Source organism: Agromyces sp. G08B096 (genome assembly GCF_040267705.1).
Taxonomy (GTDB): Bacteria; Actinomycetota; Actinomycetes; order Actinomycetales; family Microbacteriaceae; genus Agromyces.
Window position 1 is genome coordinate 2243023 of sequence record NZ_CP158374.1, and the last position, 56269, is coordinate 2299291.

The window sequence follows — 56269 nt, forward strand, 5'->3', positions numbered from 1 at the left end:
GGTGAGCGGTTCGCCGGCGGCGGGCCACCAGACGAGCGCGAAGGACTCCACCCCGGCGCGTCCGAGCGGGATGCCCGCGATCAGCGCCTCGAGCTCCGGACGCGGGGCGCGGGCGAGCTCCTCGAACGCCTCCAGGACGCGCGTGGGCGCGGGTGCGCGGAACGTCGCGATGAACCGGGCGCCGACGACCACATCCCACGCGGCCGTGTCCGAGACGTCGGAGGCGCGCACCTGGCCGGAGAGCATGCTGCCCAGTCTGGCACTGCCGCCGGTCACCCGCCGAGGAAGCTCATGACGTGCTTCACGCGCGTGTAGTCCTCGAAGCCGTACTGGGAGAGGTCCTTGCCGTAGCCGGAGTGCTTGAACCCGCCGTGGGGCATGTCGGAGACGAACGGGATGTGGGTGTTGATCCACACGCAGCCGAAGTCGAGGTCGCGCGCGAAGCGCATGGCGCGCCCGTGGTCGCCGGTCCAGACCGACGCCGCGAGCGCGTAGGGCACTCCGTTCGCCATGGCGATCGCCTCGGCCTCGTCGCGGAACGACTGGACCGCGAGCACGGGACCGAAGACCTCGCTCTGCACCAGTTCGTCGTCCTGGCGGAGCCCCGTGACCACCGTGGCCTCGTAGAAGTAGCCGCGGTCGCCCTGCCGGCGTCCGCCCACGACGACCTCGGCGTGGTCGGGCAGCCGGTCGACGAAGCCCGACACCATGGCGAGCTGGTCGGCGTTGTTCAGCGGCCCGTAGAAGACGCCCGGTTCGCGCGGCCCGCCGGTTCGCGCGTGCGTGGCGACGCGCTCCCGCACCAGGGCCACGAGCTCGTCGTGGACGGATTCGTGCACCAGCAGGCGGGTCGCGGCGGTGCAGTCCTGCCCGGCGTTGAAGTAGGCCGCGGTGACGATGCCCTCGGCGGCCTGCGCGAGGTCGGTGTCGGCGAACACGATGGCCGGCGCCTTGCCGCCGAGTTCGAGGTGGACGCGCTTCAGGTCGTCGGCGGCGGCCCGGGCGACTTCCATGCCCGCGCGGACGGACCCGGTGATCGCCACGAGCTGCGGCGTCGGATGCCCGAGCAGCGCGGCACCCGTCGACCGGTCGCCGAGGACCACGTTGAGCACGCCGGGCGGCAGCACCTCGGCCGCGACCTCCGCGAGCCGGAGCGTCGACAGCGGCGTCGTGTCGGACGGCTTCAGGACCACGGTATTGCCGGCGGCGATCGCGGGAGCGATCTTCCAGATCGCCATGTTCAGCGGATAGTTCCACGGCGTCACCTGGCCGACGACGCCGATGGGTTCGCGGCGCACGTACGACGTGTGTCCCGCGAGGTACTCCGCCGCACCCCGCCCCTCGAGGTTGCGGGCGGCGCCGGCGAAAAAGCGGAGCTGGTCGACCGACTGGTCGATCTCGTCGGCGACCAGGCTCGCGCGCGGCTTGCCGGTGTCCTGCGACTCGAGATCGGCGAGCTCCTCGGCTCGGTCGGCCAGTGCGTCGGCGAGCCGGAACAGCGCGAGCTGCCGGTCGGCGGGCGTGGTGCGGCCCCAGGTCGCGAAGGCCCGTGAGGCGGCGGCGTACGCGGCGTCGACGTCCGCCTCGACCGACACCGGCGCGCTCGCGTACACCTCCTCGGTCGCGGGATCGACGAGGTCGATCGTGGCGTCGCCGCGGGCGTCGGCGGGTGCGCCGTCGATGAAGTTCCTGAGGGTGGGGCCGGTCATTCGCTCTCCTGATGCCTCGGTGGTGGCTGCGACCGGCGCACGGTTCCACGCGCGCCGGTGCACATTCGGCCATGCTAGGCGGGAATCGATGCTGGAATCGAGCGTTCTCCATCGAATCCGTCGTGAAAGACACCGGATTCGACGGAATCGCTTGCTCGTGGCATCCGCCGCTGTCACAATCGAGGCCATGACGAACACCGGGCGTTCTCGTGAGCGGCCTGCGCACCTCGACGACGTCTCCAAGGCGATCGTCGAGCAGCTCCAGGCCGATGGGCGGCGCTCGTACGCCGACATCGGGAAGGCGGTGGGCCTCAGCGAGGCGGCTGTGCGCCAGCGCGTCCAGCGGCTCACGGAGTCGGGGGTCATGCAGATCGTGGCCGTCACCGATCCGATGCAGCTGGGCTTCACCCGCCAGGCGATGATCGGGATCCGCGCGGGCGGCGATACCCGTCGGCTCGCCGAGCAGCTCGCGGAGATCCCCGAGATCGATTACGTCGTGCTCACGGCCGGCAGCTTCGACGTGCTCGCCGAAGTGGTCTGCGAGAACGACGACCAGCTCATCTCGCTGCTGAACTCGCGCATCCGCAACCTCGAGGGCGTGCAGACGACCGAGACGTTCGTCTACCTGAAACTGCAGAAGCAGTTCTACAACTGGGGCACGCGGTAACCGCCGCACCCCATGGAAGGGAAGATCATGACCGACCCCGACTACGACAACGCGGCGCTGCAGCAGCAGGCGAAGGACCACCTGTGGATGCACTTCGCCCGCCAGTCCACGATGGAGACCGCGGGCGTGCCGATCATCACCCGCGGCGAGGGCCACCACATCTACGACGTGGAGGGCCGGAAGTACTTCGACGGTCTCTCGGGTCTGTTCGTCGTGAACGCCGGACACGGTCGCCGGCGTCTCGCCGAGGTGGCGGCCAAGCAGGCGGAGCAGCTCGCGTTCTTCCCGATCTGGTCGTACGCCCACCCGTCCGCGATCGAATTGGCCGACCGGCTGGCCGACTACGCCCCCGGTGACCTCAACCGGGTGTTCTTCTCGACGGGCGGCGGCGAGGCGGTCGAGACCGCCTTCAAGCTCGCGAAGTACTACTGGAAGCTGCAGGGCCGCCCCACCAAGCACAAGGTCATCTCCCGGTCCGTCGCCTACCACGGCACGCCGCAGGGCGCGCTCGCGATCACGGGCATCCCGGCGATGAAGGAGATGTTCGAGCCGCTGACCCCGGGCGGGTTCCGCGTGCCGAACACGAACTTCTACCGTGCCGCCGAGGTCGGCGCTCCGGCCGACGACGTCGAGGCGTTCGGCATCTGGGCCGCGAACCGCATCGAGGAGATGATCCAGTTCGAGGGCCCCGAGACGGTGGCCGCGGTGTTCCTCGAGCCGGTGCAGAACTCGGGCGGCTGCTTCCCGCCGCCGCCCGGGTACTTCAAGCGCGTGCGCGAGATCTGCGACCAGTACGACGTGCTGCTCGTCTCCGACGAGGTCATCTGCGCCTTCGGCCGGATCGGGCACATGTTCGCCTGCGACGCGTACGACTACGTCCCCGACATGATCACCTGCGCGAAGGCGATGACGTCCGGCTACTCCCCCATCGGCGCGACGATCGTGTCGGAGAAGATCTACGAGCCGTTCTCGAAGGGCACGACGAGCTTCTACCACGGGTACACCTTCGGCGGGCACCCGGTGTCGGCCGCCGTCGCGCTCGAGAACCTCGACATCTTCGAGGAGGAGGGCCTGAACGAGCGCGTCCGCGAGAACTCGCCGCTGTTCCGCGCGGAGCTCGAGAAGCTGCTCGACCTGCCCATCGTCGGCGACGTGCGCGGTGACGGGTACTTCTTCGGCATCGAGCTCGTGAAGGACAAGACCACCCGCGAGACCTTCGACGACGACGAGTCGGAGCGGCTGCTGCGCGGGTTCCTGTCGAAGGCACTGTTCGACGCCGGACTGTACTGCCGCGCCGACGACCGCGGCGACCCCGTGATCCAGCTCGCACCGCCGCTGACGATCGGCGTGCCCGAGTTCCAGGAGATCGAGCAGATCCTGCGGAGCGTCCTCACCGAAGCCTCCAACCGGCTCTGACGTGGGGCGGGGCGCACGACGCGAGACGGATGCCGCGGCCGAGGCGTACCGTCGCGCGAGCTTCTGGCTCGACGACCTGGTCGTCTCCGGCCGCGACCGTCTGCGTCCGCGCTCGTCGCTGACGGCGAACGCCTGGTTCGACGTGTGCCTCGTCGGCGGCGGACTCACCGCTCTGTGGACGGCGTACTCGCTCGCGAAGGCCGATCCCGGCCTGCGCATCGCGATCCTCGAGAAGGACATCGCCGGCTTCGGCGCCTCTGGCCGGAACGGCGGGTGGTGCTCGGCGCTCTTCCCACGGTCGGCGTCCTCCCTCGAGCGCGAGCACGGCTGGGAGGCGGCCGTGGCGATGCGTCGCGCGATGGTCGAGACCGTCGATGAGGTCGGCCGTGTCGTCGCGGAGGAGGGCATCGACTGCGACTTCGTGCCGGGCGGCACGGTGGTGTTCGCGCGCGACGCCGTGCAGCGCGCCGCCGCCTTCGCCGACGTCGAGGAGGCCAGGCGGTTCGGCGTCGACCGGCTCGAGTACTGGGATGAGGCCACGGTCTCGCGACGGTTCCAGGTGACCGGCGCCGACGACCAGACGCCGGCGGCGGTGATGGACCCGGCGTGCGCCCGCGTGCAGCCCGCGAAGCTCGTACGCGGCCTGGCCGAGGTCGTCGAGTCCCTGGGCGTCGCCGTCTTCGAGCGCACGGAGGTGCTCGACTGGTCGGCCGGGCGGGTGCGGTTCCGCGCGCTCGACGGGTCCGGTGCGACGGGCACCGTCTCCGCCCGCCACGTCATCGTCGCCACGGAGGGGTACGGGGCGGAGCTGCCGCGGGTGCGGCGACGCATCCTCCCGCTGTACTCGCTCATGATCGCCACCGAGCCGCTGCCTGAGGAGGTGTGGGATCGGATCGGGCTGGAGCACGGCCAGACCTTCAGCGACTACCGCCATCTGCTCGTCTACGGGCAGCGGACGGCCGACAACCGATTCGCCTTCGGCGGGCGCGGGGCCGGGTACCACTGGGGCAGCCGGGTGTCGCCCGAGTTCGAGCGTGTCGACCGGGTGTTCGAGCACCTCCGCGAGGCCCTGGTGGAGCTGTTTCCGCTGCTCGCCGACGTGCGCGTGACGCACCGCTGGGGCGGGCCGCTCGGCGTCGCGCGCGATTGGCACGCCACCGCGAGTTACAACCCGAAGACGGGCGTCGGCTTCGCGGGCGGGTACGTGGGGGACGGCCTCTCGACGACGAACCTCGCCGGCCGGACCCTCGCCGACCTCGTGCTCGGCCGGGACACCGATCTCACCCGCCTGCCGTGGACGAATCACCGTTCGCCGCTCTGGGAGCCCGAGCCGCTGCGGTACCTCGGGGCGAACCTCGGCGTGCGCGGCATGGCCCTCGCGGACGCCGAGGAGCGGCTGACGGGTCGCCCGTCGCTCATCGCGCGGGCCATCGGTCCGCTGGTCGGGCACTGACCTCCGCGGACGGCTCGACGAAGGACCACTCGGGCAGCGCGCCGGTGCCGAGCAGGCGGAGCAGCAGCGTCGCCATCGGATACCCGGGCTCGGCGTCCTCGGCGAGCTCGAGCAGGGCGGCGGCGGCCGAGCCGCGTGCCCGGCTCCACGCGAGCCATGCGGCCATGCAGAGCACCCCGGCGCGGGAGCGCTCGGGCGCGACGGATGCGGCGCGGCGCAGCAGTGCGAGACCGTGCTCGACACGGGCCGCATCGGGCCGTTCGCGCGTCTGACCGACCAGAAGCCGGCTGAGGAGGTCGCGTAGCGCCGCAGCGCCTTCGACGTCGGCACGTCGCGCGTGCTGGTGCTCGTGCCCGACCGCGACATCCTCCTCGTCGTCCTCGGGCTTGTCATCGAGTTCGTCATCGAGTTCGTCATCCGGCTCGTGGTCGGGCTCGTCTTCGGGCTCGTCGAGCGCGAGGCTGCCGATGTCCGGACCGAACGCGATCTGCAGCATGAGGGCATCGCGGTAGCGTGGCAGCGCGGCGAGGTGCACGAGCCAGGCGAGCACGTGCGGAGCGATGCGATGCCGGCACTCGCCGGTACAGTCCGCGTCGAGGAGGAACTCGACGAGCGCGACCGGGTCCGCGAGGCCGCCGAGGCGCGAGATCGCGTCGACGAACCGGTCGCCGCCCCTGCGCTCGTCGAGTTCGAGCGATCGGAGCTCGGACTCCACCGCCTGCCGCTCGGCTGCGTTCGCGTCTGGCAGAACGCCCAGCCGGGCGACCGAGGCGGACGGAGCGTCCTCGTCCGGCAGGTCGTCGCACACGGCGCTGGCCGCGATCAGGCCGAGGTCCCGTCCCGCGGCGGGCGTGGCCGGGTCGAGCAGGGAGCCCCAGGCATCGCACGCCACGCGAAGCGCGTCCCGCACGAGGAACCCGGCCTCCTCCGCGCGGCGGACGGCGAGTCGCAGCAACGCGGCCTCTCCGCTGCCCCGTCGCCCGCGGAACGCCGCGTCGGAGTACACCACGGGGACGACCGCGTCGACCCCTTCGAGCCGGCACAGCAGTCCGATGGATGCCGCGACGAGCGCATCGCGGTCGGCGGCGCGCCGAGGCAGGTCGAAGCGCGCCACCGCCCGGGTGCGTGCGCCCCGGAAGGCCACCCACACGAGCGAACGCTCCGGCGTGTAGCCGGCGATGCGCGGCAGGAGGGCGAGGAAATCGTGCGCTCGATCGGCGCGGATGATGGTGGTCATCCCCTGAGCGTCGCGACTCGGCCAGGACCGGACCGCGGGCGGGCGAAGGTCGTGCGCCCAGCTGCGGATGCCGCGCCTGTGGAGGGTTCGTGGACGGCGACGTCTCCTCCACAGACGCGCCCCTCGAGCCGCTTCTCCCATGTCCGAATCCCGCGAGCCGATGTCGTCGGGGCTGGATACGCTCGTGGCATGACCGACGTGTATCTCATTCGTCTCGAAAGCCCGATCGGGCGACTCGAGCTCGTCGCCGACGGCGAGGCGCTCACCTCGCTCAGCATCGAGCGCGCAGGCACCCTCCCCCACGACGGGGTCGCCGAGCGCACCTGTCCCGTGCTCGAACTCGCCGCGCAGCAGCTGACCGAGTACTTCACCGGCACGCGGACCTCCTTCGATCTCCCGGTCCGGCCGACTGGTACGGCGTTCCAGCAGGCCGTGTGGGGCGAGCTCGCGCGGCTCGGCTGGGGCGAGGCCACGTCGTATGGGGCACTCGCGGCCGCGGTGGGTCGGCCCGGTGCCGCCCGCGCCATCGGCGGGGCGGTCGGCGCGAACCCGCTGCCCATCATCGTCGGCTGCCACCGTGTGCTCGCCGGCGACGGCCGCATCACGGGCTATTCCGGCGGCAACGGCATCCCGACCAAACTGTGGCTGCTCGGTCACGAGCAGATCGGGTTCGCGGCGTGAGCGTGATCCCCCGACCCGAGCTCGTCACGGGCGACGATGGGCTGACGCGGTGCGGGTGGGGCGCCTCCGACCCCGAGTATCGGCGATATCACGACGAGGAGTGGGGCACGCCCCAGCACGACCCGGTGCGCCTCTTCGAGAAGCTCTGCCTCGAAGGGTTCCAGGCCGGCCTCTCCTGGATCACCATCCTCCGGCGGCGTCCAGCGTTCCGCGAGGTCTTCCATGGCTTCGAACCCGCGCGAGTGGCGGCCATGACCGACGAGGATGTGATGCGTCTGCTCGATGATGCCCGGATCATCCGGCACCGCGGGAAGATCGAGGCGACCATCGCCAACGCCCGGGCGACCCTCGCGCTCGACCTCACCCTCGACGAGCTGCTCTGGAGCTTCGCTCCGCCGGCGCGCACGGCGGCCCCGGCGTCCTTCGCGGACGTGCCGGCGGTCACCCCGGAATCGACCGCGATGAGCAAGGACCTCCGCGCGCGAGGGTTCCGGTTCGTCGGTCCGACCACGATGTATGCCCTGATGCAGGCCTGCGGCATGGTCGACGACCATCTGGCGGGCTGTTTTCGGAGCGCCTCGGCCTCCCGGCTGCTCGGCTCCACCCCGGGACCGGAAGCCGAGGCGACGACGCTCGCGTAGGTGCCGGCGGCTCCGGCGGTGCCGGGAGCGTCCTATGGTGCGAGGAAGAGCAGCAGGGCCGGCACCAGCCACGGCAGCACGACCACCGCGATGAGCACCGCACCGCCGAAGAACGCGAACGCCGACAGTCCGGCGCCTGCGAGGCCGGGATCTGCCCGGAGCTCACGGCGCGAGATCCACCCGGCGATCATGCCGAAGACCCCGAGCGATGCCGGCAGCAACGGCACCAGCAGCAGGATGCCGCCGACCGCCACGGCGAACGCGCCGAGCACCGCCTTGCCCGAGGTCCGCGGCGCGCGCGGACCCGCGCCTGAGCCCTCCCGGTCGGTGGCTGTAGCGGCCGCTTCAGCCACAGCGGCCGAGGTGTCGTCCGCCGCGCGCGGTTCGATCGGGGCGGTGTCGGTCACCGCAACACCATAGCGACGAACGGCGAGCGGCCGGAGGGGCGAGGAGATGAACCTCAGGCGACGAGCTCGAGTTCCTGGGGCCGGGCAGCTCCGCCCGCTTCGTCGTGGGACTCACGGGCATCCAGCCGGAATCCAGCGCTCTCGGCCCACCCGATGAGCTCGTTGACGGTGTGGAGCTGTGGCCGCTGCTCCAGGAACGCCCTGGTGAAGAGCCCCTTCGCGCGCTTGTTGAAGTGGTTGAGTGCCCGGCGGCGGCCGGTGCCATCCTCCGCGACGACCCGAACGAACACGGAACCGGGTCGACGAGGTGCGGGCCCCAGTTCCACATAGCCCTCGGAGCGGAGATCGACGATCAGCCCGTCGCGCGCCTCGAGCTGCCGGGCGATGACCTCGCGCCAGCGTGCTCGGAGCCGCTCACCCGGCACTCGCGAGTCGTGCGACAGCCGATACGCGGGGATCGGGTCGAGCGCCGCGACGAGCCCGAACAGCGCCGAGTGCACGGCCACGCTCTCGTGAGCGAACGCCCGCGATGCGTCCCCCAGCGAGCCGGCATCGAGGGCGTCGTACAGCACGCCGGTGTACCGATCGATCGCCGGCATCACCGGCGATGTCAGCAGCGCCGCGTTCCGGGCGACCTCCGCAGACTGCCTCGGGCCGAGCTTCAGCGCCCGCATCATGGCGGTCTCATCCGCGGCGAGAGCGACGACGTCGGCCAACAGCGCAGCACGGGCGGCCGTCGCCGACGAGAACGAGAGCCGGGACAGATCGACAGGCGTCGAGGTCCCGCCATCGCGTTTCGTCTCCGAGGGCGGCAGCAGGACGAGCACTACGAGCTGATGAACGCCAGCGCCGCGTCGACGTTGGCGCCCAGCGATTCCACGCTGTCGATCGTCACCCGCGGGAGCGAGGCGCACGGGCCGATCCAGGGCGCGTAGCCCTCGAGGCTCTGCTCGACCTGCCGCCAGGTGGTTTCCTCGAGATGCGGCAGGCGACGCTCCCGCTTCTCCAGACGGGCGCGGTGCAACGCCTCGTCGGAGCACACCACCTCGATGACGCGGAGGCGCGCCTCGGTCTCGTTGGCCAGATCACGCCACTGCAGGCGCGCCGCCTCCCCGGCGTTCACGGCGTCGACGATCACCGTGCGGCCGGCGAGCAACTCCTTGCGGGCGATCTCCTCGGCCACCAGGTAGGCCGCGAGGCCCGTCGGTTCGTCCGCGTCGATGCCGGCACGAAGGATCGCCGATTCGATCGGGTCAACCGAGACGACCGTGGCTCCGAGCCGGCCTCCGACGATCTCACCGATCGTCGACTTGCCCGCGCCCGGCAGCCCGGCCATCACGATGAGCTGTGTGACACTCAGGTCACCGAACTGGCGGTCGAACGGCTGCTCCCCCGGCATCCGCGACCCCTCAGGCGAGCGTGGCCCGCGAGGCCACGACCTGCACGACGTCGGACTGCACGGAGAGGAAGCCGTCCTCCGCCTCGGCGGTGAGCTTCTCACCCCCGGGGAGGGTGACGCGCACCTCGCCGCCGGCGAGGATCGCGAGCATCGGCTCGTGACCCGGCAGGATGCCGATCTCGCCTTCGACGGTGCGCGCCACCACCATGGACGCCTCGCCCGACCAGACCTCGCGGTCGGCCGAGACGACGCTCACGTTGAGGGCGGCCATGCTCAGCCGTTCTCCTTCTGGATCCGGGCCCAGTTCTCCTCGACGTCGGAGATGGGGCCGACGTTGAAGAACGCCTGCTCCGCGACGTGGTCGAAGTCACCGCGGGCGATGGCGTCGAACGACTCGATGGTGTCCTTCAGCGGCACCGTGGAACCCTCGACACCGGTGAACTTCTTCGCCATGTAGGTGTTCTGCGAGAGGAACTGCTGGATGCGCCGGGCACGGGCCACGGTGATCTTGTCCTCTTCAGAGAGCTCGTCGACACCGAGGATCGCGATGATCTCCTGCAGCTCCTTGTTCTTCTGGAGGATCTGCTTGACCGTCGTGGCGACGCGGTAGTGGTCGGCGCCCAGGTACCGCGGGTCCATGATGCGCGACGTGGAGGTCAGCGGGTCGATCGCGGGGTACAGACCCTTCGACGCGATCTCGCGGGAGAGCTCCGTCGTCGCGTCGAGGTGCGCGAAGGTGGTCGCGGGCGCCGGGTCGGTGTAGTCGTCGGCGGGCACGTAGATCGCCTGCAGCGAGGTGATCGAGTGGCCGCGCGTCGAGGTGATGCGCTCCTGGAGGAGGCCCATCTCGTCGGCGAGGTTCGGCTGGTAGCCCACGGCGGAGGGCATCCGGCCGAGCAGCGTCGACACCTCGGAACCCGCCTGGGTGAAGCGGAAGATGTTGTCGATGAAGAGCAGCACGTCCTGCTTCTGCACGTCGCGGAAGTACTCCGCCATCGTCAGGGCCGAGAGGGCGACGCGAAGACGCGTCCCGGGCGGCTCGTCCATCTGGCCGAAGACCAGGGCGGTCTTGTCGAAGACGCCGGCCTCCTCCATCTCGTGGATCAGGTCGTTGCCCTCACGCGTGCGCTCGCCGACGCCGGCGAACACCGACACACCACCGTGGTCCTGCGCGACGCGCTGGATCATCTCCTGGATGAGGACGGTCTTGCCGACGCCCGCACCACCGAAGAGGCCGATCTTGCCACCCTGCACGTACGGCGTCAGGAGGTCGATCGACTTGATGCCGGTCTCGAAGAGCTGCGTCTTCGACTCGAGCTGGTCGAAGGCCGGGGGCTTGCGGTGGATCGGCCAGCGCTCGGTGACCTCGATGGTCTCGCCGGGCTCGAGGTTCAGCACCTCGCCGATCACGTTGAACACCTTGCCCTTGGTGACGTCGCCGACGGGCACCGAGATCGGCGCGCCGGTGTCGGTGACCTCCTGGCCGCGGACCAGGCCGTCGGTCGGCTTCAGCGCGATCGCGCGGACCACGTCGTCGCCGAGGTGCTGCGCGACCTCGAGCGTGAGCACCGTGGTCTCGTCGCCGATCGTGATCTCGGTCTGCAGGGCGTTGTAGATGTCCGGGATCGAGTCGTGCGGGAACTCGATGTCGACGACCGGGCCCGTGACGCGGGCGATGCGGCCGACGGCGCCGGCGGTCGACTCGGCGACCGGCGCGGTTGCGGTGTCAGTCATTGAAGGCTCTTCCTTTTCCTGAATTGCTACTTGGCGACGACGAGCGCGTCGGCGCCGCCCACGATCTCGGAGATCTGCTGCGTGATCTCGGCCTGGCGCGCGTTGTTGGCGAGGCGGGTGTAGTCGGTGATGAGCTTGTCCGCGTTGTCGGATGCGGACTTCATCGCCTTCTGCGTCGCGGCGTGCTTCGCCGCAGCCGACTGCAGCAGCGCGTTGAAGATGCGGCTCTCGATGTACACCGGCAGCAGCGCATCGAGCACGGTCTCGACATCGGGCTCGAACTCGTAGAGCGGCTGCACCGTGGCATCCGGTTCCTCGACGCCCTCGACGACCTCGAGCGGGAGCAGGCGCACCACGGAAGGCACCTGCGTCATCATGCTCACGAAGGTGTTGTAGACGACGTGGATCTCGTCGACCCCGCCGTCGGAGGCATCCCGCAGGAACGCCTCGAGCACCGCGTCGGAGATCTCCTTCGCGAGCTCGAACTCGGGCGCCTCCGAGCTGCCCACCCATTCGCGCTCGAACGCGCGCCGGCGGAACTGGAAGTACCCGACCGCCTTGCGGCCGACGAGGAAGTACACGACCTCCTTGCCCTGCGAGCGGAGGAGCTCGGAGAGCTCCTCCGCCTCGCGGAGCACCTGCGAGTTGAACGCACCGGCGAGGCCGCGGTCCGACGTGAGGATCACGACGGCCGCGCGCTCGATCTTCTCGGGCTCGGTCGTCAGCACATGCTCGACGTTGGAGTACGTCGCCACGGCCGAGACGGCACGGGTGATGGCACGCGAGTACGGCGTCGACGACGCCACGCGAGCCTGCGCCTTCTGGATGCGCGAGGCGGCGATGAGCTCCATCGCCTTCGTGATCTTCTTCGTCGTCTGGGCAGACTTGATCTTCTGCCGGTAGACCCGAAGTTGCGCTCCCATGTCTCTCCTGTATCCCTAACGTCCGAGAATCAGCTCGTCAGCGCCTAGCGGCGACCCTTGACGATCTTCTCCTGGTTGACGTCCTCTTCGGCGATCGCCTCGAACTGCTCCTTGCCCACCGATGCGAGCGGCTTGCCCTCGCCGGTCTGGAACTCGAGCTTGAACTTGTCGACCTCGGCGTCGAGCGTCGCGACGTTGTCGTCGCTCAGCACGTTCGTCTCGCGGAGCTCGTTCAGCACGTTGGTGTTCCGGCCGAGGTAGTCGAGGAGCTCGCGCTCGAAGCGCAGGATGTCCTCGACAGGGACCTCGTCGAGCTTGCCGTTCGTGCCGGCCCAGATCGAGACGACCTGCTCCTCGACGGGGTACGGCGAGTACTGCGGCTGCTTGAGCAGCTCGGTCAGGCGCGCGCCGCGGGCCAGCTGGCGACGGCTCGCCGCGTCGAGGTCGGACGCGAACATCGCGAACGCCTCGAGCGAGCGGTACTGCGCGAGCTCGAGCTTCAGCGTGCCCGAGACCTTCTTGATCGACTTGACCTGCGCGTCGCCGCCGACTCGCGAGACCGAGATGCCGACGTCGACCGCCGGGCGCTGGTTCGCGTTGAAGAGGTCGGACTGGAGGAAGATCTGGCCGTCGGTGATCGAGATCACGTTGGTCGGGATGTACGCCGAGACGTCGTTCGCCTTCGTCTCGATGATCGGCAGGCCGGTCATCGAGCCTGCACCGAGCTCGTCGGAGAGCTTCGCGCAGCGCTCGAGCAGACGCGAGTGCAGGTAGAAGACGTCGCCGGGGTACGCCTCGCGGCCCGGCGGACGGCGCAGCAGCAGCGAGACGGCGCGGTAGGCCTCGGCCTGCTTCGACAGGTCGTCGAAGATGATCAGGACGTGCTTGGAGTCGTACATCCAGTGCTGGCCGATGGCCGAACCGGTGTACGGCGCCAGGTACTTGAAGCCGGCCGGGTCGGAGGCGGGAGCCGCGACGATGGTGGTGTACTCCATCGCGCCGGCGTCCTCGAGGGCGCCCTTCACCGAGGCGATGGTCGAGCCCTTCTGGCCGATCGCGACGTAGATGCAGCGGACCTGCTTGTTCGGGTCGCCCGACTCCCAGTTCGCCTTCTGGTTGATGATCGTGTCGATCGCGATGGCGGTCTTGCCGGTCTGGCGGTCGCCGATGATGAGCTGGCGCTGGCCGCGGCCGACGGGGATCATGGCGTCGATGGCCTTGATTCCGGTCTGCAGCGGCTCGTGCACCGACTTGCGCTGCATGACGCCGGGCGCCTGCAGCTCGAGGGCACGGCGGCCCTCGATGCCGGTGATCTCGCCGAGCCCGTCGATCGGGTTGCCGAGCGGGTCGACGACACGGCCGAGGTAGCCCTCGCCGACGGGGACGGAGAGGACCTCGCCGGTGCGGGTCACCTCCATGCCCTCCTCGATGCCGGTGAACTCGCCGAGCACCACGACACCGATCTCGTCCTCTTCGAGGTTCAGGGCGAGGCCGAGCGTGCCGTCCGCGAAGCGGACGAGCTCGTTCGCCATGACCGAGGGCAGGCCCTCGACGTGGGCGATGCCGTCGGCGGCGTCGGTGACGTACCCGACCTCGGTCTTCTGCGCCGCACCCGGCTCGTATGCCTGGGCGAACTCCGTGAGAGCCGAACGGATCTCATCGGGGCTGATGGAGAGTTCTGCCATTGCCATTTCCTTTTCCTGGGCTGGCCTGTACCGCTGTACAGCTACTGATGTGTCGCGGCGCAGGACGCCGGTCGTTGTCGTCCGGCGTCAGCCGGCAAGCTTCTGCCTCAGCGAGCTGAGACGGCTGGCGACGCTGCCGTCGATGACGTCGTCGCCGATCTGCACGCGGACCCCGCCGAGGACGGCGGGATCGACGATGGTGTCGAAGCGGATGCCGCGACCGGATGCTCCGGCGAGGCTGCGGCCGAGGCGCTCGAGCTGCTCGCTCGACAGCGGCACGGCCGTGGTGACGGTCGCCACATCGTACCCGCGCTGGTCGGCTGCAACGGCCGCCGCGTGCTTGAGCATCTCGCCGATGCGACGCCCACGCGGCTGCAGGACCAGGTGACGGACGATGACGGTCGTCGCCGGCGCGGCGCCGCGGTCGAGCAGTCTCTCGACGAGCCGCGCCTTCGCCGCCGGCGCACCGAGCTTGGACCCGAGGGCGAGCTCGAGCTCGGCGTCGCCGCCGACCGTCCGCTCGAACGAGAACAGCTCGGCGTCGAGGTCGACGCCGTCGCCCGCGGCGATCGCCGCGAGGCGGATGCCGAGGTCTTCGAGGCCGGCGAGGAAGTCGTCCTGGCTCGACCAGCGCACCGAGGCGGCCGTCGTGAGGATCGAGACCGCGTCGGGCGCGATCCGCCCGCCGAACACCTGATCGACCAGCGCGCGCTTCTGCGCGGCATCCGCCTCGGGGTCGATGAGCGCCGAGCGCAGCTGCGACGACTCGCCGATCACCCGGGCGGCGGCGAGCAGGTCGTCCGCGGCCTGGAGCTCGGGACGGCCCAGCGCCGCGAGCGCGGCGCGGGTGCCGGTGAGGGCCTCCCTCGTTGCGCTACCCATGCGTTACTTCGTCCCTCCGGTGGAGGCCTGCTCGGCCTCGAGGTCGGCGAGGAAGCGGTCGACGACCGCCTTCGCCTTCTGGTCGTCGGTGAGCGACTCCCCGACCACGCCCGAGGCGAGGTCGATGGCGATGGTGCCGACCTCGGACCGGAGCGAGACCAGCGCGGCCTGACGCTCGGCGTCGATCTGCGCCTGCGCGCTCGCGGTGACGCGCGCCGCCTCGGTGAGGGCCTGGTCCTTCGCCTCGGCGACGATCTTCTTGCCGTCCTCGCGGGCGGTCTCGCGGATACGTCCGGCCTCGGCGCGCGCGTCGGCGAGCTGGGCGGTGTACTCCTCGAGCGCCGCCTCGGCCTTGCGCTGCGCCTCGTCGGCCTTCGCGATGTTGCCCTCGATCGCCTCGGCGCGCTCATCGAGCAGCTTCTGGACGCGCGGGAGCACGTAGATCCAGAAGAAGACGAGGATGATGACGAAGCAGACGGCCGACCAGACGAGGTCGTAGATCTCGGGGATGACCGGGCTGTGGGTCTCGCCGCCCTCGGTTGCAGTGCTCAGAACTGCATGAAGCACGTTGGCCTCCTCGGTTGGGGCGGTCGGATCAGACGAAGATGAAGTAGGTCGCGATGCCGATGAAGGCGAGCGCCTCGGTGAAGGCGATACCGATCCACATCAGGACCTGGAGACGGCCGGCCAGCTCGGGCTGACGGGCGACGCCCTCGATGGTCTTGCCGACGACGATGCCCACGCCGATGGCCGGGCCGATCGCCGCGAGGCCGTAGCCGACGGTCGCGATGTTGCCGTTGATCTCAGCGAGAACGGTGGTTGCGTCCACGTTGGGGTTTCCTTTCCTAGGGATGTTCGGGCGGGTGCCCGGCTCAGTGCTCTTCTGCGACCGCGAGCTGGATGTAGACCGCGGTGAGGAGGGCGAAGACGTAGGCCTGCAGGACGGCGACGAGGATCTCGAACAGCGTGAACACGAAGCCGAAGGCCAGCGTGCCGACACCGAAGAGCGTGTACCAACCGCCCGCCGTGAAGAAGAAGAACTGCGTCGCCGCGAAGAACAGCACGAGCAGCAGGTGGCCGACGATCATGTTCATCATGAGTCGGAGGGTGAGCGTGACGGGGCGGATCACGAAGGTCGAGATGAGCTCGATCGGCGTGACGATGATGTACACCGGCCACGGGACGCCCGCCGGGAACAGCGAGTTCTTGAAGAAGTTCTTGGGGCTCTTCTTGATGCCCGCGTAGATGAAGGTGATGTACGCGACGATCGCGAGCACCAGCGGGACGCCGATCACCGAGGTGCCCGCGATGTTCAGCCCCGGGATGATGCCGGTGATGTTCATGAACAGCACCATGAAGAAGATCGTGGTCAGGATCGGCAGGAACCGCTTGCCGTCCTTCTTGCCGAGCAGGTCGTCGGCGATGTTCACGCGGACGACGTCGAGGCCCATCTCGACGAGGCTCTGGAAGCGGCCGGGCACGACGCGCATGCGACGCGTGCCGAGCCAGAACACCAGGAGCAGTGCCGCGACCGCGACGAAGCGGACCAGCATGATCCGGTTGATCTCGAACGGGGTGTCGGCGAACAGGAGGGGGCCGGGGAAGAACTCCTCGATCGACGGCCCGTGGAACTCACCATCATCGGTTGCAGTCGGAACCAGCAGGTTCACAGCGGTAGCTAGCAGCGCTATCTCCTGTTTCGGGGCGTGGAGCTCGGCTCTCGCGACGTCGAACATCGGAAACGGTGTCCGCACACGCCGGGGCCGGCGAAAACCGTAGGGGGATCGCTCAGTACTCTAGCAAGACTTCTACGACAGGACGAATTCGCCGGAGCATCTCCGCTTCAGTCGTCGGTCGGGGCCTTCGGCAGCGTCGCATCGCTCGCGTAGGGCAGTCGCGACCGCGCCACCACGAGCACGTCGACGACGAGCGAGGCGAGCACGCCGGCCACGATGCTGAGGAACAGGACGGTGCCGTTCAGCCACGGGGCATCCCGAAGTACCAGCACGAGCACGATGAAGAGCACGAACTTCAGCAGCCAGCCGCCGAGGACGATGCCGAAGAACGCACCCACGAAGACGTCGCTTCCGGCGAAGCGGTTCGCGAGGAGGATGCTCGCGGCCGTGACGCCCATGAACACGACGGCCATCAGGGTGCCGACCAGGGCGCTCACGAGCCCGTCGACGCCCGCGAAGACGAGGCCGAGGACGGCGGAGGCGACCAGGATGATTCCGGCCAGCAGGCCGCCCCAGAGCAGCGCTCGCTTCAGGAGAGGGTTCGAGGTGGGGGTTCGGCTGGCGCCGGGCGCGTCGGTCATCGGGCTCCGTTCGGGGGTTCCGGAGATTCTACCGGGGCGGCCTCAGCGGTGACCGGGCCGTGCGTCTCGGGGACGCCCGCGAGCTCGTCGACGCCGGGCAGTTCCGCGGCCGGAGCCTCCTCCGCCGCGACGGTGAGCCGCTTCCGCCGGCCGAGCGGGGCCAGGGTGATCACGGCGCAGACGACGAAGCCGACGCCGATGAACAGCAGCGCCCAGCGCGCGCTCGTGCCGAGGTAGACGGGCAGCACGTAGGTGAGCAGGCAGCCCACCGCCACGACCGCGGTCCACGCGTAGAAGATGAGCACCGCGTGCAGGTGGGAGTGGCCCATGTCGAGCAGCCGGTGGTGCAGGTGCTTGCGGTCGGCCGAGAACGGCGACTTCCCGGCGCGGAGGCGGCGGAGCACCGCGAGACCGAAGTCGAGCAGCGGGATGACGAGCACCGCGAACGGCAGGATGATCGGGATGAAGGCGGCGAAGAGGTCCTCGATGCCCGCGGCCGCCGGGTTGATCTGCCCGGTCACGGCGATCGCCGAGGTCGCCATCAGCAGGCCCACGAGGAGCGCTCCCGCGTCGCCCATGAACATCTTCGCCGGGTGCCAGTTGATCGGCAGGAAGCCCGCGAGGGCGCCGACGAGGACCACCGCGATGAGCGAGGCGAGGTTGAAGTAGTTGAACGGCGAGGTCTGCTGCACGAGCAGGTAGGTGTAGATGAAGAACACGCCGTTGGCAATGAGGGTGACGCCTGCGACGAGGCCGTCGAGGCCGTCGATGAAGTTCACCGCGTTCATCACCAGCACGATCGCGAAGACCGTGACGACGGCGCTCATCCACGACGAGCCGACCGAGATGCCGCCGATCGGGAGGGACACGATCGACACGCCCTGCCACGCGACGAGGCCCGCCGCGATGAACTGGCCGGCGAGCTTGGTCATCCAGTCGAGATCCCACAGATCGTCGGCGACCCCGAGGAGCACGATCATGAGCGCGGCGCCGAGGATCGACAGCACCTGCGCCGGGTTCTCGAACACGATGGTGAGCAGCGAGAACCGGTCAGGCCCGAGCGAGGAGACGAGCCAGGCGGCGCCGAAGGCGGCGAGGATGCCGATGAAGATGGCGATGCCGCCGAGCCTCGGGGTCGGCCGCGTGTGCACGTCGCGTTCGCGGATCTGCGGGTACAGCTTGAACCGCAGTCCGAGCTTCCACACGACGATCGAGCACACGAACGACACGACCGCCGCCAGCACCGCCAGCGCGACGAAGAGCGTCATGCTCCGGATGCCCCGCCCGCGTCGGCCCGCTCCGCGTCGGCATCCGACGTCGCCGCATCCGACGAGCCGGCGGCAGTCGAGTCGTCCGCGGCATCCGACGACGTCGCATCCGCCCCGCCGACCGGCTCGAGCACGTCCTCGCCGACCGTCTCGGCGAGCTGTGCGCGCGTGATGACGCCCGCACGCACGATGCGGAGACGGCCGCCGTCGGTCAGCGCGGTCGCGTCGACGATGGTCGAGGAGAGGTCGCCGGGCCGCTCCCCCACGGCCTCGTACCCGGTGCCCGACGGGCCGCCGTCGAGGTAGACCGCCACCGATTCGCCGAGCATGTCGGCGGCCTCCTGCGCGGTCGTCGCCGCCGGGCGGCCGGAGAGGTTCGCCGAGGACACCGCGAGCGGGCCCGTCTCGCTCAGCAGTTCGAGCGCGATGCGATGGTCGGGCATCCGGAGCGCGACCGTGCCGCGCGTCTCGCCGAGATCCCACTGCAGCGAGGGCTGCGCGTGCAGGATGACGGTGAGCCCGCCCGGCCAGAACCGGGAGACGAGCTCCCGGACCTCGTCGGGGATGTCGCGTGCGAGCGCGTCGAGCGTCGGCACGCCGGGGATCAGCACCGGAGGCGGCGAGGTGCGGCCGCGGCCCTTCGCGTCGAGGAGGCGTTGCACCGCCTCGGGCGAGAACGCGTCGGCCGCGAGGCCGTAGACGGTGTCGGTCGGCAGCACCACGAGCTCGCCGCGGCCGAGGGCGCCGCGTGCGAGGCGCATGCCGGTGAGGAGGTCGGCGTCCACCGAGCAGTCGTAGATGGCAGTCATGACCGGTCGATTCTAGACCCCGCGACTTGCCATACTCGGGGCATGGGCGCCCCGCTGTTCCTCTTCGACTTCGATCAGACGCTGGTCGCCTACGACTTCCGGAAGCGCCTGCCCGCGCTCGCCCGCGGGACCGGCGTCAGCCAGTACCGGCTCGCATCGTCGTGGTGGGCCGGCGGGCACGAGGCGGCGGCGGAGGCGGGCGACCCCGACTCGACGGAGGCCTACCTCGCGGCCTTCCGGGAGGTCACCGGCGCAGCCCTCGACCGCGAGCAGTGGATCGCGGCACGGCGGGCGGCGATGACGCCCATCCCCGGGTCGATCAGGGCCCTCCGCCTCGCGGCCACGCTCGGCACGGTCTCGCTGCTGTCGAACAACCCGATCATCTTCCGCGACTGCCTGCCCGAACTCGAGCCCGAGGTCGCCGCGATCCTCGGCGGCAACGACCTCGTCTCCGCCGTGCTCGGCGCACGCAAGCCCGCCAGGCGGATCTACACCCGCGCCCTCGGCTGGTTCGGCGTCGACGCGCGTGACGCCATGCTCGTCGACGATGCGGGGGCGAACATCGCCGGGGCGACGGCCGCCGGCCTCTCGACCTTCCACTTCGACCGCGATCGCCCCGGGCGGGACGCCGACGCGCTCGAGCGCGCGATCCGCGACTTCGCCGCCGACGTGGCGCGCCGACACGGCTGAGCCCGGCGCCGGCACGGGAGTCGCGTGACGACGGCGAGCGGATGCCCCGTCCGAGACATCCGCTCGCCCTTGTCGGCGCCTGGCCGGCTCAGCGGCGCCCCGCCTTGCGGCGGAACAGCCAGCCGCCCCACCAGGCGGAGAACACGACGATCGCCGTGCACCAGCCGAGCGCCCACCAGCCCGAGTCGCCCATCGGCGTGCCCATGAGCAGGCTCCGGATGGTCTCGATGATCGGTGTGATCGGCTGGTTCTCCGCCACCCACTGCAGCCAGTCGGGCAGGGTGTCCACGGGCACGAACGCGCTCGAGAGGTAGGGCAGGAACAGCAGGATGAAGCCGTAGCCGTTCGCGGCGTCGGGGCTCCCGGCCGCGAGGCCGATGGCGGCGAACAGCCAGGTGATGGCGAGCACGTAGAACGCGATCATGCCGATCGCGCCGAGCCACTCCAGCGGTCCGGCGGTCGGGCGGAAGCCCACGAGGAGCCCCGCCCCGATCACGACCCCCGTGGCCAGGAGGTTGCGGGCGAGGCTCGCGACCACGTGACCGGTGAGCACAGCGCCGGCGTGCAGCGGCATGGTGCGGAACCGGTCGATGACGCCCGTCGACATGTCGCGGGCCACGTACAGCGCCGTGGAGCTCGCGCCGAAGCCGGCGCAGAGCAGGATGATGCCCGGCACCACGTAATCGACGTAGCCGCCCGACGGGTCGAGGGCGCCGCCGAACACGAAGGTGAACAGCAGCATGAGCATCACCGGCAGCATGATCGCCATGAGCAGCGCCTCGCCGTCGCGGAGCGAGTGCGTGAGGCTGCGGCGGATGAACACGGCCTCGGCCGTGAGCGGCGCGAGGCGGGGACGGACGCCGAGGGCGAGGGTCGCGGGCAGGCCGGCTGCGGTGCGTGCGGCGGGTGCGGTCGTGGTCATGATCAGCCCTTCGTTCCGATGAGGTCGCGGGCGCGGTCCGTCGCCGACGGCGACGACGCACCGGCACCCGTGATGGCGAGGAAGACGTCGTCGAGGCTCGGCCGGCGGACGTTCACGTGAACGCCGGGGCGACCGGATGCCTCATGCCGGTCGAGCTCGTCGACGGCCGCGCGCATGCCGTGGACGCTGCCGTCGGTCGGCAGCTCGGCGAGGAGCTCCTCGTCGGGACCGCGGAGCTCGACGACGTCGCCGCCGATCCGCGCCTTCAGCTCCGCGGCCGTGCCCTCGGCGACGATCCGTCCGCCGTCGAGGACCGCGATGCGGTCGGCCAGGCGGTCGGCCTCCTCCAGGTACTGGGTGGTGAGGAACACCGTCGCGCCGGCGCGGGCGATGTCGCCGATCACGGCCCAGAGCTCCAGCCGGCTGCGCGTGTCGAGGCCGGTCGTGGGCTCGTCGAGGAACAGCACGGGCGTCGGCACCACGAGGCTGAGCGCGAGGTCGAGCCGGCGGCGCATGCCTCCGGAGTAGGTCTTCACCTGGCGCGTGGCGGCGTCGACGAGGTCGAAGCGCTCGAGCAGCTCGTCGCCGCGTCGGCGGGCCGCCTTGGCGTCGAGCCCGGAGAGCCGGCCGAGCATCGTGAGGTTCTGCCGCCCGGTCAGCACCTCGTCGACCGCGGCCTGCTGGCCGGTGAGGCTGATGCGCGCCCGGACGCCGTCCGGGTCGCGCACGACGTCGTGTCCGGCGATGCTCGCGGTGCCCGAGTCGGGCCGCACGAGGGTCGTCAGGATGTTGATGGTGGTCGTCTTGCCGGCGCCGTTCGGGCCGAGCAGCGCGAAGACCGAGCCGTCGGCCACCGCGAGGTCGAGGCCGTCGAGCACGGCCTGCCGGCCGAACCGCTTGCCCAGGCCGCGCGCGTCGATCGCGAGGGTCATGGTGTCGCCTTCCTGTGTAGGTCATAAACTGTGTATTGCATCCACACACGGTTTAACTAATACACAGACTTAGGATGGAACGCAAGCACCGAACGACACGCGTCGACGAGAGGAACCCATGACCGCCGAGCCCCCCGCCCCGCCGGCCGCCGAACCAGAGCTGCCCCGCGGCGTCGCGCTCGCCTGGGGCGTCTCGGCGAACCCGCAGCGCGGGCCGAAGCGCGAGCTCAGCATCGAGCGCATCGTCGAAGCCGCGATGGAGATCGCGGACGCCGAAGGGCTCGGCGCCGTCTCGATGAGCCGCGTCGCCCAGTCGCTCGGATACACGACGATGTCGCTCTACCGGTACGTGACCGCGAAGGACGACCTGCTCACCCTCATGCAGGAGTACGGCGTCGGCCTGCCGCCGGAACCCGACCCCGAGCTCGCCGACGACTGGCGCGCCGGCATCCGCGCCATCGCGCGCGCGCAGCTCGACCGGTACGTCGAACACCCGTGGCTGCTCGACATCCCCATCGACGGCACGCCCGTGACCCCGAACAACCTCGCCTGGATGGATGCCACACTGCACCTGCTCGCTCCGCTGCCGGTGAGCGAGGACGAACGCATCGCCGTCACACTGCTCATCACCGGTCAGGTGCGCTGGCAGGGCATCGTCGAACGGTCCTACGCCACGGCGGCCGCCTCACAGGGCGTCGAGCCGCAGGCGATCGACGACGCGCGCGACGACCTGCTCGCCGTGCTCGTGAGCGCCGAGGAGTTCCCCGCGCTCCGCCGTGCGGTCGACGCAGGCGTCTTCCGCGTCGGCGAAGACCCCTTCGCCTTCGGGTTCGAGCGTCTCCTCGACGGCGTCGAGGGGTTCGTCCGCGCGCGCGCCGCCGGCGAACCCGTCGCGGTCGCCCCCGCGGCAGAGCCGGAACCTGCGGAGGTGCAGGCCGACAAGCGCGTCCGAGAGGCGCGCAAGGCGACCAGGGAGGCCGAGAAACGGCTGCGGGACGCGCGCAAGCTCGAACGCCTCGCGCTCCGGGACGCGCGCGCCAAGTACCGCGATCGCTGAACGCCTGACCGCGGGTCAGCGGAGGGCGGTGGTCGCCCGATCGCGCGTCGTGAGGTCGCGATGGTGGGCGATCGCGCGCCAACCGTCGGCCGCGAGCACGGCCGCGACCGCCTCCGACTGGCGTTCCCCGTGCTCGATGACCAGGGTCCCACCCGGCCGCAGCAGCGCCAGCGCCCGCCGCGACAGCACCCGCACCACATCCAGTCCGTCCTCCCCGCCGTAGAGCGCGGCATCGGGATCGTGCCGGTGCACCTCGGGGTCGGCGGGAAGCTCCGCCGCCGGCACGTACGGCGGGTTCGACACCACCACCGCCACGCGGCCGTCGAGCTCGGGCAGGGCGTCGGCCAGGTCGCCGAAGACCAGCGTCAGGTTGTCGGCACCCGACTCCTCGACATTCCGGCGGGTCCACGGGAACGCGTCGGGCGACTTCTCCACCGCCCACACTCGCGCGTGCGGCACCTCCGTCGCGAGCGCGATCGCGATCGCACCGCTCCCCGACCCCAGGTCCACCGCGACCGGTGCGGGATCCGCGACCGCGCGCAGCGCGTCGATCGCGAGCTGCGCGACCTGCTCGGTCTCAGGGCGGGGCACGAAGACGCCGGGGCCCACGGCGAGGTCCAGCGACCTGAACGGCGCGCGGCCCGTGATGTGCTGCAGCGGCTCCCGCGCGGCACGGCGGCGTACGAGGCCGTCGAGGGTCGCGGCGTCCTCGCGAGTCAGCCGGTCGCCGATCACCAGGCGCGCCGCGACGCCGCCGCGGGAGAGGCCGAGCAGATGGCCGATGAGCAGGTCGGCGTCGACGTCGGCATCGGGGACCCCGGCCGCTGCGAGCGCGGCGACCGCGGCATCCCGCGCCTGCCGCAGCGTCGGGCCCGGGGCATCCGTCTCGCTCGTCTCCACGCAATGGAATGTAACGCACTCCCCCGGCCCCGACCGCCGCCCTAGGCTGGGCCGCGACCCGCAGACGTCCCACCCGGAATGAGGAGCCCCGCATGGCCAAGGTCTACGACGACATCACGCAGGCATTCGGCGGAACCCCGCTCGTGCGCCTCAACCGCGTGACCGAGGGGGCCGGCGCCACCGTGCTCGCCAAGCTCGAGTTCTACAACCCCACCGCCAGCGTGAAGGACCGCCTCGGCGTGGGCATCGTCGACGCCGCCGAGGCATCCGGCCAGCTGCAGCCCGGCGGCACCATCGTCGAGGGCACGAGCGGCAACACCGGCATCGCCCTCGCCGCCATCGGCGCCGCACGCGGCTACCGCGTCATCCTGGCGATGCCCGAGACCATGTCGGCCGAACGGAAGGCCCTGCTGAAGGCGTACGGCGCCGAGCTCGTGCTCACCCCGGGCTCCGAGGGCATGAAGGGCGCCGTGGCCCGCGCCGAGCAGATCGCCGCGGACACGCCCGGCGCGATCCTCGCCCGGCAGTTCGAGAACGAGGCGAACGTCGCCATCCACCGCCGCACGACCGCCGAGGAGGTCTGGAACGACACCGACGGCGGCGTCGACATCTTCGTCGCCGGCATCGGCACGGGCGGCACGCTCTCCGGCACCGGCCAGGTGCTGAAGGAGCGCAAGCCCGAGGTGCAGATCGTCGGCGTCGAGCCGGCCGAATCCCCCATCCTGAACGGCGGACAGCCCGGGCCGCACAAGATCCAGGGCATCGGCGCGAACTTCGTGCCCGCGATCCTCGACCGCGACGTCTACGACGAGATCATCGACGTGAACATCGATCAGGCGGTCGCGACCGCTCGCCGCCTCGGCCAGGAGGAGGGCATCCTCGGCGGCATCTCCTCCGGCGCCACCGTATACGCCGCGCTCGAGCTCGCCAAGCGCCCCGAGAACGCCGGCAAGACCATCGTCGTCATCGTCGCCAGCTACGGCGAGCGCTACCTGTCGACGGTGCTGTACGAAGGTCTGCTTGACTGATCGGGTGCCGATCGTCAGGACCCTGAAGGAAGACCTCGCGACCGCCCGGGCGCACGATCCCGCCGCCCGGAGCGATCTCGAGGTCTTCCTCGCGTATTCCGGGCTGCACGCCATCTGGACCTACCGGCTCACCCACCGCATGTGGCTCGCCGGGCTCAGACTGCCCGCGCGACTCGTCTCGCAGCTCGCCCGGTTCCTCACCGGCATCGAGATCCACCCGGGCGCGCGCATCGGCCGCCGCTTCTTCATCGACCACGGCATGGGCGTCGTCATCGGCGAGACCTCCGTCGTCGGCGACGACGTGATGCTCTACCACGGCGTCACCCTCGGCGGGAAGGCGCCCAGGAACACGCCGCCCGGCACGAAACGCCACCCGACCCTGGAGGACGGTGTCACCGTGGGCGCCGGCGCGAAGGTGCTCGGCGACATCACGGTCGGCGCCTGGAGCGCGATCGGCGCGAACGCCGTCGTCACGAAGAGCGCGCCGGCCCACTCGCTCCTCGTCGGGGTGCCGGCCACCGCCCGGCCGCTCTCGCACGCCACCGCCGACGCCGCACGCGGCGTGCACGACTGGCACTGGCACATCTGAGCCGGGGCCGCGAGGCGCGCTATGCGCCGGGCGGCCGGACGGCGGGGCGGCCGAGCAGTCGAGCGCGCTGCGCGCCGCCGGCCGCCGCGCGCGGCGTCAGGCCTGGTCGCCGAGGTCGGCGAGCCGCGCCTCCTCGTCGGCGCGGACAGCCGACTCGATGACGGGGTCGAGGGCGCCGTCCATGACCTGATCGAGGTTGTACGCCTTGTAGCCGGTGCGGTGGTCCGCGATGCGGTTCTCGGGGAAGTTGTAGGTGCGGATGCGCTCGGAGCGGTCCATGGAGCGGATCTGCGACTTCCGCGCGTCGGATGCCGCGGCCGCGAGCTCCTCCTGCTGCCGGGCGAGCAGACGGGCGCGGAGCACGCGCATCGCCGCTTCACGGTTCTGCAGCTGCGACTTCTCGTTCTGCATCGACACGACGATGCCCGTCGGCAGGTGCGTGATGCGCACCGCCGAGTCGGTCGTGTTCACCGACTGGCCGCCGGGGCCGCTCGAGCGGTACACGTCGATCTTCAGGTCGTTCTGGTTGATGTCGACCTCTTCGGGCTCGTCGACCTCGGGGAAGACGAGCACGCCCGTCGTGGACGTGTGGATGCGCCCCTGGGTCTCGGTGACGGGGACCCGCTGCACGCGGTGCACCCCGCCCTCGTACTTGAGGTGCGCCCACACGCCCTGCGACGGGTCGGTCGCGTTCGACTTGATCGCGACCTGCACGTTCTTGTAGCCACCGAGATCGGACTCGTCGCGCTCGAGGAGCTCCGTCTTCCACCCCTTCGACTGCGCGTACTGGATGTACATGCGCAGCAGATCGGCGGCGAAGAGGGCGCTCTCGGCGCCGCCCTCACCACCCTTGATCTCCATGATCACGTCGCGCCCGTCGTCGGGGTCGCGCGGGATCAGCAGACGCCGGAGCTTCTCCTGCGCGTCGGCGAGGGCCTTTTCGAGGGCGGGCACCTCCTCGGCGAAGGCGTCGTCCTCCTTGGCAAGCTCACGCGCGGCGGAGAGGTCCTCCTGCGCCTGCAGCCAGGCCGTGTGCGCGGCGACGATGCGGGAGAGCTCGGCGTAGCGCCGGTTCACCCGCTTCGCTCGCGCGGCGTCGGCGTGCAGCGCCGGCTCGGCGAGCTCGTTCTGGAGCTCGCCGTGCTCGGCGATCAGCGCCTGGACGGACTCGAACACGACGGCCTCAGCGGTGGTCGGACTCGTGCCCGTGCCCGCCGCCGTTGGCGCCGTGCCCGTTGCCCACCGGAGCGGACTTCTGCATGAGCAGCAGGAACTCGGTGTTCGACTGGGTCTCGCGGAGCCGGCCGAGCACCGCCTCGAGGGCCTGCTGGGGCTCGAGGCCGGCGAGGGCGCGGCGGAGCTTCCAGGTGATCTTCACCTCGTCGGGGCTCAGCAGCATCTCCTCGCGACGCGTCGACGACGCGTTGACGTCGACGGCGGGGAAGATGCGCTTGTCGGCGAGCTGGCGCGAGAGGCGCAGCTCGGAGTTGCCGGTGCCCTTGAACTCCTCGAAGATCACCTCGTCCATCTTCGAGCCGGTCTCGACGAGCGCGGTGGCGAGGATGGTGAGCGAGCCGCCGTTCTCGATGTTGCGCGCTGCGCCGAAGAACCGCTTGGGCGGGTACAGCGCCGAGGCGTCGACACCGCCGGAGAGGATGCGACCGGATGCCGGGGCCGCGAGGTTGTACGCACGGCCGAGGCGGGTGATCGAGTCGAGCAGCACGACGACGTCGTGGCCGAGCTCGACGAGGCGCTTCGCGCGCTCGATGGCGAGCTCGGCGACCGTCGTGTGGTCTTCGGCGGGACGGTCGAAGGTCGAGGCGATGACCTCGCCCTTCACCGTGCGCTGCATGTCGGTGACCTCTTCGGGCCGCTCGTCGACCAGCACCACCATGAGGTGGACCTCGGGGTTGTTGATCGAGATGGCGTTCGCGATCTGCTGGAGCACGATCGTCTTGCCGGCCTTGGGCGGCGCGACGATGAGGCCGCGCTGGCCCTTGCCGATGGGCGCGACGAGGTCGATGATGCGCTGGGTGAGCTTCGTCGGCTCGGTCTCCAGCCGCAGGCGATCCTGCGGGTAGAGCGGGGTGAGCTTCTGGAAGTCGACGCGGGCGGCGGCCTCTTCGGCGGTCTGCCCGTTGATCGAGTCGACCTTGACCAGCGCGTTGTACTTCTGGCGGCTGTTGCCCTCGCCATCGCGCGGCTGCTTGATCGCGCCGACGACGGCGTCGCCCTTGCGCAGGTGGTACTTCTTCACCTGGCCGAGCGAGACGTAGACGTCGCTCGGGCCGGGCAGGTAGCCGGTGGTGCGCACGAAGGCGTAGTTGTCGAGGACGTCGAGGATGCCCGCGATCGGGATGAGCACGTCGTCGTCGAGGATCTCGGGCTCGATCTCATCACCGGCGCCCTGGCCGCGGCGCTTGCGGTCGCGGTACCGGTTGCGGCGCCCGCCCTCGGCCTCGGCCTGGTCGCGGTCCTGCTGCGCGTCACGGCCGCCCTGGCGAGCGGGCTGCTGTCCGCCCTTGTCGCCCTTCTCGGACTGGCCCTTCTCGGCCTGGTCGCGACCCTCGCCCTGGCGGTCGCCGCGAGGCTCGTCGGCCTTGCGGCCCTCGCCGTTCTGGCGGCCCTGGCGCTCGTTCTCCCCCTTGGCGGCGTCGCCGCCGCGGTCGCGGTCGCCGCCGCGGCGGCCCCGGTTCCGGCTCCGGCCCTGGCGGGGCTGCTCGGCGGGGGTGTCGCCGTCGGCCTGCGGCTCGCCCTCGCGGGCGGCGCCGGTGGCGGCGGCGAGCTCTTCGCGGACGGCCGCGCGCGCGGCCTCACGGGCGGCGTCATCGTCGGTCTGGACGGGTGCGGCGGCGGCCGCGTCGGCCGGGGCGTCGCCGGAGACGGCGTCGGCCGGCACGAGCGCGACGCCGGCGTCGGCGCCGTTCACGTGGATGGCGGCCGCGGTGGCGCTGGTGGCCCGGCGCGGCTGGCGGCCGCGGCGCTGCTGCGCGGGTGCCTCGACGGTGGGCGCGACGTCGGCCGGAGCCTGCGCGTCCGCGGCGGGCGACTCGGCGGGCGCGGGCGCGTCGGCAGCGGCTGCGTCGACGTCGGACGCATCGGCGGCCAGCGCGGATGCCTCGGGCGCGGCGGCCTCGGCCTCGGCGACCGCCTCGGCGGCGGCCTGAGCGGTCGGCGCGGCGGGTGCGGTCGCGGCCGCGGCAGGCGCGTCGGCGCTGGGCGCGTCAGCGGCGGGAGCCGCCTCCTGCCCCTCCTGGGTGGCGGAGATCAACTCCACGAGTTCTCCTTTTCGGCGCTTCGAAGCGCCCGCGATGCCGAGGGAGTTCGCCAGTTCGACGAGCTCCGCGACCTTCATCGCGCTCAGGCGAGCGCGGTTCGCGGCGCCCTCGACGTGTTCGGGTGCGTTGGTCACTGGAATGTGGTCCTTTCCCCCGGGTGCGAGAGACGCCCTCCGGGAGACCTGGTCGCCATGCGGATCGGGACGTAGCGCACGAAGGCGCGAACCCGCGCGTGGCGAGAGCAAAACTGCTGGGAAATCGCACGATGCGGCTGGGGACGCGTTCGATGCGTTCACTGCCGGGTGCCGTCCCATGCTATCACCCGGGTCGGCCCCAACCGGAATCGCGACGCGCCGCCTGTGGAGGAGCGCTCGCCGGTCAGGCCGCGGCGGACGTCACGGTCGCGCCCTTGAAGTCCACCGCGAGCGGCAGCGCCTGCCACGCCGTGTCGGCCTCGGCCTCGACGAGACGCACCGCGTCGGCGCGCTCGCTGGGGTCGCTCGCGAGCACCAGGATCGACGGCCCGGCGCCCGACACGACGGCGGGATGCCCCGCGCCGCGCAGCGCCTTGATCAGTCGATCGGTCTCGGGCATCGCCTCGGCGCGGTACGCCTGGTGCAGTTTGTCCTCGGTCGCCTGCAGCAGCAGCTCGGGGCTCTGGATGAGGGCGGCGACGAGCAGCGCCGAGCGCGACACGTTGAACACCGCGTCCTCGTGCGGCACCGATGCGGGCTGCAGGGAGCGGGCGAGCGCCGTCGACATCTCGTGCTCGGGCACGAGCACGAGCGGCGAGACGCCGCGGTGGACGATGAGCTTCTTGTGGCGGGGACCGTCGGGCGTCACCCAAGCGATCGTGAGGCCGCCGAAGAGGGCGGGTGCGACGTTGTCGGGATGCCCCTCGAGCTCGGTCGCGAGCTCGAGCAGGTCGTCGGCCGTGAACGACTCGACGCCCTCGAGGAGCCCCTTCGCCGCCATCACCCCGGCGACGATCGCCGCCCCGGAGGAGCCGAGCCCCCGGCCGTGCGGGATCGCGTTGCGCGCCACGAGACGGATCGGGGGAAGCTCGCGGCCGCGGCTCGCGAACGTGTGCGCCATCGAGCGGACGACGAGGTGCGAGGCATCCAACGGCACCTCGCCCGCGCCCACGCCGTGCACCTCGATCTCGAGACCGGGATGGTCGAGCACCCGCACCTCGAGCTCGTCGTAGAGCGCCAGCGCGAGGCCGAGCGTGTCGAAGCCGGGGCCGAGGTTCGCCGAGGTGGCCGGCACCTTCACCTGCACCGCCCGGCCCGCGAGCGTCGCGTCGGTCGCGACCTCGCTCATGACGCGAGCCCGAGGACCGCGGCGATCTGCGCCACGTCGACGGGGACGACGGTCGGGGCGACCTCCCCGCCGTCGGCGGTGCGGAGCGCCCACTGCGGGTCCTTCAGGCCGTGGCCGGTGACCGTGAGGACGACGCGCGACCCGGCCGGGACGGCGCCCGCCTCGGCGCGCTCGAGGAGGCCCGCGACCGAGATCGCCGACGCCGGCTCGACGAAGATGCCGACCTCGGCCGACAGGATGCGCTGCGCCTCGAGGATCTTCGCGTCCTCGATGGCGCCGAAGTAGCCGTCGGTCTCGTCGCGCGCAGCGAGCGCGAGCTCCCACGACGCCGGGTTGCCGATGCGGATGGCGCTCGCGATGGTGTCGGGATCCTTCACGGGCTCGCCGCGCACGATCGGCGCGGAGCCGGCCGCCTGGAACCCGAACATGCGGGGCATCCGCGTCGAGTTGCCGGCCGCGAGGTCTTCGCGGTAGCCGCGCGTGTACGCGGTGTAGTTGCCGGCGTTGCCGACCGGGATGAAGTGGAGGTCGGGCGCGTCGCCCAGCACCTCGACGACCTCGAACGCCGCCGTCTTCTGCCCCTCGATGCGGTCGTTGTTCACCGAGTTCACGAGGTGCACGGGGTAGTTCGCCGCGAGGTCGCGCGCGATGTCGAGGCAGTCGTCGAAGTTGCCCTGCACCTGCAGCAGGTGGGCGTTGTGGGCGATCGCCTGGCTCAGCTTGCCCATCGCGATCTTCCCCTCGGGCACGAGCACCGCGGCGGAGATCCCGGCGTGGGTCGCGTACGCCGCCGCCGAGGCCGACGTGTTGCCCGTCGAGGCGCAGATGACGACCTTCGCACCGTGCTCGACCGCCTTGGTGACGGCCATGGTCATGCCGCGGTCTTTGAAGGAGCCCGTCGGGTTCATGCCCTCGAACTTCACCCAGACGTCGGCGCCGGTCCGGCGCGAGAGCGCCGGCGCCGGCAGCAGCGGCGTGCCGCCCTCGCCGAGCGTGACGACGGGCGTGGCATCCGTGACGTCGAGCCGGTGCGCGTACTCGCGGATGACCCCGCGCCACTGGCGCGAGTCGGGCTTCGGGGTGGGGTGGTTCACACTGCTCCTTCGACTCGGAGGACGGATGCGACGGATGCCACGACGGGGGCGTCCGCGAGGGCGGCGACGGTGTCGGCGAGGGCCTGCTCGGTGGCCTCGTGCGTCCCGATCACCAGCGTAGCCGTGCCGCTCTCGGCGACGGTCTGCTGCAGCTGCTCGACCGAGACGCCGTGCTCGGCGAAGAGGTGCGCGATCGCGGCGAGGACGCCCGGCTCGTCGGTGACCTCGAGGGTGATCGAGTACCGAGTGGTGATGCGGCCGATGGGCAGCACCGCGATGTCGGCGTGGGTCGACTCGCTCGTGCCCGGCCCGCCGACGACGTGGCGGCGGGCGATGGCGACGAGGTCGCCGAGGACGGCGGACGCCGTCTGCACTCCCCCGGCGCCGGCCCCGTAGAACATCAGCGGCCCGGCCGCGGATGCCTCGACGAACACGGCGTTGTTCGCGCCGTGCACCGCCGCCAGCGGGTGCTGACGCGGCACGAGCGCGGGGTACACGCGCACCGAGATGCCGTCTTCGCCGGTCTCGGAGTCGGTCAGCCGCTCGCAGATCGCGAGGAGCTTCACCACGAAGCCCGCGCGCTTGGCCGACTCGACCTGCGCGGCCGTGACGCCGGTGATGCCCTCGCGGTGCACGGCCTCGACCGGGACGCTCGTGTGGAACGCGAGGCTCGCGAGGATCGTGGCCTTCTGCGCGGCGTCGTAGCCGCCGATGTCCGCCGTCGGGTCGGCCTCGGCGTAGCCGAGCTCGGTCGCGGTGGCCAACGCGTCCTCGAGTGAGGCGCCGGTGGAGTCCATCCGGTCGAGGATGTAGTTCGTCGTGCCGTTCACGATGCCGAGGATGCGTTCGATGCGATCGCCCGCGAGGCTTTCGCGCAGGGGCCGGATGATGGGGATGGCTCCTGCCACGGCCGCCTCGTACGACAGCTGCGCCCCGACCTGCTCGGCGGCGGCGAACAGCTCGGGGCCGTGCGCGGCGAGCAGCGCCTTGTTGCCGGTGACGACGTCGGCGCCCGACGCGATCGCCTGCAGCACGAGGGTGCGGGCGGGCTCGACGCCGCCCATGAGTTCGACGACGATGTCGGCGCCGAGGATGAGCTCTTCGGCGTCCGTGGTGAGCAGTTCGCGGGGCAGCTCGACGTCGCGCCGCGCGTCGAGGTCGCGCACGGCGATGCCGACCAGTTCGATCCGCGCCCCGATGCGAGCGGCCAGCTCGTCGCCGTGCTCGAGCAGCAGACGTGCCACTTGCGAGCCGACCGAGCCGGCGCCGAGCAGCGCCACGCGGATGGAACGGTACTCGATCATGCAGGGGTCCCTTCGATGCCGTCGGACGCGTCGATGCCGGCGTCGCGGGCGAGCAGGTCGGCCTCGGTCTCGCCTCGGACGATGACCCGCGCCTGGCCGTCGCGGACGGCGACGACCGGGGGGCGCGGCACGTGGTTGTAGTTGCTCGCGAGCGACCAGCAGTAGGCGCCCGTCGCGGCGACGGCGACGAGATCGCCGGGGCCGACGTCGTGGGGCAGCCAGTCGGCGTCGACGACGATGTCGCCCGACTCGCAGTGCTTGCCGGCGACGCGCACCAGCGCGGCCGGGGCATCCGATCGCCTCGACGCGAGCCGGACCGTGTACGCGGCGCCGTACAGGGCGGTGCGGACGTTGTCGCTCATGCCGCCGTCGACGGAGACGTAGTGCCGCCAGCCGTCGTCGGTCGGGACCGGCTTGACCGTGCCGACGGTGTACAGCGTCACGCCGGCGGGGCCGACGATCGACCGGCCGGGCTCGAACGCGAGGCGCGGCACCCGGACGCCGTGCGCCTCGCAGGCGGCGGCGACCGCGTCAGCGATGCCGTCGGCGATGCGCTCGATGGGTGCGGGCCGGTCGGCCTCGGTGTAGGCGATGCCGAATCCGCCGCCGAGGTTCAGCTCGGGCACCGGTGCGACGCGGTCGAGCTCCGCGTGGACGGCGATGAGGCGTTCGGCGGACTCCGCGAATCCGGCCGCGTCGAAGATCTGCGACCCGATGTGGCAGTGCAGTCCGAGGAACTCGAGCGAGTCGTGCTCGCGGATGCGGGCGCCGAGCTCGACGGCGCGCGAGAGCGGCACGCCGAACTTCTGGTCTTCGTGGGCCGTGGCGAGGAACTCGTGCGTCGAGGCGTGGACGCCGCTGTTCACGCGCAGCCGGACCCGCTGCACCCGGCCGGCCCGCGCCGCGGCCTCGGCGACCCGCTCGATCTCGATCTCGCTGTCGATGATGAGCGCGCCGACGCCGGCGTCGACCGCGCGCGCGATCTCGCCGACCGACTTGTTGTTTCCGTGGAAGCCGAGGCGGCTGGGGTCGGCACCCGCGGCGAGGGCGACCGCGAGCTCGCCGCCCGTGCAGACGTCGACGCCGAGCCCGGCCTCGGTCACCCACCGGACGATCGCCGTGGAGAGGAACGCCTTGCCCGCGTAGTACACGGTCGCCTGCGAGCCGATGCGCCGGGCCGCGGCGTCGAACGCCTCGCGGAACCGTTCGGCCCGCTCCCGCACCACCGCCTCGTCCACCACGTAGAGCGGCGTGCCGAACTGCTCGGCGAGCGCGACGGCGTCGACCCCGCCGACGACGAGCCGGCCTTCGGCGTCGCGCGCCGCGCCCTGCGGCCAGACCTCGGGCGCGAGGGCGTTCGGATCGGCCGGCGCGGCCGGGACGGCGGAAACGGTGGATGCCACGGAGACCTCACGGGGACGAAGGGAACGAATCGATCACTCGGACGGCGAGCGAACCCGGATCGGTTCCTGAAGCCACGGTGTGGGGAGCCCTTGTGGGGCGACGCACCCGTGCGAGTCTATCGGGGCTCGCGGGGCGGGCCGAATCGCGTGACGGCGGCGTGACGCTCGCGCGGCGCTCGTGGTCGCGGTGCTACCCGCAGGTGCCCGTCTGCTCCAGATGCGCCTCGTCGAGGACGAGCCCGGTGGCCTCGAGCCGCACGACGGCATCGTCGGGCGACACTGCGATCGCCGCGACCTCGACGCCCGCCGGCAGCGACTCGGCGGTGCACACCGTCAGCGGGTCGCCGTCGAGGACGGCCGCCGTCACCCGGGACAGGTCGATGGTCGCGCCGCCCGCGCCCACCTCGACGCCGACGGGTCGCAGCAGCACGCGATCCCCGGCCGCCTCCGGCTCGGCGGTCGCGGAGTACCGGATCGGGATGCCGAGCACCTCGACCGAGCCGTCGTAGCCGACGACGCCGTCGCCCAGCGTGAACCCGCCGGGAACGCCCTGCGCGAGCGCCAGCGTGTTCAGAGCGTCCTCGTCGAGCCGGATCGTCGCGTCGATGCGGTCGACGGGCTGCGACAGGTCGAGCGGCACGCCCTGCGCGAGGACGTCGACCGACATGGGCGCGCCGTCGACGACGAGCTCGGGCGCGGAGAGCTCGACCTGCTCGGCCCGCCCGACGATCAGCTGGGCCAGCACCGAGAACCCGCCCACGCGCGCCTGGACCTCGCCCGACACGCCCTCGGGCAGCGCCGCCTCGACCTCGGACTCGAGGCGGTCCTCCGCCGCGGCGCGCACGCCGAAGTCCGCCACCACGAGCACGATCGCGAGGGCCGCCAGCACGATGCCGGCGATGATCCAGCCGCGAGCGGCGCGGGCGACGGCCACGGTCACATCCGCTCGGGAGCCGACACGCCGAGCAGGTCGAGGCCGTTGCGCACGACCTGCCCGGTGGCGTCGTTGAGCCACAGCCTGGTGCGGTGCAGGTCGGTCACCGGCTCGTCGCCGAGCGGGATGACCCGGCACGTGTCGTACCAGCGGTGGTAGAGGCCCGCGAGCTCCTCGATGTAGCGCGCGATGCGGTGGGGCTCACGGAGCTCCGCCGCCTGCGCGACGATCCGCGGGAACTCCTGCAGCGCGCCGAGCAGCGCCGACTCGGTCTCGTGCTCGAGCAGCTCGGGGGCGAACGCCGAGCGGTCGACCCCGGAGGCCAGCGCGTTGCGCGCGACGGCCGCTGTGCGGGCGTGCGCGTACTGCACGTAGAACACGGGGTTGTCGTTGGTGCGCCGCTTCAGCACCTCGGGGTCGATCGCGATGGGCGAATCGGCGGGATACCTCGCGAGCGTGTACCGCAGCGCGTCCGTGCCGAGCCACGCCTGCAGATCGTCGAGCTCGATGATGTTGCCCGCGCGCTTGGACAGCTTCGCGCCGTTGATGCTCACGAGCTGGCCGATGAGCACCTCGATGTCGCGCTTCGGGTCGTCGCCCGCGGCGCCGGCGAGCGCCTTCAGGCGGTGCACGTACCCGTGGTGGTCGGCGCCGAGGAGGTAGATCTTGTGCCGGAACCCGCGGTCGCCCTTGTCGAGGTAGTAGGCGGCGTCGGCGGCGAAGTAGGTCGGCACGCCGTTGCCGCGCACGAACACGCGGTCCTTGTCGTCGCCGAAGTCGGTGGTCTTCACCCAGACGGCGTCCTCGGCGTCGTACACATGGCCCTGCGCGCGGAGGCGTTCGAGGGCGGTGTCGATCGCCGAGAGCCCGTCGGCGTCCTTCGCGTGCAGGCGGCGCTCGCTGGTCCAGACGTCGAAGTGCACGTTGAAGCGTTCGAGCGACGCCGAGATCTCCGCGAGCTGCAGCTCGTAGGCGATCTCGCGTGCGGTGTGAAGCGCGACCTGATCGTCGAACTCGAGCAGGTGCGGCTCGCGCTCGAGCACCTGGGCGGCGAGCTCGGCGATGTAGGCGCCCGGGTAGCCGCCCTCGGGCGTCGGCTCGCCCTTGGCGGCGGCCAGCACGCTCTCGCCGAACTTGTCCATCTGGGCGCCGGCGTCGTTGATGTAGTACTCGTTGGCGACCACGGCGCCGGCCGCGCGGAGCACGCGCCCGATCGAGTCGCCGAGCGCGGCCCACCTGGTGTGGCCGATGTGCAGCGGCCCGGTCGGGTTGGCCGAGACGAACTCGATGTTGATGGTCTCGCCGGCGAGCGCGTCGCCGTGTCCGTAGGAGGCGCCGGCCTCGACGATGGTGCGCGCGAGGGCGCCGGCGGCCGCGGCGTCGAGCCGGATGTTGATGAAGCCGGGGCCTGCGACCTCGGCGCTCGCGACGCCGTCGACCGCGGCGAGGCCGGCCGCGAGCTCGGTGGCGAGCTCGCGGGGGCTGGTGCCGAGGGGCTTCGCCGCGCGCATCGCGATGTTGGAGGCCCAGTCGCCATGCTCGCGGAGTTTCGGCCGCTCGAGCACGATCTGCTCGGGCGCGAGCTCGAGCGCGACCTCGTCTCCGGCGGCACGACGTCGCTCCACGATGGTGGTCACGAGGTCGTACAGGGCACGCGAGAGATCGGCTGGAGTCACCCGCAAATCCTACCCGCGCCGGTTGATAGGGTTCGTCACATGCTGCGCCTGCCCCGCCCTCACCGCGTCCGCCTGGCCGGCGCGGCGATCGCCGTCTCCGCGATCGCGCTGCTCGCCGCCTGCACCCCGGGCGAGCCCGAGCCGAGCGCGAGCACGTCCGCCTCGCCAGAGCCCTCGGCCGGGCCGACCGAGTCGACGCCGGCCGAGACCGAGGCCCCCGAGGAGACGTCGCCGCCGTTCGCCATCGAGTGCGACGTGCTGCTCACGCCGCAACAGGTGTACGACTTCAACCCGAACTTCGGCGCCGACCCCGGGTACGAGCCGTCGACGCCGCACGCGAAGGGCGTCGTCGAGGACGGCGGCACCGCGTGCGGCTGGCTGAACCAGACGAGCGGCGAGGTCATCGAGATCGCCGTCGCCACTCCGTCCGAGGGCGCACTCGCGAACCGCGCCAACGAGGCCGCCGCCGCCAGCACGCCGGTGCCCACGTACGGCACGCCGCCCGAGGTCGAGGGATACTTCAGCCGCTCGGGCGAACGCGGCGAGGCGCAGGTGTTCCGGGGGCCGTACTGGATCGTGATCTCCTCGACCGCCCTGTTCGAGCCGGGCGACGCCCAGCAGCTCGCGCAGGCCGTGCTCGGCAACCTGCCGGCGGCCTGAGCCGGCGCCCCATGGCAGCGACGACCGCCCAGGGCACGCCGTCCTGGCTCGGCGCGGTGAACGACCGGGTCGGCCTCGCGGCCCTGCTCGACCACGGCCCGCTGACCCGCATCGGCATCTGCGAGCTCGTCGGCGTCTCGAAGCCGACCGCCTCGCTCATGATGTCGCGCCTGATCGCCGCCGGCGTCGTCGAGGAGCAGGGCACGCGGACGGGCACGCCGGGCCGGAGCGCGGTGCTGTACGCGGCCCGTCTCGACCGGCCGCTCGGCGTCGCGGTCGATCTCGATGCGCACGAGCTGCGCGCCGCCGTGGTCGATGCCGCGGGGACCGACCATCCCGTCGTCCGCCGTCCCCTCGCCGAGGATCCGGCCGAGCGCTCGGCCGAGCGCGAGATCGCGCAGGCGATCGCCGACGCGTGCGCCGCGGCCGGCAGCGACCCCGACGCGGTCCGGACGGTGTGCATCGGCATCCCGGGCTACGTCGACCCGGGCGGGGCCGGGGAGCTCTTCACGGAGACGCTGCCCGGCTGGCCGTCGACCGGGCTCCGCGACCGGCTCGAGGAGGCCCTCGGAAGGCGGGTGCTCATCGAGAACGACGTGAACCTCGCGGCGATCGCCGAGCGCCGCCGCGGCGCGGGGCTCGATCACCAGGAGTTCGCCCTCCTGTGGCTCGGGAACGGCGTGGGCGCCTCGTTCGACCTCGGCGGCGAGCTGTACCGCGGCACCTTCGGCGGCGCCGGCGAGATCGGCTTCCTCCCGGTGTCGGCCGACGCCGGGGCCCTCGATCCGACCGCTCGGAGCCTGCAGGACCTCGTCGGAGGCCGGGCTGTGGCGGCGCTCACGGGCGGCGCCGCGCCGACGGCCGAGCAACTCGACGCGCTGGCGGAGCGGATCGCGCACGCCGCGCTCCCGCTGCTCGCGGTGCTCGATCCCGGCTGCCTCGTGCTCGCGGGGCCGACGGCCGCCCTGGGCGGCGCGCCGCTCGCGGCCGCGGTGGAGTCCGCGATCCGCCGGATCAGCCGCTGGTATCCGGCGGTCCTCGCGACTGGCGTCACCACCGACCCGGTGCTCGCGGGCGCCCGCGAGTTCCTCAGGAACCGGGTGCGCGACGACCTCCTCGACACCGTCGCACGGCTCGCCGTCTCCTGACCCGGGTCCGCGTCCGGACGCCCCGCGATGGTCGGGAGCGGCCACCGCGAGGTGGTAATGTCTCTAGCTGTGCGCCTCCGTAGCTCAGGGGATAGAGCGCCGGTTTCCGGTACCGTAGGTCGGGGGTTCGAATCCCTCCGGGGGCACGTCGAGATGACGGATGACAGCGTGGTCGCCGGCATCGGAAACCCCTGAACCTCCCGGTTCGGGGGTTTCGTCGTTCCGGCACAACGTTCCTGTCCGGTCGTACGTCGGAATGGGTGACGGCGGATCGTCCGCCGTCGGGAGGAGCAGCCCGTGACGGGCACGTGGGACGCCGTGGCGACGCGCCTCGTCGCCGAGCGCGGCGACGCCCTCGTGCGGTACGCCTACCTGCTTACGGGCGACGACGCCGATGCCGCCGACCTAGTGCAGGACGCCCTCGTCCGCACCTTCGGACGGCCGCGGCCGTCGCTCACGCCCGAGCGGGCCGAGGCGTACGTGCGGCGGGCGGTGCTGAACGCGGTGATCGACCGGTCGCGACGGCGGGGCACCTGGCGGGGCATCCGTCATCTCGTCGGCAGCCCGTCGGTGCTCGACGCGCCGACCGAGGCGGCAGATCTGCGCCTGGACCTCGCGGAGCGCGTGCGCGCGCTCGCGCCGCGGCAGGCGGCGTGCATCGTGCTGCGCTACTACGACGATCTGACCGTCGACCAGGTCGCGGCGACGCTCGGGATCAGCTCGGGCGCGGTCAAGCGCTACCTGTCCGACGCGCTGCGGGCACTCTCCTCCGCGCTCGAGGTGGACGGCTCCGGCCGTCCGCGGAGAGGAGGCGCCGATGTCCGCGCCTGATCCCGACGACCTGCGTGAGAGCCTCCGACGGGCGGCGGATGCCGCGCCCGAGGCATCCCTCCGGATCGACGACGTACTCGACGGGGCGCGCCGGGCCCGCCGGCGCCGGCGCGCGGCGATCGCGGGCGGCACCGCCTCGGTGGCGGCGCTCATCGCGGCGGCCGGGCTCGCCGGCGGCCTCGCCGGGCTCGGCCCCTCCCCCGCCTCCGACTCCACGGTGGCGATCTCGGGGACGCCCGAGGCCGGCCTGGATGCGACACCGCAGGCCGACGAGGAGGCGGCCGCCGGCGTCGCCCCCCAGGACGAGCCGCCGTTCAGCGACGACCGCGTCGGCGTCGACCTGCTGTTCCGATGCGGCGAGGCGGCGCCCCCCGCGACGACGGCGGCGGATGCCTCGGCCGGCGGCCTGCTCGTCTCCGTCCGCGCGACCGGACCGGTGCGCCCCGGCGGCACCGGTGACGCGGTCGTCACCGTGACGAACACCGGCAGCGAGCCGGTCGCCGGCGTCGTCGCGGCGCCCATCGCGGTCGCGGTCGTCGACGGCGGCGGCACCGTGGTGTGGCGCAGCGACCCGCTCGGCGGCGAGGGCGAGGGCAGGTCGATCGGGCTCGCTGCCGGCGAGGCCGCGGAGATCCCCGTGAGCTTCACGGCCGGGCAGTGCGTGCCCGGCGAAGCGCCCGGTGCGGAGGCGGCGCTCCTCGACCCCGGCGCGTACGCCGTCGCCGCGGCGGTCGTCGTCACCGCGCCGGACCGACCCGGCCTGCCGCTCATCGCGGTCTCCGCGGCGGCCCCGCTCACCGTCGGCTGAGCCCGGCGCCCCGGCGTCCGCGGCGCAGACGGCCCCGAGCACCGCCGCCTGGGAGACCGCCGTGGACCGGCCGGGAGGCTGGGCCATAGACTCGGCTTCGTCCGGGCTGAACGGGGGAACGCGCAGGTGCTGAGGACGAGACGCTGGATGACCGTCGTCGCTGGAGCCGCGGTCGCGGTGGGCGCCGGACTCGGCCTCGCCGGTCCCGCCTTCGCCGAGGACCCGGTGCCGTTCGGCTCCTCGCCCGTGGTCGACACCGTGGGCGCGCTCGGCGACCGGGTCGCCGAGGTCGAGCAGGCCATCGACGAGGCGGCCGACCGCAGCGGACGGCAGCTGTTCGTCGCCTACGTGTCGACGTTCACGAACCCCGAGGCCGCCGCTGAGTGGGCGGACGACACCGCGATCGCGAACAACATGGGCGACGAAGACTATCTGCTCGCCGTAGCCGTTGACGGCCGCGCCTACTCGATTTCGGCCGCCGACGGGGCCTCACTCTCTGCCGAGGAGATCGACCGCATCTCCCGCGAGGTGGTGGAGCCCGAGCTGCGCGACGGCGACTGGGCCGGCGCGGCCATCGCGGCCGCCGAGGCGATCGGCGGCGACAGCGGCGGCGGCTGGGGCTGGGGCTTCATCTGGTTCCTCGTCATCGCCGGCGTCATCGTGGCCGTGATCGCGATCGTGCTCGCCCGACGGCGGAAGCGGGGCGGCACCGGGCACGGCGCGGCCCCGCAGGTGCCCGTCGAGGAGCTCCGCCGGCAGGCAGGTGGTGCGCTCGTCGCCGTCGACGACGCCATCCGCACCAGCGAGGAGGAGCTCGGCTTCGCCGTCGCCTCGTACGGCGAGGAGGCGACCGCGCCGTTCCGCGAGGCGCTCGCCACGGCGAAGGCCAAGGTCGCCGAGGCCTTCACGCTGCAGCAACGGCTCGACGACGCCGAGCCCGACAGCGACGAACAGCGGCGTGAGTGGTACTCCGCCATCATCCGGCTCGCCGGCGAGGCCGACGCCGTGCTCGACGAGCAGGCCGCCCAGTTCGACGAGCTCCGCGACCTCGAACGGCGGGCGCCCGAAGAGCTCGAGCGGCTCCGGCAGTCGGCGCAGCAGGCCGCGGCGCGCGTCGCGCCCGCCGTGCAGCGACTCGACGCCCTCCGGGCGCAGTACGCCGGGTCGGCGCTCGCGTCCGTCGCCGACAACCCCGCCCAGGCGGAGTCCCGGCTCGCATTCGCGCGTGAGGCGGTCGACCGCGCCCAGGCCGCGATCGCGGCCGGCGAGTCCGGTGACGCCGCGGTCGCGATCCGCGCCGGCGAGGAAGCCGTCGACCAGGCGGATGTGCTCACCGGAGCGATCGAACGCCTGGCCGCCGACCTCGCGGCCGCCGATCGTGCGGTCGCCGCCGGTGCCGCCGACCTCGAGCAGGATGCCGCGGCCGCCCACGGCCGGCAGGCCCCCGGTCTCGACGAGCTGGCCGAGGCCACCGCGGCCGAGGCGGCGGCGGTCCGAGAGGCGCTCGGCGCCCCGGGGCGCGACCCGCTCGCCCTGCAGGCCAGGGTCGAGCAGGCGAACGCCCGGATCGACGGTGCGCTCGGCGCAGCCCGGGAGGCCGAGGAGCAGGCCGCCCGCGCGGCCGCCCAGCTCGACCGGTCGCTGCTCTCGGCGAGGTCGCAGGTGCAGGCCGCCGAGGACTACCTCGTCGCACGGCGCGGCGCGATCGGGGCCGAGGCCAGAACGCGGCTCGCGGAGGCCGGGCGTCTGCTCGCCCTGGCCGAGCAGGTGCGCGCCGCCGATGCGGCGGCCGCGCTCCGCGACGCGCAGCGCGCCGAGCAGCTCGCGTCGGAGGCCATGCGGCTCGCCCAGCAGGACGTCGGCGGGTTCGGCGGCTTCGGCGGCGGCTCGACCGGGGGCTGGGGTGCTCCCTCGGGCGGCGGCGGTGGCGGCGGCGATCTCTTCGGTGCCGTGCTCGGCGGCATCCTGATCAACTCCGTGCTCGGCGGCGGCGGAGGCGGCGGCTTCGGCGGCGGCGGAGGCGGGTTCGGCGGCGGCCGCTCCGGCGGGTTCGGCGGCGGCTTCGGCGGCGGCCGCTCCCCCGGCAGCTTCGGCGGCGGCGGCACGCGCGGCCGCCGTGGGAGCGGAGGCCGATTCTGACGAGGCATCCCGGCTGATCCCGGCGGCCTCGACCCGAGGCGCCCATGACCCATCCGAACCGCGGCGCACGCCCCGTGCGCGACCAACGAAAGGAACGCAACATGGCCAAGCAGTCCATCTTCGGGCGGATCTCGCAGCTCGTCCGCGCGAACATCAACGCCCTCCTCGACGAGGCCGAGGATCCCGAGAAGATGCTCGACCAGATGGTGCGCGACTACACCAACTCCATCGCCGATGCCGAGGCCGCGATCGCCGAGACCATCGGCAACCTCCGCCTCCTCGAGGACGACCACCGCGAGGACGTCACTGCGGCCAACGAGTGGGGCCAGAAGGCCCTCGCCGCGAGCCGCAAGGCCGACGAGCTCCGCAAGGCCGGCGACACCGTCGACGCCGACAAGTTCGACAACCTCGCCAAGGTCGCCCTCAGCCGCCAGATCTCGGCCGAGAACGAGGCGAAGGCCGCCGAGCCGCAGATCGCCGCGCAGACCGAGGTCGTCGACAAGCTGAAGGCCGGGCTGAACGGCATGAAGGAGAAGCTCGTCCAGCTGCAGAACAAGCGGAACGAGCTCGTCGCCCGGTCGAAGACCGCCGCCGCGCAGCAGCAGGTGCACGACGCCGTGAAGTCGATCGACATCCTCGACCCGACGAGCGAGATCGGCCGGTTCGAGGACAAGATCCGGCGCGAGGAGGCCAAGGTGCGCGGCCAGGCCGAGCTCGCGGCCTCCAGCCTCGACGCGCAGTTCAACGAGCTCGACGACCTCGGCGAGCTCACCGAGGTCGACGCCCGCCTCGCCGCACTGAAGGCCGGCGGCTCGCCGCAGGGCGCCATCGGCGGCTGAACGCCCTCCGCGAACGGATGCCCCGCGCCGACCTCGGCGCGGGGCATCCGTCGTCTCCGGGGCCATACTGGGAACCATGCCTGCCACCTTCGTCGTCGTGCCCGTGTGGCAGGGCTCCGTCTCGGCCCGTGCGATGAGCCATGCCGACGGGGCCGCCGCGATCCAGGGCGACCTGCCCGCCGCCGCCACCGTCGTGGTGGACGTCCCGGTGGAGGCCGGGGAGGCGCTCGACACCGGCGTGCACCGCTACAGCACCATCCGGCGCGTGCGGGAGCGCACCGAGGAGGCGCTCGCCGGCGTGACGGGCCTGCCCATCACCATCGGCGGCGACTGCGGCGCCTCGCTCGCCGCCGTCGCGCACGCCTCCCGGGCGACCGGCGGCGACCTCGCGGTGCTGTGGCTCGACGCCCACCCCGACCTCAACACGCCCGAGAGCTCCCCCTCCGGGGCGTTCGGCGGGATGACGCTGCGCGCCATCGCGGGCGACGGCGCCGAGGGGCTCGCCCTCGACGAGGACAGCAGGGTGCTGCCGACGAGGCTCGTGCTCGGCGGCATCCGCGCGATCGACGACGAGGAGCGGCGCTTCATCGACGAGCACGCCGTGCAGACCCTCACGGTCGAAGACCTCTCCGATCCCGCCGCCGTCGTCGCGGCCGTCGAGGCGACCGGCGCCTCGAACGTCTTCGTCCACGTCGACCTCGACGTCCTCGACCCCTCCGCGCTCGCGGGTCTCAGCTACCCGATGCCGTTCGGCGTCGAGGCATCCGCACTGGTGGCGCTGGTCCGAGCGGTCGTCGAACGGTTCCCGCTCGCGGGCGCGGCGATCGCCGGGTTCGCGCCCGCCTCACCCGATGCCGCCGAGGACGACCTGCCGACCATCCTCCGGCTCGTCGGGGCGCTGTCCGCGGGTGCGCCGCGCCCCGGCGCCGACTGACGGCAGCCGGTCCGGAAGCCGACTGTCGGCGCCGTCGCGCCGGAGCGCGCGGCGCGATGCGTAGGCTGACCACGAACGCCCGGTGGGCCGTGAAGGGAGCGCACATGCAGCACGAGGTCGACGTCGTCGTGATCGGAGCCGGACCGGTGGGCGAGAACGTCGCCGACCGGGCGCGCGCCGCCGGATTGCAGGTGGTCATCGTCGAACAGGAGCTCGTCGGCGGGGAATGCTCGTACTGGGCGTGCGTGCCGTCGAAGACGCTGCTGCGCAGCGCCGCCGCGCTCAGGGCCGCGCGCCGGGTCCCCGGCGCAGCCGAGGCCGTGACCGGCGACCTCGACGTCGCCGCCGTGCTCGCCCGTCGCAACTGGTTCGTCTCCGACTGGAGCGACGAGGGCGCCGTCGGCTGGCTCGACTCCGTGGGCATCGAGCTCGTCCGGGGCCACGGCCGTCTCGCCGGCCCGCGCCGCGTGGTGGTGGAGCACGCCGACGGCACCTTGACCGAACTCGTCGCCCGCCACGCGGTCGCGGTGTCGACCGGATCCGACCCGGTCATGCCGCGGATCGACGGGCTCGCGGAGGCCAGGCCGTGGACGAGCCGGGAGGCGACGAGCGCCCAGGAGGTGCCGGCCCGCCTCGCGGTCATCGGCGGCGGGGTCGTCGCGGTCGAGATGGCCACCGCCTACGCGGGGTTCGGCACCGAGGTGACCGTGTTCGCCCGGAGCGGGCTGCTCGGCGGCATGGAGCCGTTCGCCGGCGAGGCCGTCGCCGACGGGCTGCGCGAACTCGGCGCGACCGTGCGGCTCGGCGTCACACCCGAGCGCGTCGAGCGCGCCCCGTCGGGCGAGGTGGTGCTGACCCTTGCCGGCGGCGAGCAGCTGGTCGCCGACGAGGTGCTCGTGGCCACGGGTCGCCGGCCGCGCACCGACGACCTCGGGCTCGAGACCGTCGGCCTCGAGCCCGGCAGCTGGCTCGACGTCGACGACGAGCTCCTCGTCCGCGGCGTCGACGGCGGCTGGCTCGTGGCGGTGGGCGACGTGAACCACCGCGCCCTGCTCACGCACCAGGGCAAGTACCAGGCGCGCGCGGCGGGCGACGGTATCGCGGCACGGGCACTGAGCCGGCCCGTCGACGCCGCGCCGTGGGGCGCGCACGTCGCGACCGCCGACCACCGCGCCGTGCCCTCCGTGGTGTTCGCCGAGCCCGAGGTCGCGAGCGTCGGCCTCACCGCGGCCGCTGCGCGGGACGCCGGCATCGACGTGCGCGTCGTGGAGGTCGGCCTCGACGCCGCCAGCGGGACGGGCATCCACTCCGACGGCCCCGCGGGACGCGCCGCACTCGTGATCGACCAGGAGCGGGGCACCGTCGTCGGGGCGACCTTCGTCGGCCAGGACGTCGGCGAGCTGCTGCACGCGGCGACCATCGCCGTCGTGGGCGAGGTGCCGACCGACCGGCTCTGGCACGCGGTGCCGGCCTTCCCGACGGTGAGCGAGATCTGGCTCCGCCTGCTCGAGGCCCTCGGCCGTCCGGGCGCGGACGCGTGAGCGTGCCTCCAGGCGCCGGCCGACCGTCGCATGCGGTCAGGATCCGGCTCACCGACTCACCCGTGAGCCACGCCGGCTACTGGTTCGCCACGGCGGTCGGCTTCGCGTGGGGCGCCCTGCTCAGCACGGGACGCATCGAGCGCCGTCGCGGCCTCATCGTCTTCACGGGCATGCCGACGTGGGCGTTCGGCCGCGGCGGAGCGTGCGTCGGCGGCTGCTACCTGACCGACCGGAACGTCTCGCACCGGGTGCTCGGTCACGAGGCGATCCATCGGCGTCAATGGCGCAGGTACGGCATGCTCTTCCCGCTGCTCTACCTCCTCGGCGGCCGCAACCCGCTGCGGAACCGGTTCGAGGTCGAGGCCGGGCTCGAGGCCGGCGGCTACCTCCGGCGCGCCGCGGCTACGGCTCGAGGACGCCCGAGATCGCGTCGATGAGCGCGGGGAGGCCGCCCTCCCAGTCGAAGCTCAGCGCGGTGGGCGGCGAGACCGAAGAGACCGTGACCCGGTCGGTCACCTGCGCGACGTTGCCCGCGGCGACGGCGGGGATGGCCTGCAGCTCGGGCTTGGCGAGGAATGCGGCGGCCTCCTCCTCGCTGTCGTGGTAGCTCACGATGAAGTCGGCGTCGAGCTGGTCGAGCTGCTCGTAGCTCAGCTCGTAGAAGAACCCGCCGTCGCTGGTGTCGAGGTCGGCGACGCTCGGCGCGACCTCGAGGCCGAGCTCGGTGAGCACCTCGATGCGCGCATCTGCCTCGGTGTAGACGTAGACGAAGCCGTCGCCGTCCCACACGCCGGCGAACGTCTTGCCCGCGAACTCGGGGTGCGCGGCGGCCTGCTCGGCGAGGCCTTCGGAGATGGTCTGCAGCACCTCCTCGCCCTCGTCGCTCCGGCCCAGGGCCTCGGCGGTGATCCGGATCTCCTCGTCCCACGGGGTCGTCCAGGGCGCATCGGGGTAGGCGACGACGGGCGCGATCTCGGAGAGGGTGTCGTACTGCTCCTCGGTGAGGCCCGAGTAGGGCGCGAGGATCAGGTCGGGGTCGGCCTCGATGAACTCCTCGTAGGGCACGGTGGCGCCGCCCTCGGGGTCGCTCAGCAGCGCCGGCAACTCTTCGCCGGCCTCCTCGTACGCCGCCTCGACCCAGGGCAGGTAGGCGCCCTCTCCGACGGTCCACACCTGCTCGGCGATCGCGATCGGGTACACGCCGAGCGCGACGGCGGCCTCCGTCGAGCCCCAGCCCCACGTCGCGACCCGCTCGGGGGCGTCCTCGATGACGGTCTCGCCGAAGGCGTGCTCGATGGTGACCGGGAAGCCCTCTGCCACGGCGCCGGTCGAACCGGCGTCCTCGTCGGTGCTGCCGCCCGCGCAGGCGGACAGGGCGAGCGCGGTGACGGCGGCGCCGGCCACGGCGATCAGGGAACGTCGAAGACGCACGGGGCTCCTTGGATCGGATCGGGGGTGATAAGGAGAGCCTAACCTAACAGCGACGGATGTCCCAGCTCCGTGTCATCCGACGACGCGTGCGGCACTCGCCGCCGTCAGCGCGACCCCGCGCCGGCTCACTCCGCCGCGTGGAACCGCCCGATCGGGACCACGAGCGGGCTGCCGGAGACCGGATCGGGGATGACCCGGGCCTCCAGCCCGAACGCGCCGCGCACGGTCTCGACGGTGAGCACCTCGGCCGGCGCACCCTCGGCGACGATCCGGCCGGCGCTCATCACCACGAGGTGGTCGGCGTACCGCGCCGCGAGGTTCAGCTCGTGGAGCACCATGACCACGGTCGTGCCGCGCTCGCGGTTCAGCGCCGTGAGCAGGTCGAGGAGCTCGAGCTGGTGCGTCACGTCGAGATAGGTCGTCGGTTCGTCGAGCAGCATGATGTCGGTCTGCTGGGCGAGCACCATCGCGATCCACACGCGCTGCCGCTGCCCGCCCGAGAGCTCCTCGATCGGCCGGTCGGCGAGGTCGGCGACGCCCGTGGCGGCAAGCGCCTCCGCGACCACCTCGTCGTCGTCGCTCGAATGGCGTCCGCACCAGCCCTGGTGCGGATACCGCCCGCGGCCGACGAGATCGGCGACGCGCACCCCGTCGGGAGCGATCGAGCTCTGCGGCAGCACTCCCACCCTCCGGGCCACGTCGCGGCGAGGCATCCGGCCGACGTCCTCGCCGTCGAGGGTGACGCGCCCGCCCTCGAGCGGATGCAGCCGGGCGAGCCCGCGCAGGAGCGTCGACTTGCCGCACGCATTGGGGCCGACGATGGCGGTGATGCGCGCGGGCGGCAGGACGAGGTCGAGGCCGTCGATCACGCGCCGGCCGTCGTAGCCCAGGACCACGCCCTCGGCGGCGAGTCCGGCGCCGGGCCGGCGTTCGGGCACGACAGCGGGCAGTGCGCTCATGCGCGGGTCCTCTCGGTACGGGCGAGCAGCCACAACAGGTATGGGGCGCCGATGACGCCGGTGACGATGCCGACGGGGGCCGTGAGCCCGGGGATCGCGAACTGCCCGATGACATCTGCCGCGAGAGTCAGCGCCGCTCCCGCGAGCGCGGACGCGAGGAGCGCCGCTCCCCCGCCGCCCACGAGCCGCCGGGCGACGGCCGGCGCGATGAGCGCGACGAAGGCGATCGGCCCTGCCACCGACGCCGCGGTCGCCACGAGGGCCACCGCGAGCACGAGCAGCACCACGCGCGAGGCATCCGCGCGCACGCCCAGGGCGGACGCGTGGTCGTCGCCGAGCGCGAGCGGCGCGAGCACGCGGGCGACCGCCGCGATCAGGGCCGAGACGATCAGCACACCGACCGCGAGCAGTGCCAGCTGGTCGCCGCGCACATCCGCGACGCTGCCGACCGTCCAGTGCAGCGCCGCCTGCGCCTCCCGGACCTCGCCCCTGGCGAGCAGCCACGTCACCGTCGATCCGCAGACGTACGCCATGCCGACGCCGACGAGCACGAACCGCACGCCGTGCAGACCCTGCCGCCACGCCGTCAGCCAGATCACGACCGCGACGGCGAGGCCGCCGCCGAACGCGAACCCGGCGACGGCGGCGCCCGCGACGCCGAGCCCGAGCATCGCCCACACCGCGCCGAGGCTCGCGCCGGTCGAGATGCCGAGGATGTCGGGGCTCGCGAGCGGGTTGCGGAGCGTGGACTGGAACACCGCGCCGGCCAGCGCGAACGCCGCGCCCACGAAGAGGGCCGCGAGGATGCGCGGCAGCCGCAGCTCGAACACGACGAACCGTTCGACGCGATCGCCCTGGCCGACGAGCACGGCGAGCACGCGGTCGGGGGTCACGCCCGCCGCACCGAACGACGACGCGAGGACGGCCAGCACGACGGCGAGCCCGGCCGAGACCGCCACCACCAGCAGCTGGCGCCGCCGGCGACGCGCACGCACGGACGCGACGACGGATGCCACGTCGGCCGGGCCGTCGAGCCGGTCGGTCGCACCGGCCGTCGTCATGCCCGTCACAGCCCGGCCACCCGTCGGCTGCGCGCGATCGCGATGAGCACCGGCGCGCCGAGGAATGCGGCGACGACGCCGGCCTCGAGCTCCGCATTGGGCACGATCAGCCGGCCGATGACGTCGGCGGCGAGCAGCATGATCGGGCCGAAGACCACGGAGACCGCGACGATCCAGCGGTAGTCGCTGCCGACGAGCCATCTCGCCGCATGGGGCACCACGAGCCCGACCAGCGCGATCGGGCCGGCGAGCGCGGTCGCGACGCCGCAGAGCAGCACGATCGAGAGGCCGGCCACCGCACGCGTCACACCGACGCGCTGCCCAAGTGCGCTCGCGACGTCGTCGCCGAGCGCCAGCAGGTTGAGCCGGTGCGCGAGGGCGAACACGAGGACCGCGCCGACCACGAGGAACGGCCACAGCGCCGCGACGGTCGAGAGCTCGCGACCGGTGAGCGAGCCCACGGCCCAGAACCGGTACTGGTTGAACGCCTCGGTGTCGCGGAGGAGCACGAGCGCGATGAGCGGGGTCAGCAGCGCGGTGAGCGCCGCGCCCACCAAGGCCAGGCGGACCGGCTCGCCGCGACCGATCGCGAAGACCACGACGGCTGCCGCGCCCGCGCCCGCGAAGGCGAACCAGATGTAGCCGAACGGGTCGACGATGCCGAGCAGCGAGATGCCGAGGACGACCGCGAGGGAGGCGCCGGCGTTCACGCCGAGCAGGCCGGGGTCCGCGATCGGGTTGCGTGTGACCCCCTGGATCACCGTGCCTGCGAGGCCGAGCGCGACGCCGGCGGCGAGGCCGATGACCGTGCGCGGGACTCGCAGCTGCAGGACCACGGCCTGGTCGGGGTCGCCCGGCACAGGCGCGACGAGCGCCTGCCACACGTCGGCCGGGTCGATGCCGCGCACCCCGAGGGCGAGGCTCGCCGCGACGACCAGCACGAGCAGCACGACTCCGCCGGCGAGCACCGCGATGCCGCGTGCGGCGGTTCCTCGGTGTCCCGCCCGGCGAGCTGCCCTGGGGGCCACCGGGCCGGCTGGCCCGGGCGCCGTGCCCGCCCCGGCCGCTGCGCTCACTCCAGTTCGGCGCGGCCGCGCCGCCAGTAGCCCATGAACGCGACGCGGCGCCGGTCGAGGCGTGCCTCGCGGACGAGGAAGCGGCGGAGCGTGGTGATGACGGTGGCCTCGCCGGCGAGCCAGGCGTAGCAGTCGCCGTCGAGGCTGCGGCCCTCGGGCACGTCCCAGAGGGGGCCGTCGTCGGGATCGGCGCGCTCGGCGTCGGCGAGCGCGAGGGCCGCCTCGCTCGGGGCGAGCTCGTCGTCGGGCGTGCAGCTGCGGGCGACCCAGTCGCGGACGACGGGAATGAGCCGGTCGCCGTGGGCGTCTCCGGCGGCGCGGGCGAGCCAGCGGACCTCGACGCCCTCGGGCGCGCGGACGTCGATGGCGTCGTCGGGGTGGGGCACTTCGATGATTGCGATGCCCGCCGCGTCGCGCGGGAGCTGCTCGAGGATCGCGCAGATCGCCGGGGCGGCGGTCTCGTCGCCCGCGAGCAGCACGGTCTCGACGGCGCCCGGACGGAAGTCGATGCCGCTCGTGCGGTCGGGGCTCAGCTCGTCGGGTCCGATGAGCACGATCTCGTCGCCGGGCGCCGCGGCGCCGGCCCACGCGGACGCCGGACCGAGGTCGCCGTGCAGGGCGAAGTCGATGTCGACCTCGCGCTCGGCGGGCCGGACGGCGCGCACCGTGTAGGTGCGGAAGGGGTTGCGCTGCTCGGCCGGCAGCTCGCGCCAGGCCCGGTACCAGTCGTCGCCGTCGGGGAAGTGGGCGAAGCCGGCCGCGTTCGGCAGCACGACCTTCACGCGCTGGTCGAGGCCGGCCGTGCCGAACCCGTCGAGGTCGTGCCCGGTGAAGGTCACGCGGGTGAACGTCGGCGTGAGACGGCGCACGCGCGCGACGCTGGTCCGGTAGCTCCGGTAGGCGGGGCGCGGGGCCGCCTCGACGACTGAGGTAAGCATTACCTAAGTCTGACACAGGCCGCGGGCGGCGTCGAACCGCCCGCGACCCGAGACGTCATCGCCTCGACCGCCAGAGCAGCCACACGAAGTAGGGCGCGCCCACGATCGCTGTGACGAGCCCCGCGGGCAGCTGGCCGGGGGCGATCACCGTGCGGCCGACCGTGTCGGCCACGCAGACGAGCAGCGCGCCGAGCAGCCCCGCGACCGGCAGCACCAGCGCGTGCCGGCCCCCGACGAGCGCGCGGGCCGCGTGCGGCGCCACAAGCCCGACGAAGCCGACGACGCCGACCGCCGCCACCGCGGTCGCGGTGAGCGCGACGCTCACCCCGAGCAGCGCGAGCCGCGCCGGACCGAGGCGGACGCCCAGCACCCGCGGCGTGTCGTCGTCGAACGCGAGCAGGTCGAGCTCGCGGCGGCGCGCGGCGAGCAGCGGCACGCTCGCGACCAGCACGACGAGCAGCGGGATGAGCTGCGGGAACGTGCGCCCGTACGTCGAGCCCGACATCCACGTCAGCGCCTTGGCGGCGTTGTAGGGATCGGTCGCGATGATGAGCATCGAGGTGATCGCCGCGGATGCCGCCGACACGCCCATGCCGATGAGGATGAGCCGGGTGGAGGCGAGCCCGCCCCGGAGCGAGAGCCCGAAGACGACCACCGCCGACGCGAGCGCGCCCGCGAACCCGCCGAGCGTCACGCCGAGGTGCGTCGCGAGCGGCCAGAGGGTGATGACGAGCACCGCCCCCACGCCCGCGCCGCCCGTCACGCCGAGGATCGCCGGCTCGGCGAGCGGGTTGCGCGAGACCGCCTGCACCGCGGTCCCCGCGAGCGCGAGCGCGGCGCCCGCGAGGATCGCGGCCGCGACTCGGGGCGCGCGCGTGTTCATCACGAAGTCGACGAGCGGCCCCGCCTGGCCGGTGATCCAGTTCAGGATGTCGCCGCCCAGCAGCTTCGCGTCGCCGAGCAGCAGCGAGACGAACGCCACGGCGACGAGCGCGACCGAGGCCGCCACGATGACGAGGATGCGTCCGCGCCTGGACAATCCGCCGCCCACGACGAACCCGGCGCCGGCCTCGTCCGCCGCCCGGGCGCGGAGCGCGAGACCGACGAGGAAGACCGCCCCGAAGATCGTGGTCACCACGCCCGTCGGCACCTCGACGGCCGCCTGCCCGCCGAACGCGAGGCGCAGGAGCACGTCGGCGCCGAGCACGATGATGACGCCCACGACCGCCGCGGCCGGGATCAGCAGCACGTGGCGTTGCATGCCGCGCACCCGCTCGGCGATGAGCCGCGTGATGGCCGGCGCCGCGAGGCCCACGAACCCGATCGGCCCGGCGACGGTCACGGCGGCCGCCGAGAGCAGCACGGCCGCGACGATGCCTCCCGCGCGGATGCGGCCGACCCGGGCGCCGAGGACGCGCGCCTGGTCGTCGCCCAGGGCGACGAGGTCGAACCGCCGGGCGAAGACGAGGAGCCCCGCCACGGCGAGCAGCACCACGGGCGCGAGCTGGGTCACGGCGTCGAGGCCGGTCTGGGCGAGGGTGCCGTTGCCCCAGGCGTACAGCCCCGTGGTCCGTTCGGGGAAGAGCAGGAGCAGCATCCAGGTCACCGCCTGCAGCGCGAGCGCGATGGCGGAGCCCGCCAGCACGAGCCGGATGGTGCCTCCGCCGCCTCGGCCGGCGGACATCGCCATCACGACCGCTGCGGCGGCGAGGCCCCCGGCGAACGCCACGACCCCGCCGCCCGCGGCCGGCAGCACCACCCCGAAGGCGGCGACCGCGACCACGGCGACGTACGATCCGGCGTTCACGGCCAGCGTGTCGGGCGAGGCGAGCAGGTTCCGCGAGACCGTCTGCATCACGAGCCCCGCCACGCCGAGGCACACGCCGACGAGCACGCCGGCCGCGAGGCGCGGCACCCGTGAGGCCACGAGCACGGCCGCGGACTGGTCGTCGCCGGCGCCGGCGAGCAGCGCGAGCAGCTCGGGCACGCCGACCGAGGCGGACCCCTGCGTCACGTGCACGGCGGCGAGGAGCGCCGCCGCGACGACGCCGATCGCGATGAGCGCGATCGCACCGACGCGCGGCGCCCCGGCCGGGGCATCCGTCACCGGTGCGGCGCGGCCGGCCTCGGTCGCCTCGCCCGGGCGCTCAGCCGGCGAGGGTGGCGACGACCGCATCGATGTAGTCGTTCATCGAGCTCGGGCCGCCGAACATCCAGATGCCGTCGGGCAGACGGTGCACCGACCCGGACTGCACGAAGGGCAGCGACTGCCAGACCGCGTTGCCCGCGAGCTCCTTCTGGTACGGGTCCTGCCCCTCGGCGTCGGAGGCGATGTACAGGAACTCGACGTCGCCGAGCGCGGTGAGCCCCTCGACGTCGGTCGAGGCGAGGCCGTAGTCGGCATCGCCCTCACCGGTCCAGGCGTTCACCAGGCCGAGCTCCTCCGTCACGTCGGAGAGGAGCGAGCCCTTGGCGAAGGGGCGGATCGACACCTGGCCGCCCGACGCCCACGCGTCGCTCATCGCGAACGACGCTCCGGCGAGGCCCGCGGCCTCGAGCGCCTGCCGGCCCTCCTCGACCTTCGCCTCGAACCCGGCGATGAGTTCCTCGCCCTCGGCCTCACGGCCGGTGGCGACGGCGATCTTCTCGAGGTTGCGCTCCATCTGCCCGATGGCGTCGGAGGCGTCGGCACCGCGCACGACGAGCACGGGCGCGAACTCCTCGATCTGGGAGATCGCCGACTCGGGCAGGTCGGAGGTGGTCACGACCAGGTCGGGAGCGAGTCCCGCGATCGCGTCGATCGAGGGCTCCCCGCGCGTGCCGACGTCGGTCACGTCGCCCTCGAGCGGCTCGGCGTGCACCCACGCGGTGTACCCCTCGACGTCGGCGACGCCCACGGGCGTCACGCCGAGCGCGACGAGGTTCTCGACGGTGTTCCACTCGAGCGCGACGATCTCGTCGGCGGGCTCGGCCAGCTCGATCGTCTCGCCGCGGTCGTCGACGATCGAGATCGCGGCGTCGCCCGCGGCGGCCGGCGTCTCCTCGGTCGTTCCGCAGCCGGTCAGCAGCAGGGCGGAGCCGGCTGCGACGGCGATGAGGGCGGTGGCACGTGTGCGCATGGTGTCCTTCATTCGGGCGCTGACGCATGGCGCCGCGCGCGAGGTGGTGGTGAGGGTGGTCGTGGTCGTGGTGGTGGTGCCGGCGGGCCCGGTCAGGCGACGGCGAGGCCGGCGGTCCGCCGGGTGTTGTACCGCCCGATGGGGCAGGTGGTGATGCAGCCCCGGTCGTCGACGTCGACGTCGACGCGGATGCCGTAGGCCGAGCTCAGCACGTCGCTGACGAGCACCTCGGCGGGCGTGCCGACGGCGCGCACCCGCCCGGATTCGAGCAGCACGATGCGGTCGGCGACGGCGGCCGCCTGGTCGAGGTCGTGGAGGACGACGCCGATGGTGACGCCGTGCTCGTCGGCGAGCTCGCGGATCAGGTCGAGCAGCTCGACCTGGTAGCGCAGGTCGAGGTACGTGGTCGGCTCGTCGAGCAGGAGCACCTCGGTGTCCTGCGCAAGGCAGGCGGCGAGCCAGACCCGCTGCAGCTGGCCGCCGGAGAGCCGGTCGACGGCGTGGCCGGCGAGGGCGGCGACGCCCGTGAGCTCCATGGCGCGCTCGACGACGGCGGCGCCGCCCGCGTCGCCCGCGACCCAGCGGCCGCGATGCGGGTGCCGGCCGAACTCGACGAGCTCGCGGACGGTGAGCCCGCCGGGCGTGGGGCGGCTCTGCGCGAGCAGCGTGACGCGGCGGGCGAATTCCCGCGACCCGAGCGCGCCCGCGTCGGTGCCGTCGTCGAAGGTGACGCGTCCGGCGTCGGCGCGGTGCAGTCGGGCGAGCGAGCGCAGCAGCGTCGACTTGCCGCTGCCGTTCGGGCCGACGAGCGCGGTGACGCGGCCCGGTTCGAGATGGATCCGCGCCCCGTGCACCACCGTGCGGCCGTCGTACGAGAGCGTGAGGTCGTCACCGAGCATGGACCCAACTATAGGTGAGGCTTACCTAACTGCAAACTCGGATGACGCTCCGCTGCGACTCCTCGCACCGGTCCGCCGGTGTCACCACACCGGAGGACGGCGGCGCCCGCGCCGCGCGGCCCGCTCGAGCTGAGCACCGAGCGCGAAGAGCGTCGACTCCCCTCCCGGCCGGCCGATCAGCTGCACGCCCATCGGCAGTCCGGTCGACGTCTCATCGACCGGCACCGTGATCGCGGGCAGCCCCGACACGTTCACGAACGACGTGAACGGCGTGAACGCCACCTGCTGGGCGAAGTTCCGCTCGCCGTCGCCCGCGTCGTACCAGCCGACGGGTCGCGGCGTCATCGCCAGCGCCGGCGTGAGGACGGCGTCGAACGGCGCGAACCGGCGGATCACCCGCTGTTCGAACCCGGCGAGCCACGCGAGCGCCTCCGCGAGCGTCCGCGCCGGCAGCGCCCGACCCCGTTCGACGAGCCAGCGCGTGAGCGGCTCGAGCAGCTCGATCGCGGCGCCGTCGACGGGGATGGTGGCCGCGCCCGCCTGCCACACCGCCCGGAACGCCTCGGCGTACCCGGGCTCCGGCGCCGGCGCCATCGCCTCGATGCCGTGACCCGCGCGGTCGAGCAGCTCGATCGCCCGGTCGAGCGCGGCCCGGGCCTCCGGCTCGATCTCGATGTCGGTGAAATCGTCCCACGGCGAGTCCGTCATGACGCCCACCTGGAACCGCCCCTCGCCGCGGATCGCCGCACCGAGGAAGGGTCCGTCCTCGCCCGGCGCCCGCACGGCGAACGGATGCCTCGCCGGATAGCCGGCCGGCGCCACGAGCCCGTCGAGCAGCAGCGCCGCATCGGCGACCGTCCGCGCGATCGGGCCGGCGACGCCGAGACCCGCGAGGCTCGCGAGCCCGGAGCCGGCCGGCACCCGGCCGCGCGAGGGCTTCACGCCGACGAGTCCGCAGGAGGCGGCGGGGATGCGGATCGAGCCGCCGCCGTCGGACCCCGGCGCGAACGGCAGCAGCCCCGCCGCCACGGCGGCCGCCGCTCCCCCGCTCGACCCGCCGGCGCCGAGCGAGAGGTCCCACGGGTTCCGTGCGGCGGGCACCGCCGGCCCCTCCGTGTACGACGGCATGCCGAACTCGGGTGTCGCGGTCTTGCCGAGGCTCACTGCGCCCGCCTCGTCGACGGTGCGCACGAGCTCATCCGACTCCTCGGGCACGAAGTCGGCGAACGCCTGCGATCCGAACCGCGCCGGCACCCCGGCCCGGAGGTGGAGATCCTTGTCGGCGAGCGGCATCCCCCAGAGCGGCGCCGCCTTCGGCACCTGCCGTTCGACGAGGTCGGCGCGTTCGAGCGCGCGCTCGGCGTCGACGTGCGCGAACGCCCCGACGCGCGGCCCGAGTCGATCGATGCGGTCGAGGAAGTGCCGGGCGGCCTCGTGCGGCGACACCTCCCCGCGCTGCAGCAGCTGGTGCAGTTCGAGGGCCGTGTACTCGTGCAGCTCGTCGACGTCGGTCACCCGTCGAGCCTAC

At 72.7% G+C, this 56269-nt stretch carries 55 protein-coding genes and 1 tRNA gene (1 of these 56 cut by a window edge); 19 read left to right on the forward strand and 37 right to left on the reverse strand.

Annotated features, from left to right (window positions below):
• Positions 1 to 246, reverse strand: partial view of an FHA domain-containing protein gene (locus tag ABIQ69_RS10815; protein WP_350347126.1) — the 5' portion only. It extends 810 nt beyond the left edge of the window; 246 of the gene's 1056 nt are visible here — the first part of the coding sequence; it begins with the start codon at positions 244 to 246; its stop codon lies off the left edge, out of view.
• Between the two features lie 26 nt (positions 247 to 272).
• Positions 273 to 1709 carry an aminobutyraldehyde dehydrogenase gene (locus ABIQ69_RS10820; RefSeq protein ID WP_350347127.1) on the reverse strand — a complete coding sequence of 479 codons (1437 nt, stop codon included), beginning with the start codon at positions 1707 to 1709 and terminating at the stop codon, positions 273 to 275.
• A gap of 187 nt (positions 1710 to 1896) precedes the next feature.
• Between ABIQ69_RS10820 and ABIQ69_RS10825 the strand changes: the two genes are divergently transcribed.
• Genes ABIQ69_RS10825 through ABIQ69_RS10835 form a run of 3 tightly spaced genes read left to right on the forward strand, consistent with a single transcriptional unit; the run spans position 1897 to position 5245 of the window.
• Positions 1897 to 2376 (forward strand): Lrp/AsnC family transcriptional regulator, encoded by a 480-nt coding sequence (locus ABIQ69_RS10825; protein ID WP_350347128.1) that lies wholly within the window; start codon positions 1897 to 1899, stop codon positions 2374 to 2376.
• A 27-nt stretch (positions 2377 to 2403) separates the two neighbouring features.
• Complete coding sequence (locus ABIQ69_RS10830; RefSeq protein WP_350347129.1) at positions 2404 to 3792, forward strand: aspartate aminotransferase family protein; 1389 nt, start codon at positions 2404 to 2406, stop codon at positions 3790 to 3792.
• A 1-nt stretch (position 3793) separates the two neighbouring features.
• The gene (locus ABIQ69_RS10835) at positions 3794 to 5245 is read left to right on the forward strand and encodes an FAD-binding oxidoreductase (RefSeq protein WP_350347130.1); all 1452 of its coding nucleotides are present in this window, start codon (positions 3794 to 3796) and stop codon (positions 5243 to 5245) included.
• On the opposite strand, the gene ABIQ69_RS10840 is transcribed toward ABIQ69_RS10835, so the two are convergent.
• The gene (locus tag ABIQ69_RS10840; RefSeq protein ID WP_350347131.1) at positions 5208 to 6482 is read right to left on the reverse strand and encodes a DUF4192 family protein; all 1275 of its coding nucleotides are present in this window, start codon (positions 6480 to 6482) and stop codon (positions 5208 to 5210) included. The genes ABIQ69_RS10835 and ABIQ69_RS10840 overlap by 38 nt on opposite strands.
• A 189-nt stretch (positions 6483 to 6671) precedes the next feature.
• On the opposite strand from ABIQ69_RS10840, the gene ABIQ69_RS10845 reads away from it, so the two are divergent.
• On the forward strand, positions 6672 to 7163 hold the full coding sequence (locus tag ABIQ69_RS10845) for a methylated-DNA--[protein]-cysteine S-methyltransferase (protein ID WP_350347132.1): 492 nt from the start codon (positions 6672 to 6674) through the stop codon (positions 7161 to 7163).
• Positions 7164 to 7168: 5 nt separating this feature from the next.
• Positions 7169 to 7804, forward strand: coding sequence for a DNA-3-methyladenine glycosylase I (locus ABIQ69_RS10850; protein WP_350350009.1), 636 nt, complete (start codon positions 7169 to 7171; stop codon positions 7802 to 7804).
• Positions 7805 to 7836: 32 nt separating this feature from the next.
• On the opposite strand, the gene ABIQ69_RS10855 is transcribed toward ABIQ69_RS10850, so the two are convergent.
• The 14 genes from ABIQ69_RS10855 to ABIQ69_RS10920 all read right to left on the reverse strand — a co-directional run bounded on the left by ABIQ69_RS10855 (position 7837) and on the right by ABIQ69_RS10920 (position 19228).
• Complete coding sequence (locus ABIQ69_RS10855; protein ID WP_350347133.1) at positions 7837 to 8211, reverse strand: hypothetical protein; 375 nt, start codon at positions 8209 to 8211, stop codon at positions 7837 to 7839.
• 53 nt (positions 8212 to 8264) lie between these two features.
• Entirely contained in the window at positions 8265 to 9038 is a 774-nt protein-coding gene (locus tag ABIQ69_RS10860) for a peroxide stress protein YaaA (RefSeq protein ID WP_350347134.1), read from the reverse strand.
• Positions 9038 to 9610, reverse strand: a complete 573-nt coding sequence (locus tag ABIQ69_RS10865) for an ATP-binding protein (protein ID WP_350347135.1) — start codon at positions 9608 to 9610, stop codon at positions 9038 to 9040. The genes ABIQ69_RS10860 and ABIQ69_RS10865 overlap by 1 nt, the downstream gene beginning before the upstream one ends.
• A 10-nt stretch (positions 9611 to 9620) precedes the next feature.
• Positions 9621 to 9881 (reverse strand): F0F1 ATP synthase subunit epsilon, encoded by a 261-nt coding sequence (locus ABIQ69_RS10870; RefSeq protein WP_350347136.1) that lies wholly within the window; start codon positions 9879 to 9881, stop codon positions 9621 to 9623.
• Positions 9882 to 9883: 2 nt separating this feature from the next.
• Entirely contained in the window at positions 9884 to 11344 is a 1461-nt protein-coding gene (atpD, locus tag ABIQ69_RS10875) for a F0F1 ATP synthase subunit beta (protein WP_350347137.1), read from the reverse strand.
• A gap of 26 nt (positions 11345 to 11370) precedes the next feature.
• Positions 11371 to 12267, reverse strand: coding sequence for a F0F1 ATP synthase subunit gamma (locus ABIQ69_RS10880; protein WP_350347138.1), 897 nt, complete (start codon positions 12265 to 12267; stop codon positions 11371 to 11373).
• A 44-nt stretch (positions 12268 to 12311) separates the two neighbouring features.
• A complete protein-coding gene (gene atpA, locus ABIQ69_RS10885; RefSeq protein WP_350347139.1) occupies positions 12312 to 13952 on the reverse strand; it encodes a F0F1 ATP synthase subunit alpha in 1641 nt (546 codons plus the stop codon).
• 87 nt (positions 13953 to 14039) lie between these two features.
• A complete protein-coding gene (locus tag ABIQ69_RS10890; protein WP_350347140.1) occupies positions 14040 to 14834 on the reverse strand; it encodes a F0F1 ATP synthase subunit delta in 795 nt (264 codons plus the stop codon).
• A gap of 3 nt (positions 14835 to 14837) precedes the next feature.
• Entirely contained in the window at positions 14838 to 15401 is a 564-nt protein-coding gene (locus ABIQ69_RS10895; protein WP_350347141.1) for a F0F1 ATP synthase subunit B, read from the reverse strand.
• Between the two features lie 28 nt (positions 15402 to 15429).
• On the reverse strand, positions 15430 to 15663 hold the full coding sequence (gene atpE / locus ABIQ69_RS10900) for an ATP synthase F0 subunit C (RefSeq protein WP_022888426.1): 234 nt from the start codon (positions 15661 to 15663) through the stop codon (positions 15430 to 15432).
• 43 nt (positions 15664 to 15706) lie between these two features.
• Positions 15707 to 16504 carry a F0F1 ATP synthase subunit A gene (gene atpB / locus ABIQ69_RS10905; RefSeq protein ID WP_350350010.1) on the reverse strand — a complete coding sequence of 266 codons (798 nt, stop codon included), beginning with the start codon at positions 16502 to 16504 and terminating at the stop codon, positions 15707 to 15709.
• A gap of 173 nt (positions 16505 to 16677) precedes the next feature.
• The gene (locus tag ABIQ69_RS10910) at positions 16678 to 17151 is read right to left on the reverse strand and encodes a hypothetical protein (protein WP_350347142.1); all 474 of its coding nucleotides are present in this window, start codon (positions 17149 to 17151) and stop codon (positions 16678 to 16680) included.
• A complete protein-coding gene (locus ABIQ69_RS10915; RefSeq protein ID WP_350347143.1) occupies positions 17148 to 18419 on the reverse strand; it encodes an MraY family glycosyltransferase in 1272 nt (423 codons plus the stop codon). Before ABIQ69_RS10915 ends, ABIQ69_RS10910 begins: the two co-directional genes overlap by 4 nt.
• The gene (locus ABIQ69_RS10920; RefSeq protein ID WP_350347144.1) at positions 18416 to 19228 is read right to left on the reverse strand and encodes an L-threonylcarbamoyladenylate synthase; all 813 of its coding nucleotides are present in this window, start codon (positions 19226 to 19228) and stop codon (positions 18416 to 18418) included. Before ABIQ69_RS10920 ends, ABIQ69_RS10915 begins: the two co-directional genes overlap by 4 nt.
• A gap of 42 nt (positions 19229 to 19270) precedes the next feature.
• On the opposite strand from ABIQ69_RS10920, the gene ABIQ69_RS10925 reads away from it, so the two are divergent.
• Entirely contained in the window at positions 19271 to 19918 is a 648-nt protein-coding gene (locus ABIQ69_RS10925; RefSeq protein ID WP_350347145.1) for an HAD-IA family hydrolase, read from the forward strand.
• Positions 19919 to 20006: 88 nt separating this feature from the next.
• Here the strand turns inward: ABIQ69_RS10925 and ABIQ69_RS10930 are convergent, their stop codons facing one another.
• Both ABIQ69_RS10930 and ABIQ69_RS10935 read right to left on the reverse strand, forming a co-directional pair.
• On the reverse strand, positions 20007 to 20840 hold the full coding sequence (locus ABIQ69_RS10930; protein ID WP_350347146.1) for an ABC transporter permease: 834 nt from the start codon (positions 20838 to 20840) through the stop codon (positions 20007 to 20009).
• Between the two features lie 2 nt (positions 20841 to 20842).
• Entirely contained in the window at positions 20843 to 21772 is a 930-nt protein-coding gene (locus ABIQ69_RS10935; RefSeq protein ID WP_350347147.1) for an ATP-binding cassette domain-containing protein, read from the reverse strand.
• Between the two features lie 118 nt (positions 21773 to 21890).
• Between ABIQ69_RS10935 and ABIQ69_RS10940 the strand changes: the two genes are divergently transcribed.
• Complete coding sequence (locus ABIQ69_RS10940) at positions 21891 to 22829, forward strand: TetR/AcrR family transcriptional regulator (protein WP_350347148.1); 939 nt, start codon at positions 21891 to 21893, stop codon at positions 22827 to 22829.
• Positions 22830 to 22844: 15 nt separating this feature from the next.
• On the opposite strand, the gene prmC is transcribed toward ABIQ69_RS10940, so the two are convergent.
• The gene (gene prmC / locus ABIQ69_RS10945; RefSeq protein WP_350350011.1) at positions 22845 to 23693 is read right to left on the reverse strand and encodes a peptide chain release factor N(5)-glutamine methyltransferase; all 849 of its coding nucleotides are present in this window, start codon (positions 23691 to 23693) and stop codon (positions 22845 to 22847) included.
• Between the two features lie 128 nt (positions 23694 to 23821).
• Here prmC and cysK point away from each other — a divergent pair, with 128 nt between their 5' ends.
• A complete protein-coding gene (gene cysK / locus ABIQ69_RS10950; RefSeq protein ID WP_350347149.1) occupies positions 23822 to 24757 on the forward strand; it encodes a cysteine synthase A in 936 nt (311 codons plus the stop codon).
• Positions 24758 to 24761: 4 nt separating this feature from the next.
• Positions 24762 to 25346 carry a serine O-acetyltransferase EpsC gene (gene epsC / locus ABIQ69_RS10955; protein WP_350347150.1) on the forward strand — a complete coding sequence of 195 codons (585 nt, stop codon included), beginning with the start codon at positions 24762 to 24764 and terminating at the stop codon, positions 25344 to 25346.
• A 96-nt stretch (positions 25347 to 25442) separates the two neighbouring features.
• Here epsC and prfA read toward each other — a convergent pair whose 3' ends face one another.
• The 8 genes from prfA to ABIQ69_RS10995 all read right to left on the reverse strand — a co-directional run bounded on the left by prfA (position 25443) and on the right by ABIQ69_RS10995 (position 36358).
• On the reverse strand, positions 25443 to 26522 hold the full coding sequence (gene prfA, locus ABIQ69_RS10960; protein WP_350347151.1) for a peptide chain release factor 1: 1080 nt from the start codon (positions 26520 to 26522) through the stop codon (positions 25443 to 25445).
• A 7-nt stretch (positions 26523 to 26529) separates the two neighbouring features.
• Positions 26530 to 28758, reverse strand: coding sequence for a transcription termination factor Rho (rho, locus tag ABIQ69_RS10965; RefSeq protein ID WP_350347152.1), 2229 nt, complete (start codon positions 28756 to 28758; stop codon positions 26530 to 26532).
• A gap of 244 nt (positions 28759 to 29002) precedes the next feature.
• Entirely contained in the window at positions 29003 to 29947 is a 945-nt protein-coding gene (gene thrB / locus ABIQ69_RS10970) for a homoserine kinase (RefSeq protein ID WP_350347153.1), read from the reverse strand.
• Positions 29944 to 31041, reverse strand: a complete 1098-nt coding sequence (gene thrC / locus ABIQ69_RS10975; RefSeq protein WP_350347154.1) for a threonine synthase — start codon at positions 31039 to 31041, stop codon at positions 29944 to 29946. The genes thrB and thrC overlap by 4 nt, the downstream gene beginning before the upstream one ends.
• Entirely contained in the window at positions 31038 to 32345 is a 1308-nt protein-coding gene (locus ABIQ69_RS10980) for a homoserine dehydrogenase (protein WP_350347155.1), read from the reverse strand. Before ABIQ69_RS10980 ends, thrC begins: the two co-directional genes overlap by 4 nt.
• Positions 32342 to 33748 carry a diaminopimelate decarboxylase gene (gene lysA / locus ABIQ69_RS10985; protein WP_350347156.1) on the reverse strand — a complete coding sequence of 469 codons (1407 nt, stop codon included), beginning with the start codon at positions 33746 to 33748 and terminating at the stop codon, positions 32342 to 32344. The genes ABIQ69_RS10980 and lysA overlap by 4 nt, the downstream gene beginning before the upstream one ends.
• A 190-nt stretch (positions 33749 to 33938) precedes the next feature.
• Complete coding sequence (locus ABIQ69_RS10990; RefSeq protein ID WP_350347157.1) at positions 33939 to 34682, reverse strand: DUF2993 domain-containing protein; 744 nt, start codon at positions 34680 to 34682, stop codon at positions 33939 to 33941.
• Positions 34683 to 34684: 2 nt separating this feature from the next.
• Complete coding sequence (locus ABIQ69_RS10995; protein ID WP_350347158.1) at positions 34685 to 36358, reverse strand: arginine--tRNA ligase; 1674 nt, start codon at positions 36356 to 36358, stop codon at positions 34685 to 34687.
• A gap of 39 nt (positions 36359 to 36397) precedes the next feature.
• Between ABIQ69_RS10995 and ABIQ69_RS11000 the strand changes: the two genes are divergently transcribed.
• From ABIQ69_RS11000 to ABIQ69_RS11045, 10 genes are all read left to right on the forward strand, one after another.
• Entirely contained in the window at positions 36398 to 37018 is a 621-nt protein-coding gene (locus tag ABIQ69_RS11000) for an iron ABC transporter ATP-binding protein (protein WP_350347159.1), read from the forward strand.
• 11 nt (positions 37019 to 37029) lie between these two features.
• On the forward strand, positions 37030 to 38166 hold the full coding sequence (locus ABIQ69_RS11005; RefSeq protein WP_350347160.1) for an ROK family transcriptional regulator: 1137 nt from the start codon (positions 37030 to 37032) through the stop codon (positions 38164 to 38166).
• Positions 38167 to 38239: 73 nt separating this feature from the next.
• Positions 38240 to 38312: transfer RNA gene (locus ABIQ69_RS11010), tRNA-Arg, on the forward strand.
• Between the two features lie 151 nt (positions 38313 to 38463).
• Positions 38464 to 38997, forward strand: coding sequence for a SigE family RNA polymerase sigma factor (locus ABIQ69_RS11015; protein WP_350347161.1), 534 nt, complete (start codon positions 38464 to 38466; stop codon positions 38995 to 38997).
• On the forward strand, positions 38984 to 39805 hold the full coding sequence (locus ABIQ69_RS11020) for a hypothetical protein (RefSeq protein WP_350347162.1): 822 nt from the start codon (positions 38984 to 38986) through the stop codon (positions 39803 to 39805). Before ABIQ69_RS11015 ends, ABIQ69_RS11020 begins: the two co-directional genes overlap by 14 nt.
• A 147-nt stretch (positions 39806 to 39952) precedes the next feature.
• Positions 39953 to 41944: a TPM domain-containing protein gene (locus ABIQ69_RS11025; RefSeq protein ID WP_350347163.1), complete on the forward strand. Its 1992-nt coding sequence runs from the start codon at positions 39953 to 39955 to the stop codon at positions 41942 to 41944.
• A 101-nt stretch (positions 41945 to 42045) separates the two neighbouring features.
• Positions 42046 to 42783: a PspA/IM30 family protein gene (locus ABIQ69_RS11030; protein WP_350347164.1), complete on the forward strand. Its 738-nt coding sequence runs from the start codon at positions 42046 to 42048 to the stop codon at positions 42781 to 42783.
• Between the two features lie 76 nt (positions 42784 to 42859).
• Positions 42860 to 43717, forward strand: a complete 858-nt coding sequence (locus ABIQ69_RS11035; protein WP_350347165.1) for an arginase family protein — start codon at positions 42860 to 42862, stop codon at positions 43715 to 43717.
• Between the two features lie 104 nt (positions 43718 to 43821).
• On the forward strand, positions 43822 to 45258 hold the full coding sequence (locus ABIQ69_RS11040; RefSeq protein WP_350347166.1) for an NAD(P)/FAD-dependent oxidoreductase: 1437 nt from the start codon (positions 43822 to 43824) through the stop codon (positions 45256 to 45258).
• The gene (locus ABIQ69_RS11045; protein ID WP_350347167.1) at positions 45255 to 45695 is read left to right on the forward strand and encodes a Fe-S oxidoreductase; all 441 of its coding nucleotides are present in this window, start codon (positions 45255 to 45257) and stop codon (positions 45693 to 45695) included. Before ABIQ69_RS11040 ends, ABIQ69_RS11045 begins: the two co-directional genes overlap by 4 nt.
• Here the strand turns inward: ABIQ69_RS11045 and ABIQ69_RS11050 are convergent.
• From ABIQ69_RS11050 to ABIQ69_RS11090, 9 genes are all read right to left on the reverse strand, one after another.
• Positions 45661 to 46689 (reverse strand): iron-siderophore ABC transporter substrate-binding protein, encoded by a 1029-nt coding sequence (locus ABIQ69_RS11050; protein ID WP_350347168.1) that lies wholly within the window; start codon positions 46687 to 46689, stop codon positions 45661 to 45663. The genes ABIQ69_RS11045 and ABIQ69_RS11050 overlap by 35 nt on opposite strands.
• Before the next feature lie 125 nt (positions 46690 to 46814).
• A complete protein-coding gene (locus ABIQ69_RS11055) occupies positions 46815 to 47648 on the reverse strand; it encodes an ABC transporter ATP-binding protein (protein WP_350347169.1) in 834 nt (277 codons plus the stop codon).
• Positions 47645 to 48709 (reverse strand): iron chelate uptake ABC transporter family permease subunit, encoded by a 1065-nt coding sequence (locus tag ABIQ69_RS11060; RefSeq protein ID WP_350350012.1) that lies wholly within the window; start codon positions 48707 to 48709, stop codon positions 47645 to 47647. Before ABIQ69_RS11060 ends, ABIQ69_RS11055 begins: the two co-directional genes overlap by 4 nt.
• 5 nt (positions 48710 to 48714) lie before the next feature.
• A complete protein-coding gene (locus ABIQ69_RS11065; RefSeq protein WP_350347170.1) occupies positions 48715 to 49737 on the reverse strand; it encodes an iron chelate uptake ABC transporter family permease subunit in 1023 nt (340 codons plus the stop codon).
• A 44-nt stretch (positions 49738 to 49781) separates the two neighbouring features.
• Positions 49782 to 50723 (reverse strand): siderophore-interacting protein, encoded by a 942-nt coding sequence (locus tag ABIQ69_RS11070; RefSeq protein WP_350347171.1) that lies wholly within the window; start codon positions 50721 to 50723, stop codon positions 49782 to 49784.
• 55 nt (positions 50724 to 50778) lie between these two features.
• The gene (locus tag ABIQ69_RS11075) at positions 50779 to 52899 is read right to left on the reverse strand and encodes an iron ABC transporter permease (RefSeq protein ID WP_350347172.1); all 2121 of its coding nucleotides are present in this window, start codon (positions 52897 to 52899) and stop codon (positions 50779 to 50781) included.
• Positions 52871 to 53842: an iron-siderophore ABC transporter substrate-binding protein gene (locus tag ABIQ69_RS11080; RefSeq protein WP_350347173.1), complete on the reverse strand. Its 972-nt coding sequence runs from the start codon at positions 53840 to 53842 to the stop codon at positions 52871 to 52873. The genes ABIQ69_RS11075 and ABIQ69_RS11080 overlap by 29 nt, the downstream gene beginning before the upstream one ends.
• Before the next feature lie 92 nt (positions 53843 to 53934).
• Entirely contained in the window at positions 53935 to 54741 is an 807-nt protein-coding gene (locus ABIQ69_RS11085; RefSeq protein WP_350347174.1) for an ABC transporter ATP-binding protein, read from the reverse strand.
• Between the two features lie 81 nt (positions 54742 to 54822).
• Positions 54823 to 56256 (reverse strand): amidase, encoded by a 1434-nt coding sequence (locus tag ABIQ69_RS11090; RefSeq protein WP_350347175.1) that lies wholly within the window; start codon positions 56254 to 56256, stop codon positions 54823 to 54825.
• Between the last annotated feature and the right edge of the window lie 13 nt (positions 56257 to 56269).

Coding starts and splice junctions, on each gene's coding strand:
- ABIQ69_RS11075 (WP_350347172.1), bottom strand. CDS start 52,899: ATGCGGTCGTCGCCACCCTCGCCGGCTGAGCGCCCGGGCGAGGCGACC.
- ABIQ69_RS11060 (WP_350350012.1), bottom strand. CDS start 48,709: ATGACGACGGCCGGTGCGACCGACCGGCTCGACGGCCCGGCCGACGTG.
- ABIQ69_RS10980 (WP_350347155.1), bottom strand. CDS start 32,345: ATGATCGAGTACCGTTCCATCCGCGTGGCGCTGCTCGGCGCCGGCTCG.
- ABIQ69_RS10820 (WP_350347127.1), bottom strand. CDS start 1,709: ATGACCGGCCCCACCCTCAGGAACTTCATCGACGGCGCACCCGCCGAC.
- ABIQ69_RS11020 (WP_350347162.1), top strand. CDS start 38,984: ATGTCCGCGCCTGATCCCGACGACCTGCGTGAGAGCCTCCGACGGGCG.
- ABIQ69_RS11000 (WP_350347159.1), top strand. CDS start 36,398: ATGCTGCGCCTGCCCCGCCCTCACCGCGTCCGCCTGGCCGGCGCGGCG.
- cysK (WP_350347149.1), top strand. CDS start 23,822: ATGGCCAAGGTCTACGACGACATCACGCAGGCATTCGGCGGAACCCCG.
- ABIQ69_RS10880 (WP_350347138.1), bottom strand. CDS start 12,267: ATGGGAGCGCAACTTCGGGTCTACCGGCAGAAGATCAAGTCTGCCCAG.
- ABIQ69_RS10910 (WP_350347142.1), bottom strand. CDS start 17,151: ATGACCGACGCGCCCGGCGCCAGCCGAACCCCCACCTCGAACCCTCTC.
- ABIQ69_RS10830 (WP_350347129.1), top strand. CDS start 2,404: ATGACCGACCCCGACTACGACAACGCGGCGCTGCAGCAGCAGGCGAAG.
- atpA (WP_350347139.1), bottom strand. CDS start 13,952: ATGGCAGAACTCTCCATCAGCCCCGATGAGATCCGTTCGGCTCTCACG.
- ABIQ69_RS11070 (WP_350347171.1), bottom strand. CDS start 50,723: ATGCTTACCTCAGTCGTCGAGGCGGCCCCGCGCCCCGCCTACCGGAGC.
- ABIQ69_RS11080 (WP_350347173.1), bottom strand. CDS start 53,842: ATGCGCACACGTGCCACCGCCCTCATCGCCGTCGCAGCCGGCTCCGCC.
- ABIQ69_RS11085 (WP_350347174.1), bottom strand. CDS start 54,741: ATGCTCGGTGACGACCTCACGCTCTCGTACGACGGCCGCACGGTGGTG.
- ABIQ69_RS11030 (WP_350347164.1), top strand. CDS start 42,046: ATGGCCAAGCAGTCCATCTTCGGGCGGATCTCGCAGCTCGTCCGCGCG.
- ABIQ69_RS10940 (WP_350347148.1), top strand. CDS start 21,891: ATGACCGCCGAGCCCCCCGCCCCGCCGGCCGCCGAACCAGAGCTGCCC.
- ABIQ69_RS10920 (WP_350347144.1), bottom strand. CDS start 19,228: ATGACTGCCATCTACGACTGCTCGGTGGACGCCGACCTCCTCACCGGC.
- ABIQ69_RS11005 (WP_350347160.1), top strand. CDS start 37,030: ATGGCAGCGACGACCGCCCAGGGCACGCCGTCCTGGCTCGGCGCGGTG.
- atpD (WP_350347137.1), bottom strand. CDS start 11,344: ATGACTGACACCGCAACCGCGCCGGTCGCCGAGTCGACCGCCGGCGCC.
- ABIQ69_RS10930 (WP_350347146.1), bottom strand. CDS start 20,840: ATGACCACGACCGCACCCGCCGCACGCACCGCAGCCGGCCTGCCCGCG.
- ABIQ69_RS11055 (WP_350347169.1), bottom strand. CDS start 47,648: ATGAGCGCACTGCCCGCTGTCGTGCCCGAACGCCGGCCCGGCGCCGGA.
- ABIQ69_RS10825 (WP_350347128.1), top strand. CDS start 1,897: ATGACGAACACCGGGCGTTCTCGTGAGCGGCCTGCGCACCTCGACGAC.
- thrB (WP_350347153.1), bottom strand. CDS start 29,947: ATGAGCGAGGTCGCGACCGACGCGACGCTCGCGGGCCGGGCGGTGCAG.
- ABIQ69_RS10925 (WP_350347145.1), top strand. CDS start 19,271: ATGGGCGCCCCGCTGTTCCTCTTCGACTTCGATCAGACGCTGGTCGCC.
- ABIQ69_RS10845 (WP_350347132.1), top strand. CDS start 6,672: ATGACCGACGTGTATCTCATTCGTCTCGAAAGCCCGATCGGGCGACTC.
- ABIQ69_RS10870 (WP_350347136.1), bottom strand. CDS start 9,881: ATGGCCGCCCTCAACGTGAGCGTCGTCTCGGCCGACCGCGAGGTCTGG.
- ABIQ69_RS10890 (WP_350347140.1), bottom strand. CDS start 14,834: ATGGGTAGCGCAACGAGGGAGGCCCTCACCGGCACCCGCGCCGCGCTC.
- ABIQ69_RS11040 (WP_350347166.1), top strand. CDS start 43,822: ATGCAGCACGAGGTCGACGTCGTCGTGATCGGAGCCGGACCGGTGGGC.
- ABIQ69_RS10935 (WP_350347147.1), bottom strand. CDS start 21,772: ATGACCCTCGCGATCGACGCGCGCGGCCTGGGCAAGCGGTTCGGCCGG.
- ABIQ69_RS10865 (WP_350347135.1), bottom strand. CDS start 9,610: ATGCCGGGGGAGCAGCCGTTCGACCGCCAGTTCGGTGACCTGAGTGTC.
- ABIQ69_RS11025 (WP_350347163.1), top strand. CDS start 39,953: ATGACCGTCGTCGCTGGAGCCGCGGTCGCGGTGGGCGCCGGACTCGGC.
- ABIQ69_RS11035 (WP_350347165.1), top strand. CDS start 42,860: ATGCCTGCCACCTTCGTCGTCGTGCCCGTGTGGCAGGGCTCCGTCTCG.
- ABIQ69_RS10840 (WP_350347131.1), bottom strand. CDS start 6,482: ATGACCACCATCATCCGCGCCGATCGAGCGCACGATTTCCTCGCCCTC.
- ABIQ69_RS10915 (WP_350347143.1), bottom strand. CDS start 18,419: ATGACGCTCTTCGTCGCGCTGGCGGTGCTGGCGGCGGTCGTGTCGTTC.